The organism is Sphingomonas trueperi, assembly GCF_040545665.1.
Lineage (GTDB): Bacteria > Pseudomonadota > Alphaproteobacteria > Sphingomonadales > Sphingomonadaceae > Sphingomonas > Sphingomonas trueperi_B.
Genome location: NZ_JBEPMH010000003.1, coordinates 1 through 57,394, shown reverse-complemented (window position 1 = coordinate 57,394; position 57,394 = coordinate 1). Strand labels below are relative to the sequence as shown.

Below are 57,394 nucleotides of genomic sequence, written 5' to 3'. Positions count from 1 at the left end.
CGCGGCGAAATAGCCATAGACCACGGTGGGGACGCCCGCGAGCATCTCCAGCGTCGGCTTCATCCAGCGGCGCGTGGTCGGCGAGGCATATTGGGTGAGGTACACCGCGCTCATCAGCCCGAAGGGAATCGCGACCAGCATCGCGATCACCGCGCCGATTAAGAAGGTGCCCCAGAACAGCGGCACCGCGCCTAGCGACGCGCCGGGATCCTTCGCGTCGATCACCTGCGGGCTCCAATGGGTGCCGAACAGGAACTGGGTGATCGGCACTTGCTGGAAGAAGCGCAGCGATTCCCAGAAGAGCGAGACGAAAATGCCGATGGTGGTGAAGATCGCGATCAGCGAGGCGACGAGCAGCCCCATCATCAATGTGCGCTCCACCTTGGAGCGGGCCCGGAAATCGGCGCGGATGCGGCTCAGCGCGAAGGCGGCACCGGCAAAGGCGAGCAGCACGGCGGCCGCGGTGCCGGTCCAGGCATAGCGGCGGCTCGCGTCGCGCACGACAGGGGCAAGCTGGCGGGCGAGCGGATCGGCTTCGGTCTCGTACGGGTTCTTCGCCACCGCGCGCGCCTGGGCGAGCACCGAATCGCGCTCGAAGGCGAAGTCGGAGAGGCCGGCGGCGACGGGACTCTGCAGCACGGTCTGGCGGACGAGGCCGGGGCTGATCCCCGACCAGACGACCAGGAACAGCAGCGGCGGCAGGATCGTCCACATGCCGACGAACCAGCCATGCTGCGCCGGGAGCGAATGCAGCCGCTTGGCACCCCCGCGATCGAAGCGCAGCGCGCGCGCCCGCGCGGTCAGCCAGCCGATCAGCCCAAGGCCCAGGATCAGGAACGATAACGCGAAGGGGTTCACCGGCGGAGGATCTCGGCAGGATGGGGGGCGGGGGGCGGGGTCACTTGAGCGCGGCCGGATCGAGCGGGGTGAGATCGGCCACGCGCTTCGCCATCTCGGCGCGCATCGCCTCGGGCGCCGCGATCAGCCCGCGCTTCACCAGCGGCCCGCCCGGGCCCCACAGCGTGGTGTAGAGCGTCAGGAAATCCTTCAGCCCCGGCACGGCCTTGAGGTGGCGTTTCTTCACATAGAGGTAGAGCGGGCGGGCGCCCGGATACTGGCCGTCGGCGATCGTCGCATAGGTGGGCGCCACGCCTTCGATCGGCACGCCGTGCAGCCGGTTGCGGTTTTCTTCGAGATAGGAATAGCCGAAGATGCCCAGCGCATTGGGGTTCTGCGCCAGCCCCTGGACGATCAGATTGTCGTTCTCGCCCTTGTCCACATAGGGTCCGTCGTCGCGGATGCGGCGGCATTCGGCGTCATAGTGCGAAGGATCCGCCTCGGCCTTGAGCTTGGTCGCGTTGGGGTCTGCTTCCAGGCAGCCGGGGGCAAGCATCAGCTCGACGAAGGCGTCGCGGGTGCCGCTGGTCGAGGGCGGGCCCATCACCAGGATCGGGATCGCGGGGAGGCTGGGGTTCACGTCCTGCCAGGTGCGCGCGGTGTTGGGCTTGCCGAGCGGCTTGGCGGCGAGCGCCAGATAGACGTCGCGCTTGCTCAGCTGGAGCTTGGGCCCCTGGTTCGATTCCGCGAGTGCCACCCCATCCAGCCCGATCACGATCTCGAGGATCTCGCCGACGTCATTCTCTTCGCAGCGATCATATTCCTTGCGCGTCATCCGGCGCGAGGCATTGGCGATGTCCGGGAACTGCGCGCCCACGCCCTCGCAGAAACGGCGCAGGCCCGCACCGCTGCCGATCGATTCCACCACCGGCGCCTTGCGGCCGCTGCGCGCGTTGACAAAGGCCTCCGCCACCGCGGTGGTGAAGGGATAGACGGTGGACGAGCCGACGACGCGGATTTCGCGCGTGGCGCTGCCGTCGCACGCCGACAGGGCGAGCGTGCCGAAGGCGATCAGCGCTAGACGACCCAGCATCGTCACTTCTTGCTCCCCGAGGATGGCGGTGTTCCGGATCGCGGAGTCTGCGCCTCGCTTCCCACGCTTCGCCCATCCGGCAATCGCGTTACGACTTTATGACACTCGGCTCGATCGGCAGCCGCACCGAGACGGTGGTGCCGACGCCGACGGTGGACGCGATATCGAACCGTCCGCGGTGGCGCTCGACCACATGCTTGACGATGGCGAGGCCCAGCCCGGTGCCGCCCAGCGAGCGGCTCCGTCCCGAATCGACGCGATAAAAGCGCTCGGTAAGGCGCGGAATATGCTCGGCCGGGATGCCCTCGCCCTGGTCGGCAACGGCGAAGCGGACCATCGTGTCGCCCTCGCTGCGCAGCGAGACGGTCACCGGCGTGCCTGCGCGGCCGTATTTCATCGCGTTGCCGATCAGATTGTGGAGCAGTTGGCTTAGTTGGGTGCGATCGCCGCGCACCGGCGGCACCCCTTCAATCTCGGTCACCAGATCGGCGGCGCGGGGGCTGCCCGAAAGCTCGGTGCAGACTTGGCCGATCAGCTCGGCGAGCTGCACCGACTCCGCCGGCGCACGATATTTCTCCGCCTCGATCCGGCTCAGCGAGATCAGGTCGCTGATCAGCCGGTCCATGCGCCGCGCCTCGTCGTGCATGATCTTGAGGAAGCGGGCGCGGATCTCCGGTTCCTCGCCGGCGCCGTCGGCCAGCGTCTCGACATAGCCCAGCAGCGAGGCGAGCGGGGTGCGCAGCTCGTGGCTGGCATTGGCGACGAAATCGACGCGCATCCGGTCGGCGGTATAGCTGCCGGTGCGGTCGACGAGGTGGACGACGCGCTCGCCGGTCTCCAGCGTGCGGACGCGCATTTCCCAACGCTGCTCACGGGTGCCGAGCCCGACCAGGTGAATCGGCGCGCTATGGTCCTCGCCCGGATCGAGCAGGCGTTCGGCGGCGGCGGGGTGGCGGATCGCGAGGCGTACGTCCTCCCCCAGGATATGCTCGCCGAGCAGTGCGCGCGCGGCGGCGTTGGCGGCGATCACGCGGGTGGCGGCGGTCACCAGCACCGGCTCGGCGATCGCTTCGATCACCTCGGCGAAAGCCGGGTCGCGGTCCGCGGCGGCGGCATCGTCGCGCGGTGCGGGAGCGGGATCGCCGCCGATCGCGACGATCAGCACCGCTGCGATGGCACCGACCAGCAGCACCAGCGTCAGTTGCAAGTCGCCGCCGACCAACAGCCCGACGACCGCCGACAGCGCGGCGACACCCAGTGCGAGGCTGATTCGGAAGCCATGGGCCGAAAGCATGGCGCCTTCTAGCGTGCAATCGTCCCAAGACGAGCCCGTATTTACGATTGCGAAATGGGCGCGGGCGCAGAAGAAGAGAGCGATGGACGATCCCAAACCAGAAGAACAGCCGACCCGCCGGCGTGCGCTGATGCTCGGCGCCGCGAGTGCGGCCGCGATCGTCTCGATCCGCCCGGCGCTGGCGCAGACCAACGCCTCGGTGATGCAGTGCGAGATTCCGGTTACCGATCCCGGCCGCGCGGGCAGCTATATCGCACCCGACGGTCGTGTGGTGCCCGCCCGCACCCCCGGCGCCTTCCCGGCACCCGGTCGCAACTTCAAGGCGCAGGACGTCAAGCGCGCGCTGGGCGGCGGCACGCTGCCGGGCACCGACCCCCAGGCGAGCCGCGCCTATACCAATTACATCCGCCGCCTGCAGCGCGGGACCAGCGGCTTCACCTGCTTCGCCTCGCTGCAGATGCCGCGCGGCTGAGGGGCCGGGCGGTGTTCTATCGCGCCGCCGATCCCGCGACGCTCCGCATCGTGCCGCTCGATGCGCTGACGCTGATCTACCACCGCGCCTCGGGCATCACCCATATCGTCGACGCGCCGGTGCCTGAGATCCTCGACATCCTCGGCGAAGGCGCGCGCGACGTGGCCGGGCTGCTTGCGGTGCTCGCCGAGCGCTTCGATCTCGCCGATCCCGATCCGGCAGCGCTGGCGGTGCGGCTCGACGAACTCGTCGCCGCCGGGCTGGTGGAGCGGACATGCGCCATCTGAAGCTGCTCCGCATCGGCCCGCTGGGCTTCCGCATCGGCAGCCACTGGCGCGAGCCGATCGCCGCGCTCGACGATCTCTATCGCGAATATCCGGCGCCGCGGGACGGGATAGCCGACTTCAACGTCCACCTGTTCGCTGCCCGGCCGTGGCGGCGGGTGCTGCGGCCCTCGGTGCACATCGCGGGGGACTTCGTGATCCCCGACGCTGCGCCGCTGCCGCTGGCGCAGGGGCTGCTCGCCGCAGAGATGGGGATGAACCTGCAGGTGGCACTGGGGCTGCGGCGCTATCTGCTGCTCCACGCCGCGATGGTCGAGCGGGGCGGCCGTGCGGTGCTGATGACCGGCATCTCGGGTGCGGGCAAATCGACGCTCGCCGCGCTGCTGATGGCACGCGGCTGGCGGCTGATGGGCGATGAATTCGCGCTGATCGATTGCGCAACCGGGCTCGCCCATGCCTTTCCGCGGCTCGTCAGCCTGAAGAACGAGGCGATCGACGTGGTCGCGCAGGCGTTGCCGCACGCGCGCTTCGGGCCGCTGCTGGAGGGCACGCCCAAGGGCACGATCCGCCATCTGGTGCCCGACGCCCGCGCCATCGCGGCGATGAAAGTGCCCGCCGAACCCAGCCTGATCCTGTTCCCGCGCTTCGGCTTCGAGCCGGCGGAGCGGCCGGTGCTGCCGAGCGAGGCGTTCGTCCGGCTCACCCAGGCCTCGACCAATTATGTCACGCTTGCCGAGCGCGGGTTCGAGGCGTTGACCCGGCTGGTGCAGCAGGTGCCTTCGCGCGCGATCGACTATCCCGATGCGGCAACCGCGCTGGCGATGGTGGAGGCGCTGGCATGAACCCGGCGCTGTTGCTCACCCGCGTGCTGCGCGACCCCGGCGCGATCGGGGGGCTGGCGGCTGCCGATTGGAACGCGCTCTGGGCGGTCGCCCGCGCCGAGCAGCTGGCGGGCACGCTCGCGCACCGTATCGCCGGGCTGCCGATGCCGCAGGCGGCGGCGCGGCTGGTGGAAGACGCCATCGCCTCGGCCGAGCAGGGCCGCACCGCCGCGCTCTGGGAGGCCGAGATGGCGCGGCGCGCGCTCGCCGGGATCGAGGCGCCGGTGGTGCTGCTCAAGGGCACCGCCTATGCCGCGGCGGGGCTGTCGCCTTCGACCGGGCGGGTGATCGGCGATCTCGACATCCTCGTGCCGCGCGAGGCGATCGAGGCGGTGGAAGCGGCGCTGCTCGCGGCGGGGTGGGAATGGGTGAAGCCCGATCCGTACGACGACGCCTATTACCACCGCTGGATGCACGAGCTGCCGCCGCTGATCCATCGCGACCGCGACAAGATGATCGACGTGCACCACACGATCCTGCCGCTCACCGCGCGCATCCGCCCCGACGCGGCGGCGCTGCTGGCGGGCAGCGTGGCGCTGGAGAACGGGCTGCGCATCCTCGGGTCGCAGGACATGCTCTGCCACGCCGCCGCGCATCTGTTCGCCGATGGCGACCTGGCGGGCGGGATGCGCAACCTGTGGGACATCCACTGCCTGCTCGGCGAATTCGGCTTCGAGGGGCTCGCGGAGCGCGCGGCGCATCACGGGCTGGGCGCCGCCATGCGCCGCGCGGTGCGGCAGGCGGTGCGGCTCTACGGCACCGAAGCCCCGCCCGCATGGCAGGGCTGGGATGCGCTCGATCCGCTGTTCCACCGCCGGCTGACCGCACGCGACGGCTGGGGGCGCTCGACCCGCAAGGCGGTGCAGCTCGGCTTCTACCTCCGCTCGCACGCGCTGCGGATGCCGCCGGCGATGCTCGCCCGGCATCTGTGGACCAAATGGCGCAAAGGGCACCGGCCGGGCTGATTGCCCAATGTTCGTCATTCCGGCGAAAGCCGGAATCCATTGGCTTCACCGCTGCGGCCCTTTCTGCGGACCGAGGCGAATGGATCCCGGCTTTCGCCGGGATGACAAGGGGAGAGAGGCAGGTTTGGCGCGATTCACCAAACCAGCCTCTCTCCACCATCAGAAGGTCGCGATCTTCACCATGAACCGCACGTTGCGGCCCGGCTGGACCACGAGATCCTTGTTGAGCGAGGCGGCGTTGCGCTGCACCTCGTCGGTCAGGTTCTGGCCGACGATGGCGAACTCGATCCCCGGCTGCGACTTGAACGGCCGCCAGGCGATGTTGGCGTTGAGGTTGTTGTACCCCGGCGTCGCCGTGTCAAACGCACCGAACTTGTCCTGCTCGCCGGCATGGACGAACTGCACCGCCGCATCGAGCTGTGGGCTCAGCCAGTTCACGCCGCCGCCCAGCCGATAGGGCGGGATGCGCGGCACGTTGCCGCCGCTGTCCAGCGTCGCGCGGGTATAGTCGGCCAGCGCGGTCAGCTGCAGCGTACGGTCGTGTGCGTGGAACAGGTCGTAGCTCGCCTTGCCTTCCAGGCCGCGGAAATGCGCGCCCTGCTGGCGATAGTTGAGCTCCTTCAGATCGCCGTCGCCGCCCAGCGTGCATGTCCCGTCGTCATCGCAGGTGCGCCCGGTCAGGTCGCCATAGATATAGTTGTCGAACCAGGTCGAATAGGCGCTGCCGTCGAAGTGGAAGCGATCGAGGTTCACCCGCAGCGTCGCCTCGACCGAATTTGCGCGCTCGATCTTCAGGTTCGGGTCGCCGGTCTCGAAGGTGTTAGGGCCGTCATGCCCGCCGCGGGCGAACAGCTCGGTGATCGCCGGGGCGCGACCCGTGCTCGATCCGGTGAGGCCGAGCTTCACATGGCTGCCGACATCGAGCAGCGCCCCGATCGCCCCGCTGACGGGGGTGAATTCGCGCGCGGTGAAGACGTCGCTCGCCGGGGTGCCTTCGCTGCGGACATGCTCTACCCGGCCGCTGGCCTGCAGGTGCAGGATATCCGTCACCGGCACCTCGGTGAAGAGATAGGCCGCTTCGCTCTGGGTGGTGGTGGGGAACAGGTAGCTGCTGTCCTGCCCGATCGCCGAGAACTTGCGGTTCTGCAGCTCGAAACCGATCGCGGAGTCGCGGATCGGGCCCAGCGGATTGAGCAGGAATTCCAGGTGGCCGTCGAATTCCTTGTTGCGGAAGGTCGTGTCGATCGTGCCGTCCGGTTCCTTCTCGTCATGCGTATAGTCGGCATAGCTGGCGTCGAGGTTGACCGACTTGAGCGGGCCGGCGTTCACCGCGAACACGTCGCGCGACATCACCTTGGTCTGGCGCATGTCGATATAGGTGGTGTCGCTGGGGATGCCGTACTTAGAATTATACTGGCTGACCGACAGGCCGATGTGGCTCGCATCGTTGCCGCCGAAGAAATAGGAACCGCCCACCGACGCGCCGTGGCCGCGGAAGAAGCTGTTCTGCTGGGTGCCGAGCGGCGTGTCGTAATCGCCGGCGTCGCGGTAGAAGCCGTCGGCATGCAGCGCGACCGAGCCCAGCTTGGCATCGACCAGCGCACCACCTTCGCCGACGTTCGAGACGGTGCCGTAGCTGCCTTCCGCTTCGCCTGAGATGGGGTCGCTCGGCAGCTTCATCGGCACGCGGTTGTTGATCACGTTGACCACGCCGCCGATCGCCTGGCTGCCATAGCGCAGCGTGCCCGCGCCGCGGACGACCTCGATGCTTTCCGCCGCAAAGGGATCGACGGGGATGCCGTGATCGGGCCCGATGTCCGACACGTCGGAGCTGCTGGCGCCGTTCTCCAGGATACGGACCCGCGTCGCGTCCATGCCGCGGATGATCGGCCGGCTGGCGCCGCTGGCGAAGCTGGTGGCCGAGATGCCGGGCTCCTGCGCCAGCGCGTCGCTGATGCTCGCCCCGCCGCTGCGCAGGATCTGGTCGCGATCGACATGGGTGACGATCGTCGGCACCTCGTCGCTGGAAACAGCATAGGGCGCGGCGGTGACGACGATGATGTTTTTGTCGTTGGCCTGCTGCGGATCGGTGTCGGCAAAGGCATGGGGAACGAACGCGACGATCGCCGCGCCCGTGAGAAGGGCAGTACGCATGAAGGAAACTCCGTGAACCTGGGGTGCGCCGCTCGGGCGGCGCCAATCGTTGGTCAGGCGCGGAGTTCGGGCGGCGCGCGGCTGCGCCAGGCGTGCGAGCGGACGAACCGCGGCGCGGGATCGGCGGCGAGCGGGGCATGCCATTCGCCTGCCGGCAGCGGCGGCGCGACGGTAGGTGGCACGGAGGCGAGATAGGCGGAGGCCGACGCAACCTCGTCGCAAAGCGGACAATCCTCGTCGTCGTCGCTCTGCTTGGGGCTGTGGTGCGCATGCGGCGCCGCGACCCAGCCTTGTCCCGGATGCACATGTGCGCGGACGATCCCCGCCTGCCAGCACAGCGCGAACGCCAGCAGCAGCGCCGGCAGCAGCCGGAGGAACAGACCAGGGATGCGGAAGACGCGCATCCGCAATGCCGTACTGCAGCATCGCATATGTTTCAATATATCATTGGTCGATGGCGGCGATATCGATCCGTGTCGTGGTGGCGAGGGCCAGCGGGGCCGTGCGGTGCGAGACGAGGACCAGGCCGCTGCCGGTCGACTGCAGCCAGGCATCGACGCGGCGCACCAGTTCCGCTTCGGTCGCGGTGTCGAGGCCCTCGCTGGGTTCGTCGAGCAGCAGCCAGGGGCGCCCGGCGAGCAGCGCGCGAGCGAGCGACAGCCGCTTGCGCTCGCCCCCGGAGAGCGTGCCGCCGGCCTCGGCGAGCGAGGTCTCGAGCCCGGCGGGCATTGCGCGCACGGTCGCATCGAGGCAGGCGGTGTGGAGCGCCTCCCACATCGCCGCCTCGGTGATGCCGGGGCGGGCGACGCGGAGATTGTCGGCGATCGAGCCGGCGATGAGCACCGCGTCCTGCGGGGCGAGCGCGCATTGGCGGCGGAGCGCATCGGCGCTGCACTGTGCGATCGGCGTGCCGTCCAGCGCGAGGGCGTGCACGGGCGCGCGGAGCCCCGCCAGCGCCTCGATCAGCCGCGTCTTGCCGGTGCCCGAGGCGCCGAGGATGGCCACGCGGGCGCCGGGGGCGAGCATGTGGCTGCCGAGGGTGATCGGCCGGGCGACGGTGCCGGCCGGGGGCGCGGCGGCGCGTTCGTCCGGCAGCTCGGCCAGCGTGGCGAGGCGCGCCAGGCCCTGCTCGACGCTCGCCTGGCGCAGCGCGGTGCGGGCGAAGGCCGCCATCGCCTCTACCGATGCGGCGGAGGCCAGCAGGGCCAGCGCGCGGACGGGGGCACTCGCGTCGGACAGCGCGAAGACGATCGCCGCGGTCAGCGCGCCATATCCGGCGAGCAGGCCGGCGACAGCGCCGTCGCCGCGGGCAAGTGCGGCACGGGCGCGGTCGAGCGGGCGGGAGAGTTCGGCGATCGTGTCCGCCACGCGCGGGGCGAGGCCATAAGCGATGATCTCGGGCCGGGCGGCGGCATAGTCGACAAAGGCAGTGCGCAGCGCACCCAGCGCCTCGGCGGCCTCGGCGGAGGGACGAGCGGTGAGGCGGCGTGCGGCGAGGGTGAGCAGCGGCGGCAATACGGCGAGCAGCAGCGCCAGCGCCAGTGCAGCCTTCCAGCCGGCCAGTGCCACCAGCGCCACGGCGAAGCAGGCGGCCGCGAGGCTGGCAGGCCGGCTCGGGCGGCGGACGACCAGGTCCTCCAGCGCTTCGATGTCGCCGATCAGCCGGGCACTGGCGTCGCCGCCGGCAAGGTCGGGCGCGGTGCGGCTGTCCTGCGCAGCGAGCTTGCCGAACAGGCGGCCACGCAGATCGGCCATCGCGGTGAGCGCGGCCTGGTGCGACAGCAGGCGCTCCCCGTACCGTCCGCCGGTGCGCAGGATGGCGAGGCCGCGGATCGCGGCGCTGGGAATCAGATAGTTGAATGCGGCGACCGCGGCCGCGCCGCTCGCCCCGGCGATGGCGGCGCCGGTGAGGAACCAGCCAGACAGCGCCAGCAGCAGGATCGCGGCGAGCCCGGCAATGGTCGCGCAGGCCAGCGCCTGACGGAGCGTGCGGCGTTCGGGAGCGGCGAGGGGGAAGGGGTTCACAGCGTCACCTCGGCATCGGCGGCGGCGATCAGGCGCGCGTCATGGGTGGCGACGATCACCGCGCGCTCGGCGGCGACCGCGCGGAGCAGCGCAGTTATCGCGGCGGCGCTTTCGGCATCCAGATCGGCGGTGGGTTCGTCCGCGAGCAGCAGCGGGCGGTCCGCCAGCAGCGCGCGGGCGAGACCGAGGCGCCGCCGCTCGCCGCCGGACAGGCCCGAGCCGCGATGGTCGAGGGGGAGGTCCAGCCCGGCACCGCGGTGGGCGAGCATGGGCGCGAGGCCGACGCGGTCGATCGCGGCGAGCAGCTCGGCGTCGGAAGCGTCCGGCGCGGCGAGGGCGAGGTTGTCGCGCAGCGTGCCGGGCAGGATCAGCGGGTGCTGTGCGGCCCAGGCGATGACGGTTTGGCAGGGGGCTACGTCTACTCCCCCCTCCCGCTTGCGGGAGGGGATGGGGGAGGGTGTGACGTGGAGGATTTGCCTCGACGGCGTCGCCCGCTCGCCCGACTCACCCTCCCCTAACCCCTCCCGCAAGCGGGAGGGGGACTGATGGCTTTGGCGCTCGGGCGCTTCTTCGGGCGATAGGAATCGCAGGCTGCCCTCGCCGGGCACGATCTGCCCCGCGATCGCCGCCAGCAGGCTGGTCTTGCCGCTCCCCGTCGGCCCGGTCAGGGCCACCAGGCCGGTCGTGCCGATCGACAGGCGCACCGGCCCGATCGTCCGGCCCGGCCAGGCGATCACCAGGCCCTTCGCCTCCACGCCCGTGAACACCTCCGGCACCGGGGCAGGCGCCACCACCTCCGGCACCGCCGCGATCGCCGTACGCGCGGCTTCGCCGAGCTGCTTGTCGTGATACGCCGCGGCCAGTCGCCGCATCGGCAGGTAGAATTCGGGCGCCATCGCCAGCGCGAAGAACGCTTCGCGCAATGTCAGCGTCTCGGGATCGGGGAAGGGGAGCAGGCCGAGCAGGCTGAATCCGCAATAGACCGCGACCAGCGCCACCGCGAGCGCCGAGAAGAACTCCAGCACCGCGCTCGACAGGAAGGCGACGCGCAGCACCGCGACGGTGCGCGCGGCAACCTCGCGCGTGGCGACGCCCACCTGTCGCGCGATCCGGTCCTCGGCGCCGAAATGCCGGAGGATCGGCAGCGTGCGGACGCGATCGACGAACAGGTCGGACAGGTCGCCCAGCGCTTCCAGCTGGCGCTCGGACGCGCGCTTGGCGGCGGTGCCGGCGAGGATCATCCCGAAGATGAAGGGAACGAGCGTGCCCAGCAGGATGCCCGCCGCGACCATGCTCGCACAGGCGATTATCGCCACCGCTACCAGCGGCGCCGCGGCGGCTGCCACCCGGGCGGGAACGAAGCGCGTCTCATAGCCTTCGATCGTCGCGACATGGTCGATCGCCAGCACCGCCGACTGCCCGCTCGACGGTGCCGCGCCGCTGCCGAGCAGCCGCGCCACCAGGCTGCGGCGGAGCGGCGCGGTGCTCGCCTGCGCGCCGCGCACCGCCAGCACCGGCACCCCCCAGGCGGTGGCCGCGCGGACCAGCCCGCCGCCCAGCATCGCCGCGAACGCCGCGCCCGGCACCGCCTGCCCGGCGGCTGCCGCGGCGACGCCGTCGGCAATGCCCCAGGCGAACAGCGCCGCGCCGCCCAAATCGATGATCCAGGCGAGCCCGGCCTGCTTCTGAAGGGTCATATTCGCCAATGCTAAAGCCTCATTCCGGTTGCGACAGGAATAGGGGATGTTCCGCATAGGCGCAGCCCACACCAAAGCCTAGGCCGCGGATCACCGGCTCTTTGCTGAGGACAAAACTATGGATATGGCAGTCGTAGAGCTGTCGCGCCTGCAATTCGCGCTGACAGCGATGTACCACTTCCTGTTCGTGCCGTTGACGCTGGGCCTTTCCGTGATGCTCGTCATCACCGAGAGCGTCTATGTCGTCACCGATCGCCCGATCTGGAGGGACATCACCCGTTTCTGGGCCAAGCTATTTGGCATCAACTTCGTCCTCGGTGTTGCCACCGGTCTGACGATGGAATTCGAATTCGGGACCAACTGGTCCTATTACTCGCATTATGTGGGCGACATCTTCGGGGCGCCGCTGGCGATCGAGGAGCTGATGGCCTTCTTCCTCGAAGCCACTTTCGTCGGCCTGATGTTCTTCGGCTGGGATCGCCTGTCGAAGCGCCAGCATCTGATGGTGACCTTCCTTACCGCGCTCGGCACCAATCTGTCGGCGCTGTGGATCCTGGTCGCGAACGGCTGGATGCAGCACCCCGCGGGTGCCGCGTTCAACGCCGACACGATGCGCATGGAAGTCACCGACTTCATGGCGGTGGTGTTCAACCCCGTCGCACAGGCGAAGTTCGTCCACACGGTCAGCGCCGGCTATGTCTGCGCCAGCGTGTTCGTCCTCGGCATCTCGGCCTATTATCTGCTGCGTGGCCGGCATCTGGAGCTCGCCAAGCGCAGCTTCGCGGTGGCGGCGGCGTTCGGCCTGGCGGCCTCGCTGTCCGTGGTCGTGCTGGGCGACGAGAGCGGCTATGCGCTGACCGACAACCAGAAGATGAAGCTCGCCGCGATCGAGGCCGAATGGCACACCGAGGCGGCACCGGCCGGCATCACCGTGTTCGGCTTCCCCTCCAACTCGGGCCGCGAGACCTATTTCCAGGTCAAGGTGCCCTATGTGCTCGGCCTGATCGGCACGCGTAGCCTGACCGGCCAGGTGGAAGGCATCTACCCGCTGGTGGGCAAGGCGCGGCTGCGCATCGAGAACGGCCTCACCGCCTATGATGCGCTGCAGACGCTGAAGACCGACCGCAAGAACATCGCCGCACGGGCGAAGTTCGAAGGGGCCAGGGGCGACCTCGGCTATGCCCTGTTGCTCAAGCGCTGGGTCGCCGATCCGCGCCAGGCGACGTCCGCGCAGAAGGATCGCGCCGCCTGGTCGACCGTTCCCAACGTGCCGGCGGTGTTCTGGCTGTTCCGCGGCATGGCGGGCCTGGGCTTCTTCTTCATCGCCTTCTTCACCGCCGCGCTCTACTACGCCAATACGCGCCGCTTCCACCGCAAGTGGTTCCTGCGCACGGCGATGTGGATCATCCCGCTGCCCTGGCTCGCGATCGAGTTCGGCTGGGTCGTCGCCGAAGTGGGGCGCCAGCCCTGGGCGGTGGACGGCGTGCTGCCGACCTTCCTCGCCACCTCGAGCCTGACCGTGCCCGCCTTGTGGACCACGATCATCGGCTTCACCGCGCTCTACGGCCTGATGGCGGTGATCGAGCTGCGGCTGATGCTGGCGGCGATCAAGCACGGGCCCGAGACCTACGAGCCCTGGCAACCCCGCCACGATCCGGTGCCGACCGCACCCGATCCGCGGCCGCTCCACGCCGTTCCCGCGGAATGAGCGCGAGCAAGGAGAAAGAACATGTCCATCCCGCTCGATTATGAAATCCTGCGCCTCATCTGGTGGGCGCTGCTGGGGGTGCTGCTGATCGGCTTCGCGCTGACCGACGGCTTCGACCTGGGAACGGCAGCGCTGCTGCCGTTCGTGGGCCGCACCGATGAAGAGCGCCGCATGGTGATCAACACCGTCGGGCCGACCTGGGAAGGCAACCAGGTGTGGTTCATCCTGGGGGGCGGCGCCATCTTCGCCGCCTGGCCGTTCGTCTATGCGGTCAGCTTCTCGGGCTTCTACCTGGCGATGTTCCTGGTGCTGTCGGCGCTGATCCTGCGGCCGGTCGGCTTCAAATACCGCTCCAAGCGCCCCGACGCCGCCTGGCGGTCGCGCTGGGACTGGGCGCTGTTCGTCGGCGGCTTCGTACCCGCCCTCGTCTTCGGCGTCGCGGTGGGCAATGTGCTGCTCGGCGCGCCCTTCCGCCTAGATAGCGACCTGCGCTCCTTCTACGAAGGCACGCTGCTCGGCCTGTTCACCCCGTTCAGCCTCGTAGCCGGCCTGCTTTCGGTCGGGATGCTGGTGCTGCACGGCGCCGGCTGGCTAAGCCTCAAGGCCGAAGGCGTGGTGGTCGAGCGCGCCCAGCGCTTCGGCACCGTCGCCGCGATCCTCGCGATCGTGCTGTTCGCGGTGGGCGGCGCGTTCGTCGCGTATGGCGACATGGGGTATCGCCTGGTCGGCGCAGTCGATCCCAACGGACCGTCCAACCCGCATCTGATCCAGACGGTGAAGGCGCCGGGGGCGTGGCTGAGCAACTACGGCACCTATCCGTGGATGCTCATTGCCCCGGTGCTCGGCTTCCTCGGTCCGGTGCTGGCCCTGGTCGGCATCCGCGGTCGCAAGGGGGCGCTGGTGTTCGCCGGCTCGTCGCTGGCCAATGTCGGCATCATCGCCACCGTCGGCCTGTCGATGTTCCCGTTCATCCTGCCGAGCGCGATCGACCCGGCCTCCAGCCTCACCGCCTGGAACGCTTCGTCGAGCCACCTCACGCTGTTCATCATGCTGGGCTGCGTGCTGGTCTTCCTGCCGATCGTGCTCGCCTACACCGCCTGGGTGTACAAGGTGATGTTCGGCCGCGTCCGCGGGGAAGAGCTGCGGCTCAACCCCGACCTCTACTGAGGAGTTGAACCCATGTGGTATTTCGCCTGGATCCTGGGGGTCTGCCTGGCCGTCGCCGCCGCGGTGCTCAACGGCATCTGGCACGAGTTCCATTCGGACCCGAACTCGGACCTGACGGTCCTCGACTGAGCGCAAAGGAAAGGGGCGGCCGCACGGCGACCGCCCCTCCGCCCCGAAGGCCGGCGATCCTGACAAGGGATCGGCCGGCCTTTGCCTTTTGTCAGACCGGCCCGCCCTCGGCGCGGCGCTCAAAGATCGCCGCGAGCTCCAGGTGCAGGCGCTTGTGCCGTTCGTTGGGCGCGCGAGTCGCGCGGTCCCGCTCCTGCTCGGCGCGCAGGCGGAAGTGATTCGTAAGGGGCGCGTGGTGCAGGGAGGACATCGACCCGGTCTCGTTTTGGGTTTTGTTCATTGCCTGCCTAATGTCGTATTTATCGTCGTCGGCGGCCATTCCGTAGAAGTCACGGTGTGTATCGCTACGGGATCAAGCGCTTGCGCTTGACGCACGCAGGATCCGCCCTGCCGTGCGGCGCGAATCGCCGGGAACCCAGTGCCGCCGGCTCCCGTTACCCGGGGATAGCCATCACGACAGGAGCATGATTTGGAGCGGTTGATCGCCGACCTTCCCGGCTGGGTGACGAGCATCGCGCTGATCGCGGCCGCGATCACGGTGGCGTTGCTGGTACACCGCCTCGCCTTTTCGCTGGGGCGGCGTGCGGCGGCGCACAGCAAGGGCCAGCTCGACGACATCGTCATCCGTCGGCTGTACCGCCCGGCGCGCTGGCTGTTGGTCGCGATCGCCTTGTCGTTCATCCAGCCGGGGCTCGATCTCGGGACGAGCGGCACGCGGGCCTGGGCGCAGGCGGCGGGCCTGCTGGTGCCGGGGCTGATCGGCTGGATGCTGGTGGCGCTGCTCGGGGTGATCTTCGACTGGGTGCTGCTGCGCGCCGACGTGAGCGTGGCGGACAATCTCCGTGCCCGGCGGCGGCGGACGCGCGCCTCGATCCTCCACCGTGTGATCGTCTTCGTGGTGCTGGCGATCACCTTCTGCCTGATGCTGATGAGCATCCCCAGCGTGCGCAGCATCGGCGTGACGCTGATCGCCTCGGCCGGCCTTGCCGCCCTGGCGGTGGGCGCTGCCGCCCAGCCGGCGCTCAAGAACCTGATTGCTGGCATTCAGATGGCCTTCTCCGAGCCGATCCGGCTCGACGACGTGGTGATCGTCGAAGGCGAGTGGGGGCGGATCGAGGATATCCGTCTCACCTATGTCGTCGTGCGCATCTGGGACGATCGCCGGCTGGTGGTGCCGGTGTCGCAGTTCCTGGAGAAGCCCTTCCAGAACTGGACGCGCGAGACCAGCCAGCTGCTCGGCAGCGTGTTCTGGTATCTCGATCCCGCCGCGGATATTCCCCGGTTGCGCGCCAAGCTGGAGGAACTGGTCAAGGCCAACCCGCGCTGGGACGGCCGTTTCTGCAACCTGCAGGTGACCGACACCAAGCCCGAGGCGATCGAGGTGCGCGGGCTGATGACCGCCAAGGACGCCTCGACCGCCTTCGACCTGCGCTGCGACATTCGCGAGGGGCTGCTAGCCTATATCCGCGCCGAGATGCCCGAGGCACTCGTCCGCAACCGCGGGTTGCTGGAGTTTAAGCCACCGCGGATGGAGAGCGACTCCTTATCCTAAAGCCGTCATCCCGGCGAAAGCCGGGATCCAGTCGCCGCTCGGCCGCAGCAGGAGCCTTGACGGAGCCCCCAATGGATCCCGGCTTTCGCCGGGATGACGAAGCTTGGGGTCCGATCGGTTCCTGCCGCCGCGCCTCGGCATTACGCCTCGACCGGAAGCCTTGTCTCCGTTTCCATCGGGACGCTCCTGAGCTCGTCGGTGAACTTCTTGAGCCACCACATCACGTCCTGCTCGTCGACGCCGGCCTTCAGCGCCTGCCAGCGCTCGATCCGCTCTTCCAGCGACATGTTGAGCGCCTGGCAGATCGCGTCGGATACTTCCTCGGCGCTATAGGGGTTCACCAGCAGCGCCTGCTCCATCTGGATCGCGGCGCCCGCGAACTTGGAGAGGATCAGCACGCCGGGATCCTTGGGATCCTGCGCCGCGACATATTCCTTGGCAACGAGGTTCATCCCGTCGCGCAAGGGCGTGACCAGGCCGATCTTCGCGGCGCGGTACACGCCCGCGAGCACGTCGCGCGGATAGCCCTGGTTGACGTAGCGCAGCGGCACCCAGTCGAGATCGGCATGCGCGCCGTTGATCTTGCCCGACAGCCCTTCCAGCGTGTTGCGGATGCGCTGATAGGTCTCCACCGTCGCCCGCGACGGCGGCGCGATCTGGAGCAGATACACTTCCTTGCGCTGCTCCGGATAGGTGGTGAGGAAGCGCTCGTAGCCGAGGAAGCGCTCCTCCAGCCCCTTGGAATAATCGAGCCGGTCGACGCCGACGATCAGCGAACGGCCGACCGAGCTGGTCCGCATCTGCTCGAAGGTCTCGCGCGCGGAATCGCTTTCGGCCAGCGCCGCGAACTCCTTGGCGTCGATGCCGATCGGGCAGGCGACGAGCTTCACGCTCTTCAGCCCGATGCGCAGCACGCCGTCGGGCTGCACCACCGCTTCCATCTCGGCGCGGGCGAAGTCGATGAAGCTCTCCATCCATTCCTGGGTGTGGAAGCCGATCACGTCATAGGCGAACAGCGTCTCGATCAGCTCGTGCGCCTTGGGCAGGCTGGAGAGCAGGCGGCGCGGCGGCCAGGGGATGTGGAGGAAGAAGCCGATCCGGTTCTTGCAACCGCGGCGGCGCAATTCCTGGCCGAGCGGGAACATGTGATAGTCCTGCACCCACACCACGTCGTCCGGCTCGATCAGCGGGCGGACGGTCTCGGCGAAGCGCTCGTTGACCCGTTGATAGCCGCCCGCGAAGCCGCGCTCGTACTCGGCGAGGTCGATCCGGTAGTGGAACAGCGGCCACAGCGTTCGGTTGGCATAGCCGTTGTAATATTCGTCGATATCCTGCTCTTCGAGGTCGACCGTGGCGGTGGTCACCCCCTCGTTGCGCTGCATGCTGATCTGGCCGGTGAACTGGTCGGTCTGCTCGCCGGACCAGCCGAACCAGATGCCGCCATTTTCGCGCAGGGCGGCGGCGAGCGCGACGGCCAGGCCCCCTTGCGCGCCGGAGTTGGAGCCGTTGGGCGCGGTGACGCGGTTCGAGATGACGATAAGGCGGCTCAACGGATCGAACTCCAGGGTTTGCTCAGCAGGACGGCACAGTTGATCATGCCGACCAGCGAGTAGGTCTGGGGATAATTGCCCCACAATTCCCCGGTCACGGGGTCGATGTCCTCGGAGAGCAGACCGGCGGCGGTGCGCCGGGTGAGCATCTCGTCGAACAGGGCGCGCGCTTCGTCGGTGCGGCCGGTGATGTGCAGCGCTTCGATCAACCAGAACGTACAGAAGTTGAAGGCGGTTTCGGGCAGGCCGAAATCATCCTCGGTATCGTAGCGCAACATCGTCGAGCCGCGGCGCAGCCCGGCCTCCACCGCCTTCAGCGTCGAGACGAAGCGGGGGTCGTCGGGCGCCAGGAAGCGCATCTCCAGCAGCTGGAGCAGGCTGGCGTCGAGATCGTCGCCCGAGAATGTGGCGGAGAAGCGGTCCGTCTTCGCGCGCCACGCCTTGTCGAAGATCGTCGTGCGGATCGTGTCGGCGCGGTTCTGCCAGAAGTCGCGGCGCTCCTCGAGGCCCAGGACATGCGCGGCATTGGCGAGCCGGTCGCACGCCGCCCAGCACATCGCCACCGAATAGGTGTGGACGCTTTGGCGCGTCCGCAGCTCCCACAGCCCGGCATCGGGGGAGTCGTGATATTGCCAGGCGCGTTCGCCGACGCGCTCCAGCGATTCGAAATCCTCGACGCTGGCGATGCGATATAGCCGCTGGTCGAAAAAGGCCTGGACGTTGGACAGGACGATCTGGCCATAGGCGTCGTGCTGGACCTGCTCATAGGCCTGGTTGCCGACGCGGACCGGGCCCATGCCGCGATAGCCGGCAAGGTCGGGCGCCTCGCGCTCCACCAGCGTCGGCTCGCCCAGCACGCCGTACAGCGGCTGGATATGGCCGCCGCGCGGCTCGGCGCGGGCATCGTCGACGATGTTGCGCAGATAGCCGAGATAGGTCTCCAGCACGTCGAGCGCACCGAGCCGGTTGAGCGCCTGCACGGTGTAATAGGCGTCGCGGATCCAGCAGTAGCGATAGTCCCAGTTGCGCTGCGAGCCGGCATGTTCGGGGATCGACGTGGTGAGCGCGGCGACGATCGCGCCGGTCTCCTCGTGCTGGCACAGCTTGAGGGTGATCGCCGAGCGGATCACCACCTCCTGCCATTCGAGCGGGATGTTGAGCCCGCGCACCCAATGCTGCCACTCGGCGATGCTGTTGAGCAGCATGTCGTCGACCGTCTCGGCGACGTCGCCGCTGAAGCTCTCGTCCGGCCCCAGGAAGAAGTGCAGCGGCTTCTCGATGCGGAACACGCGCTCTTCCTCCACCATGCCGACCGGCGCGGTGGTGGTGAGGCGCAGCGTCATCGGCTCGACCAGATAGCGCAGGTGGTTGGAGCCGCCGATGCGGGTCTTGCAGCCCTTGCCCCAGCCGCAGGTGGGGCGCAGCTTCACCCGGATGCGCGGGCTGCCCGCCACCGGCTTGACGATGCGCGCGAAGGACACCGGGCGGTACACCCGACCCAGCCGCTGGAAGCGCGGGCAGAAATCGGTGACTTCGATCGCGTTGCCGGCCGCATCGGTATGGCGGCTGACCAGGATCGGGGTGTTGCGCAGATAATGCTGCTCGACCGAGACAACGCCTTCGAGCGCGATGTCCCAATAACCGCCATCGGGCTCCTCGCCGCCGACCAGCGCCGAGAAGAGCGGGTCGCCGTCGACGCGGGGCACGCAGCCCCAGACGAAGCGTCCGCTGCGGTCGATCAGTGCGCTGACCTGGCAATTGCCGATCGGCCAGAGATCGAGATTGGTCATGCATGGACTCCGGCGGCAGTGGCGAGCCAGGCAAGCACGCCGGACACGTCGTCGATGCGGTAGCGCGCATCGGTGGGGCGGGGATCGCCGACCAGCACACCCGCGCCGCCGAGCAGCGCGACCGCGGAAAAGCCGGGCTCGTCGGTCACGTCGTCGCCCAGGAAGACGGGGCGGCCGGCGGCGAAGCGCGGGTCGGCCATCAGCGTGCGGATTGCGCTGCCCTTGTCGCCGCCCGCGGTGCGGACCTCGACCATCATCTTGCCGTGCTGGAGATAGAGGCCGTGCTCGGCGGCGAGTTGTTCGCCCAGCGCCATGGCGTCGGCTTCGAGCGCCGGGTTCAGCCGGTAATGGACGGCGGCGCCCAGCGGCTTGTCTTCGAGGATCGCGCCGTCGTTGCTCTCGGTGAAGGCGCGCATCGCGTCCAGCGCCGCAACTAGCCCGGCGGGGCGCTCGGCCTGTTCGCGGCGACCATCGGACCAGCGGAACTCCATGCCGTGGCTGCCCACGACGGAGGGCGCACGCTCGCCGAACAGGTCCGCCAGATCCCCGGCGGGGCGGCCGCTGACCAGTGCCAGCCGGCCGTCGAGCTTTTCTTCCAGCGCACGGATCAGGTCGACCAGCACGGGCGCGACCACCACGCCGTCCGGGCGGTCGGCGAGTTCAACCAGTGTGCCGTCGAAATCGAGGAACAGGCTGGCGGTATCGAGCAGATCCGCCGGGGGCGGCATCAGCAGAACGGGGTCCCGGTCGGGCATGCAACTCCTCATCGGGGCGCCAGCAGGTGGGCGCCTCCACAGGATCGTTACGCGCGCGGGACCGATCCGTTCCCCGATTGGTCGGATTCATGCTGCACCTGCGTCGTGCCGAAGCGCAGCGACAGGCCATGGTACAGCCGTTCCTTGGAGACGATCTGCGCGGTGAAGTCGGCGATCAGCGCGGCGGCGAGCAGCGGCAGCATCAGCCCGCGGCTGGCGGTGGTCTCGGCGATGATGATCACCGCGGTCAGCGGCGCGCGGACGACGCCGCTGAAATAGGCGACCATGCCCAGCAGCACGATCGTCCCGCCCGGCGCGGTGGGAAACATCGGCCGCACGAGATCGCCGACGCCCGCGCCCACCGAGAGCGAGGGCGCGAAGATGCCGCCGGGGATGCCGGCTATGGCGGTGGCGAGCGTCGTGGCGAACTTGGCGGGGGCATACCACCACGGGATCGCGCCGTTGGTGATGGCGCTGCGGGCAGCGTCATAGCCGGTGCCCCAGGTGAGGCCGGTCGTCACGCCCAGCACCGCCACGACGAGCCCGCAGGCCGCGGCGAAGAGCAGCTTGTGGCGGCGGACCGCGACCAGCGGCCGCCAGTCCGATCCGCCCGCCGCGAGCATCAGTCGCGCGAACAGCCCGCCGGCGAGGCCGCCCACAACGCCCGCGACGGGCGCGGCGAGGATCGCCTGGCGCAGCGGCAGCGTGTCGCGCATCGCGCCGAAATAGACATAATCGCCGGCGATGCCGAGGCTGGTCATGCCCGCGATCAGCACGGCCGCCATCACCAGCACCGCCATGCGCTGCTCATAGGCGGCGGCGAGTTCCTCGATCGCGAAGGCGACCCCGGCGAGCGGCGTGTTGAACGCCGCCGCGACGCCTGCCGCACCGCCGGCGATGAACACCGAAGCGCGGATCGGCACCCGCGCGAGCCGGTGCGCATAGCCCATGATCGCGGCGGCGACCTGCACCGTCGGCCCCTCGCGGCCGGTCGAGGCACCGACCAGCACCGCGCCGATGGTGAGGATCAGTTTCAGCACCACGGTCTTGGCCGAGGTGAGGCTGTTCATCGCGTCGTCGGGGTCGCGCGTCGCCGCCATCACCTGCGGGATGCCCGAACCGGTGGCGTCGGGCGCGAAGCGGCGCGTCGCCCAGGCGAACAGCGCGAAGCCGGCGGGAGTGAGGAGCAGGGGCAGCCACCACCAGGTCTTTTCGAGGCTGGTGAACCGGCGCGCGGCCCAGTCGGCAGCCTCCGCAAAACCGAAGGCGACGAGGCCGATGACGATCGCACCGCCGAGAAAGGCGACCCGGCGCCGCCAGGTCTGCGCGGTAGGGCCGTGCCGGCGCACGATCGCGCGGACGCGGCGGGTGGTCCGGTGGTGGTCCATGCACTCCCTCAGCCTGCCCCCCGGCGGGGGTGCTGTAGCGGGGGAGGGAGGTGAGCGCTACCCCAAGATCCTCCCCGGCACGGGGAGGGGGACCGCCGCCGAAGGCGGTGGTGGAGGGGGGTCTCCACAAGGGACGTCCCTCGCGGCGATCCCCCTCCACCAAGCCGCTGCGCGTCTTGGTCCCCCTCCCCGTCCCGGGGAGGATCTAGATCACACGAACGCCGGCATCCCCGGCAGCAGCTTGTCCAGCGTCACCGGATACTCGCGCACCCGCACCCCGCAGGCATTGTGGATGGCGTTCGCCACCGCCGCGCCGACGCCGCACAGGCCGAGCTCGCCCACGCCCTTGGCCTTCATCGGCGACGTCGTGGGATCGGTTTCGTCGAGGAAGATCACTTCCTGGTGCGGGATGTCGGCATGGACCGGCACCTCGTATCCGGCGAGGTCGTGGTTGACGAAGAAGCCGAAGCGCTTGTCGACCGCCAGCTCCTCCATCAGCGCCGAGCCGACGCCCATCGTCATCGCCCCGATCACCTGGCTGCGCGCGGACTTGGGGTTGAGGATGCGCCCCGCCGCACACACCGCCAGCATCCGCCGCACCCGCACCTCGGCGGTGGCCGCATCGACTGCGACCTCCACGAAATGCGCGCCGAAGGTCGACTGCTGGTACTTCTTGGCGAGGTCGCCATAGTCCATATAGTCCTCGGCGACGAGCTCGCCGCCCTTGGCCGCCTCGGCCAGCGCGACGCTGCGGTTGCCCGCGCGGACCTTGCCGTCCTCGAACACCACGTCGGCCGAGTTGAAGCCGAGCGCCGCGGTCACCTTGTCGCGCAGCATCGAACAGGCGGCATAGACGCCCGCGGTCGAGCTGTTGGCGCCCCATTGCCCGCCCGAGCCCGCCGAGGCCGGGAAGCTGGAATCGCCCAGCCGCACCACCACCGTGTCGAGCGGCACGCCCATCATCTCCGCCGCGGTCTGGGCGATGATGGTGTAGGTGCCGGTGCCGATATCGGTCATGTCGGTCTCGACCGTGACCACGCCCTTGCCGTCGAGCCGCACCCGCGCGCCGGACTTGCCGTTGAGGTTGTTGCGGAACGCTGCGGCCATGCCCATGCCGATCAGCCAGCGACCCTCCCGGATGGCACCCGGCGCCTTGGCGCGCTTGGCCCAGCCGAACTTGTCCGCGCCGATCCGCATGCACTGGATCAGCTGGCGCTGCGAGAAGGGGCGGTTGGCGGCCTCGGGATCGACCTGGGTGTCGTTGCGCGCGCGGAATTCCACCGGGTCCATCCCCAGCTTCTCCGCCATCTCGTCCATCGCGATTTCGAGCGCCATCAGGCCCGGGGCCTCGCCCGGCGCGCGCATCGCATTGCCCTCGGGAAGGTCGAGCACCGCCAGCCGCATCGACGTCAGCCGGTTCTCGCCGGCATAGAGCAGGCGTGTCTGGCTCACCGCCGTCTCCGGCCCGCCGCCGGGCAGGTCGCCCGACCAGCTCTCATGGCCGATCGCGGTGATCTTGCCGTCCTTGGTGGTGCCGATGCGGATGCGCTGAATCGTCGCCGGACGGTGCGTGGTGTTGTTGGCGATCAGCGGGCGCTGGAGCGATACCTTCACCGGGCGTCCCGCCGCCTTGGCGCCGAGCGCCGCAAGGATCGCGTCGGTGCGGACGAACAGCTTGCCACCGAACCCGCCACCGACGTAGGGCGACATTAGTCGCACCTTCTCCTTCGGAAGGCCCAGCGTGCGCGCCACGTCACCCTTGCCCCAGTTGATCATCTGGTTCGAGGTCCACAGCAGCAGCTGGTCGCCGTCCCACTTCGCGGTGGAGGCATGCGGCTCCATCATCGCGTGCGAATGATCGGGCGTGGTGTAGCGCGCATCGAGCTGGACGGGGGCGCTTTTGAAAGCGCCGTCGAAATTGCCGACCTTGCTTTCCGCGGGACCGCCAAAGCCTTCCTTGGGCAGCGTCGCATTGCCCATCTCGGCTTCGAGATCGAACCGGCCCTTGCCGCGCGCATAGTCGACGCGGATCAGCGACGAGGCGGCGCGGGCCTGCTCGAAGGTCTCGGCCACCACCAGCGCGATCGCCTGGTGGTAATGTTCGATCTCGGGCCCGCCGAGCAGGTTGGCGGTATTGAAATTGCCCTTGGTCAGCTTGCCGGCATTTTCGGCGGTGACGATCGCGAGCACGCCCGGCGCGACCTTGGCAGCGCTGAGGTCCATGCCGGTGATCCGTCCCTTGGCGATCGCCGAGCCCAGCACATAGCCATAGGCCGCGCCGGGTGCGACATCGTCCCGTTCATAGGCATAGGGCGCGCGGCCGGTAGTCTTGAGCGGACCGTCGATCCGGTCGGTGGCCTTGCCGACCACCTTGAGGCGGTCGATCGGGTTGGTCGTGGCGGGGGTATCGAACTTCATGGCTCAGCCCCTTGCTTCGCTCAGCACCGCGGCGAGCGTGCGCTCGGCCAACTGGAGCTTGAATGCGTTGTCGTGCGTCGGCGTGGCGCCGGTAAAGGCGATCTTGGCAGTCGCGGCGGCACCCTTGGGGAGCGCGGCCTCGGCGGCTTCGACCCGCCACGGCTTGTGCGCCAGGCCGCCGAACGCGACGCGGCCGGTGCCGTCCTTCTGCACCACCGCCGCTACCGAGACGAGCGCGAAGGCATAGGATGCCCGGTCGCGCACCTTGTGGTAGAAATGCTTGCCGCCCAGCGGCTTGGGCAGGGTAACCGCGGTGATCAGCTCGCCGGTTTGCAGCGTGTTGTCGATGTGCGGCGTGTCGCCCGGCAGGCGGTGGAAGTCGGCGATGGCGATCTTGCGCGTGGCACCGTCCGGCTTCACCGTCTCGATGGTTGCATCGAGCAGGCGCATCGCGATGGCCATGTCGCCCGGATAGGTGGCGATGCACGCCTTGCTGGTGCCGATCACCGCGAGCTGGCGGCTGAATCCGCCGATCGCCGCGCAGCCGCTGCCGGGCTTGCGCTTGTTGCAAGGCTGGTTGGGGTCGTAGAAATAGGGGCAGCGGGTGCGCTGGAGCAGGTTGCCGGCGGTGGTCGCCTTGTTGCGCAGCTGGCCCGAGGCGCCCGCGACGATCGCGCGGGTCAGCACCGCATAGTCGCGGCGTACCCGCTTGTCGGCGGCGAGATCGGTGTTGCGGACCAGCGCGCCGATGCGCAGCCCGCCGTCCGACGTTTCCTCGATTCGATCGAGCGCGAGCTTGTTCACGTCGATCAGGTGCGCCGGCGTCTCGATCTCGAGCTTCATCAGGTCGAGCAGGTTGGTGCCGCCGGCGATGAACTTGGCGCCAGGGGTCTTGGCGGCGAGCGCGGCGGCGTCGGCCGGGCTGCTCGCGCGGGTATAGTGAAAAGCCTTCATGCCTGCCTCCGCCCCGCGGCTTCGCGGATCGCCTCGACGATGTTGGAATAGGCGCCGCAGCGGCAGATGTTGCCGCTCATCCGCTCGCGGATCTCCATTTCTGAGAAAGCGGGCGAGGCGGCGACGTCGGCAGCGACATGGCTCGGGATGCCGGCCTTGATCTCGTCGAGAACCGCCACCGCCGAGCAGATCTGCCCCGGCGTGCAATAGCCGCACTGATAGCCGTCATGCTTCACGAAGGCCGCCTGCATCGGGTGCAGGTCCTCGGGCGTGCCCAGGCCTTCGATCGTGGTGACGCTGTCGCCGTCGTGCATCACTGCCAGGCTGAGACAGCTGTTGATGCGGCGACCGTTGACGATCACGGTGCACGCACCGCACTGGCCATGATCGCAGCCCTTCTTGGTGCCGGTGAGGTGGAGATGCTCGCGCAGCGCATCGAGCAGCGTGGTGCGGGTGTCGACGGTCAGCTCGGTCGCCTTGCCGTTGACCTTCAGCTGGACGGGCAGGGTGGGGGGCGTCTCCATCGGCGCGACCGGTTCCTTGTTGCTGGCGCTTGCGGGCAAGGCCGTCACGGCGGCGAAGCCTGCGCCGCTCGTCAGCAACCTCCGCCGCGATACGCCGATATCGCTTGGACTATCCATCTTGGGCATCCCCTGTGTGCATTTTTCCCCGTGCCTTAGCGCCTGATTGCCGGGGTTGTTCCGGCAACGACGCGGGCAGGATGCAATTGTCCTTTGCGTCTATCGGCTTTCCGGGTTCGCGGCAAATGTCTCGGCGTACACGGCGCGAGACCACCACCATTGCAAACGCGCAACAGCTCCGTGACATTTTGTTTCCGGTAATGTCTGTGCCGTTGCCATTAATGATGTAACGTGCAGACATGCCGCAATGCGAAGGCGCACGAAAGTTGCGCCAGCTACGGAGAAAATTTCAAACAAGGGGCTTTTGATGACGTCCACGCTCAGAACCTGTCTACTTGCGTCCACGATGCTGGTCGCGGGCATTGCTGCGCCTGCATATGCGCAGCAACAAAGCGTTCCCGAATCCGAGAGCCAAGCCGAGCCGGCCAGCGAAATCGTCGTCACCGGGTCGCGCATCTCGCGGCCCGATCTCGAGCTGGCCAGCCCGGTCAACGTGATCAGCCAGCAGGAAATCCAGTTCCGCCAGCCCGGCACCGCGGATGATCTGCTGCGCAACCTGCCGGCGATCCGCCCGTCGATCGGCGCGGGCGTCAACAACGGCTCGGACGGTTCGTCGACGCTCAACCTGCGCGGTATCGGTGAGCAGCGCACACTGGTGCTGCTCGATGGTCGCCGTCTCGTGCCCTATGGTCTCGACGGCCTGACCGACACCAACAACATCCCTGTCGCGCTGCTGCAACAGGTCGAGGTGCTGACCGGCGGCGCGTCGTCCACCTATGGCGCGGACGCGGTTGCGGGCGTCGTCAACTTCATCACCCGCCGCGACTTCTCGGGCATCGACGCCTCGGCGAGCTACCGCGTGTCCGAACGTGGCGACAGCCAGCGCTTCAAGGCTGATCTCGTCGTCGGCGGCAACTTCGCGGACGGCCGCGGCAACGTGGTGCTCAGCATCGGCTATACCAAGGCCGATCCGCTGCTCCACCTCGATCGCAAGATCAGCGCAGTGCCGATCAGCTCGACCACCGGCGCGTTCGCCGGCTCCAGCACGGCGCAGGTGACGATCTTCGGTTCGCCCGGCGTTGCCGCGCTCGGCCTCGGCCCCAGCGATTTCGGCGCGGTGGTGAACCCGACGACCGGGCTGCTTCAGTCCGCGACCGCGAACGACACCTACAACACCAATATCGGCACCTATTTCCAGACGCCGCTCGACCGCATCAACGCCTATTCGGCGGGCTATTACAAGATCACCGATGCGATCGAATTCTACGGCTCGGCGATGTTCACGCGGAATCAGATCGCGACCCAGCTCGCCTCCTCGGGCACGTTCAACAACACCTACCAGCTGGGCCTGAACAACCCTTATCTGCCGGTCGGAATACGCAACCAGCTCTGCACGGCAAGCAAGATCTCGGCGGCGGACTGCGCGACGGCAGCGGCGGTGCAGGGCGGCCCGGGCACGGCCGGGTATCGCGAGATCCCGGTGGTCGCGCAGCGCCGCTTCACCGAATTCGGTCCCCGCGGCAACCTGTTCGAATCGCAGATGTTCCAGATCCAGGGCGGCTTCCGCGGCGAGATCACCACGGGCCTGAAGTACGATCTCTCGGCGCAATATGGCGAGACGACGCAGAACCAGACGCGCCAGCGCTGGGGCTCGTTCAGCAAGGTCCAGCAGGCGCTGCGCGCCTATCGCGATGCGAGCGGGACGATCCGCTGCGTCGACACCAGCAACGGCTGCACCGCGCTCAACCTGTTCGGGCCGAACGGCTCGATCAGCTCGGCCCAGGCGGCGTTCGTCAACCTCGACGCGATCATCAACCGCAAGGTGCGCCAGACGGTCGTCACCGGCAGCATCTCGGGAGACCTGTTCGCGTCGCCGCTCGCCGCCAGCAAGATCGCGTTCGCGGCCGGCGGCGAATATCGCAAGATCACCGCTGCCAGCCAGCCCGACGGCCCGTCGCAGGTGCAGGGCGAAGTGCTCGGCACCGGCGCGCGCACGCCGCCGGATACCGGCCGCTACAGCGTGAAGGAAGTGTTCGGCGAGGTGATCGCGCCGCTGATCGAGAACCAGCCCTTCCTCTACAAGCTGACCGCGGAAGCGGGCATCCGCTATTCCGACTACACCACCACCGGCGGCAGCACGACGTGGAAGGCCGGCGGCACCTGGGAACCGGTGCAGGGCTTTAAGTTCCGCGGCACCTATCAGGTCGCGGTCCGCTCGCCCAACATCCAGGAACTGTTCCAGTCGCCGGTGCAGGGTCTGGGCAACCTGACGCGTGACGTGTGCGCCGGCACCGGCGTGCTGAGCAACGCGCCGCTGGCGGCACTCTGCGTCGCCACCGGCGCGCCGGCAGGCACGATCGGGTCGATCGCGCAGCCGAGCTCGGGCCAGATCAACAACACCACCGCCGGCAACCGCGACCTGGACGTGGAGAAGGCCAAGACCCTGACGCTGGGCGGCGTGTTCACGCCGACCTTCCTCAAGGGCTTCTCCGCGACGGTTGACTATTTCCGGATCAAGGTGTCGAACGCGATCACCCAGCCGGCACAGGCCGACATCCTGAACGGCTGCTATTCGGCGACGCTCAACCCGAGCTTCACGAACAACGCCTTCTGCGCGCTGATCCGCCGCAATCCGCTGACCGGCACGCTCAACGGCGCGGGCGAGACCCCGGGCGTGATCCTGACCTATTCGAACCTGGGTCTGATCCGTACGGCCGGCATCGATCTCGGCGTCAACCAGCGCGTGCTGCTGGACGACATCGGCATCAAGGACAGCGGCGCGATCACGATCGGCTTCAACGGCACCTGGCTCGATTATTATCGCTTCCAGGCGAACCCGAACTCGATCGATCGGAACTGCACCGGTCGCTACAGCGCCGGCGGCTGCACCAATCCGCGTGCCAAGCTGCGCTGGAACGGTCGCCTGACCTATGATCGTCCGGGCTTCGACGCCTCGCTGCTGTGGACCCACATCAGCCATGTCAGCCTGGAAGACCCGATCGGCAGCATCCTGCCGCAGTTCGCCCGCATCCCCGCCTACGACTATTTCGATCTGTCGTTCGGCGTGCGGCCGACCAAGAACCTCAGCCTGAACCTGACGGTGAACAACCTGCTCGACAAGGATCCGCCGCTGGTCGGTTCGGGCGTCGGTGGTACGTCGTACAACAGCGGCAACACCTTCCCGACGATCTACGATCCGATCGGCCGGTCCTACACGCTGGGTGCGCGCCTCACCTTCTGACGCTTTCCCAAAAACATAAATGTCTCCCAACACCTAGGGCGGCGGGCCGAAAGGTCCGCCGCTTTTGTGTCGGGGTCAGTCCTGCTGGTCGGACAGGTCCATGAAGTTGCGCGCGGCTTCGCGATCGGCCTCGTCCTCGAAGGTGACGTCGAGATCGGGCGCGCTGCCGAGCATGAACAGCAGCGCCCATAGCGCGAAGCGGCGGGCGCGATCGGTCTCGAGGCCGAGATCGACCTTCATCCGCTCGATGCCCGAGGCGAGCGCGGGCGGGGTGAGGGCGCCGAGATCGGCGGTGCCGAAATAGCGGACTAGCTGGTCGTCGAGTTGCATGGCCCTGCGCCTACGCCTGCGCGGTGCGGGCGGCAAGGATACGGGACATTCCCAAGCGACGCGCCTCCCACAGCGGTGCATGCGCGGGGGCATGTGGACCTATCATCCCGATCTGCTCGCCACGCCGGTGCCGCGCTACACCAGCTATCCCACCGCGGCCGAATTCCACGAGGGCGTGGGACAGGCGGACATGGGCGCCGCGCTCGACCGGGTGGAGGCGGATGCCGAGCTGTCGCTCTATCTCCACATCCCCTTCTGCCACGAGATTTGCTGGTATTGCGGCTGCAACACGGGGGCCGCCAATCGCACCGCGCGGCTCGACGCCTATCTCGCCCGGCTCTCGGAGGAGATCGAGCTGGTCGCGCGGCGGCTTGGCGGGCGAGGGCGGGTGGGCCGTATCGCGTTCGGCGGCGGCAGCCCCAACGCGATCACCCCCGAGGCCTTCCTGCGGCTGGTGGCACAGACCAGGGCGGCGTTCGGTGCCGGCGCCCCCGTGCTGTCCGTGGAAGTTGATCCCCGGGGCTTCGATGCCGCCTGGGCCGGCGCGCTAGCCGAAGCGGGCGTGACCCGCGTCAGCCTCGGCGTGCAGACCTTCGATCCCGCCATCCAGGCGGCGATCGGCCGGGTCCAGCCGCGCGCCGATATCGCGGTCACCGTCGACCTGCTGCGCCACGCCGGGGTGGAGTCGATCAATTTCGACCTCATGTACGGCCTGCCCGGCCAGACCGACCGAGCACTCGCCGAGTCGATCGACGAGAGCCTGGCGATGCGCGCCGATCGTCTCGCCGTATTCGGCTATGCCCATGTGCCGCACCTGATCCCGCGCCAGCGCCGTATCGACGCGAGCGCGCTCCCCGGCGCCGAAGCCCGCTTCGCCCAGGCCGCGCTGGCGCACGACAGGCTGGTAGCGGACGGCTACGCCGCTATCGGCTTCGACCATTTCGCCAAGCCCGGCGACGCGATCGCGGTGGCCGCGCGCGAAGGCCGGCTGCGGCGCAACTTCCAGGGCTTCACCGAGGACGAGGCCGAGGTGCTGATCGGGCTGGGCGCCAGCGCGATCAGCCAGTTCCCGGACGTGCTGGTGCAGAACGAGAAGAATGCCGGTCGCTGGCACATGGCCATTTCCTCCGGCCGGCTTGCCGCCGCGCGCGGGGTGCGGCGCTCGCTCGACGACCAGTGGCGGGCGGCGGCGATCGAGGAGCTGCTCTGCCAGGGCCGTGCCGATCTGGGCGGCATCGCCGGCCGCGCGGCGATCGCGCTGCGGCTCGCGCGGTTCGCGGCGCTGAACCTGGTGCGCTGGGAAGGCAGCGTGCTGCTGCTCGCGCCGGAGGCGCTGCCCTATGCGCGAGTGATCGCCAGCGCGCTCGACAGCCATCGTGATGCTGCCGCCACCCGCTTCAGCAGTGCGGTGTGACCCCATACCATCTCAGGGAATCTACCCAGCCTTCGGTGTATAGCTTCGGTTAATGCGGCCCCCTATAAGGCGCGGGCCCGTCACGCGCCGGGGACAGGTTCGCGCGTTTCGAAAGAGCATCGATGTCGCGTCCCGTATTTTTCGACCCCACCGGCAGCCGCAAGCGCTGGACGATGCGCACGGTGTTCGCGCTGATCGGCGGCGTGCTCGTCGCCGCCGTCGTGTTCGCCGCCACCATCGTCAACGTGCCGCCCGCGCAGGACCTGCCGGTGCGGTGGGAGAATGCCAAGCCCGCGGCGCTGCGCTCGCTCAGCGCGCGCGGCCAGCCGCGCGCGCAGCGCTGGCTGCCGGGCGGCTCGGCGAAGAAGCCGGGCGCACCGCTCACCGTCGGCTTCTACGTGCCTTGGGATCCGGCAAGCGCCGACTCGCTCCGCCGCAACATCGGCGATCTCGACTGGGTGGTGCCCGCCTTCGTCTCGGTGACCGGGGCCAACCATGCGATGCAGGTGCTGGACGATCCCAAGTTCGCCAGCATCGTCGCCGCCGCGCCGCGCCGTCCGCGCGTGCTGCCGATGGTGCAGAACGTCTCCGACGAAGCCTGGGACACCGCCGGCTCGGCCAAGCTGATGGCCAGCCCGGCCGCCCGCGCCAAGCTGGCGCGCGACCTCGCCGCGATGGTCCAGGCGCGCAACCTGCCCGGCCTGGTGATGGATTTCGAGAGCCTCCAGCCCAGCTCGCTGCCCGGCTATGTCCAGCTGCTCGACCAGATCAACAAGGCGATGCCCAAGGACAAGCTGCTCGCGGTCACCGTGCCGGCGGGCGACAGCAACTGGGACCTCAAGCGCTTCGCCGCGGTCACCGATCGCGTGATCCTGATGGACTATGACGAGCACTGGCAGGGCGGCACCGCCGGGCCGATCGCCTCGCAGCCCTGGTTCGTCGACGAACTGCGCCGGGCAGTGGCGACGGTCGGCGCGAACAAGCTGATCGTCGCGCTCGCCAGCTACGCCTATGATTATCACGGCGACGGCACCGACGCGATGAGCATCGAAGAGGCCTGGTCGGCGGCGCGCGACAGCGACGCCAAGGTCACCTTCGACAAGACCAGCGGCAACAGCGCCTTCGCCTATGACGAGGACGGCAAGCACCACGAGATCTGGATGGTGGATGCCACCGCGACCTGGAACCAGCTGCAGGCGGTCCGCGCCGCGGGCGTGGGCAGCGTCGCCCTGTGGCGGCTGGGTACCGAGGACGCGGGCGTGTGGACCGCGCTGCTCGCCTATCGCCATGGCGGCCGTCCCGACCTTAGCCGGATCGTGCCGGCGACGAACGTCGACGTGGAAGGCCCGGGCGAGATCCTGCGGGTCACGCGGACGCCGACGGTGGGCGAGCGCGCGATCAGCTTCGATGCCGCCAACATGATCCGCGACGTGCAGTATCCGGTGCTGCCGACGCCCTATGTCGTGATGCGCACCGGCGCCTCGAAGCACGAGATCGCGCTGACCTTCGACGACGGCCCCGATCCCACCTACACCCCGCGCATCCTCGACATCCTGAAGGCCGAGCATGTGCCCGCGACCTTCTTCATCATCGGCGAGAACGGCCTGCAGCATCCGCTGCTGCTGCGCCGGCTGGTGGCGGAGGGGCATGAGCTGGGCAACCACACCTATACCCACCCGAACCTCGCCACCACCTCGGCGGCGAGCACCGCGCTGGAGCTGAACGCCACCCAGCGGCTGGTGCAGGCCTATACCGGCCGCGGCATGCGGCTGTTCCGCGCCCCCTATTTCGGAGACGCCGAGCCTACCACGCCGGACGAACTCGATCCCGCCGTGGTGGCGCAGAAGCAGGGCTACACCGTGGTCGGCCTCCACGTCGATCCGGACGACTGGAAGCGGCCGGGCGTCGATGCGATCATCCAGGGCGTGCTGACCGACGTGGCAGGCGCCGCGCCAGACCATTCCACCAACGTCGTGCTGCTCCACGATGGCGGCGGCAATCGCGAGCAGACCATCGAGGCGCTGCCGGTCATCATCCGCGAGCTGCGGGCGCGCGGCTATACCTTCGTGCCCGTCTCCAAGCTCGCCGGGCTCTCCTACGACGCGGTGATGCCGCCGATCCGCGGCAGCGACCTGCTGGCGGTGCGGGCGGACGTGGCGATCTTCGTCGCGCTCGCGGCGATCGCCTCGGGGCTGCGCTGGATGTTCTTCATCGCGATCACGCTCGGCATCGCCCGCGCGCTGATCCTCGCCGGGCTGGCGCTGCGCCAGCGGCTGCGCGAGCGCGGCGAGGCGCCGGTGTACGTGCCGACCGTGTCGGTGATCATCCCCGCCTATAACGAGGAGCGGGTGATCGAATCCTCGGTGCGCCGCGTGCTCGCCAGCGACTATCCGGCGATCGAGCTGATCGTCGCCGACGATGGCTCGAAGGATCGCACCAGCGAGATCGTCGCGGCGGCGTTCGGCGACGATCCGCGGGTGACGCTGCTGACGCTGGTCAATGGCGGCAAGGCCGCAGCGCTCAATCGTGCGCTGCAGCAGGCCAAGGGCGAGGTGATCATCGCGCTGGATGCCGACACCCAGTTCGAGCCCGAGACGATCCGCCGCCTCGCGCGCTGGTTCGCCGACGACAAGATCGGCGCGGTGGCGGGCAGCGCGCAGGTGGGCAACCGGGTCAACCTCGTCACCCGCTGGCAGGCGGTGGAGTATATCACCGCGCAGAATCTCGAGCGGCGTGCGCTCGCCGGGTTCAACGCCATCACCGTCGTGCCGGGCGCGGTCGGCGCCTGGCGGCGCGCGGCGCTCGATGCGGTGGGCGGCTATCCCGAGGATACGCTGGCCGAGGACCAGGACCTCACCATCGCGATCCAGCGCGCCGGCTGGCGGGTCACCTACGATCCCGACGCGGTCGCCTGGACCGAGGCGCCGGAAAGTTTCAAGGCGCTTGCCAAGCAGCGCTATCGCTGGGCGTTCGGCACGCTCCAGTGCCTGTGGAAGCATCGCGGCCTCTACCGCGACAAGCAGGCGCGCGGCCTCGCCTGGATCGGGCTGCCCCAGGCCTGGGTGTTCCAGATCATTTTCGCCGCGATTTCGCCGCTGATCGACCTCGCATTGGTCTCGGCGATCTTCGCCACCGGGGTGCGGATCGCCCAGCATGGCTGGGAACAGACCCGCGGCGATGTCGGCACCATGGCGATCTACTGGGTGGCCTTCACCGCGATCGACGTGGGCTGCGGTTGGGTCGCGTACCGCCTCAACAGCCGGCGGATCCGCTATCCGGCGCTGCTGCTGGTGGCGCAGCGCTTCGTCTATCGCCAGCTGATGTACTGGGTGGTGCTGCGCGCGATCAGCTCGGCACTCGGCGGCTGGTTCGTCGGCTGGGGCAAGCTGGAGCGCACCGGCCGAGTCGGTGCCGCGGGGCCAGCAGCGGCCGAATAGCCCGGGCACGCTGCCCGTGCAGGGGCTCCCGATGCGCCCGTTCCGCCACACCAGGCGGGGCGGGCGCTTCCGATTCCACGCCCCGTTGCTCCAGAATGGCGCGCAGGAATCCGTGTCCTTTCTGCATCACTTTCGGCTTTTCGGGCGTTGTCGGGAAGTTTTTCGCGGCGTTAACCTCGGGGTGGCCGCCTTGCGGTAACCTTCTCACCCCGCGGATTCCCACGCAGAATCCACGACATGAACCGAATATGAAAATGGCGCGTCAGCTGTGCGGCAGCAGGTGTAACAAACCTGCCAAATCCTGTGCCTAGGGCGCCCCCCGAAGACATACCACCTACCTCGGGGAAAGCATTCATGCTCGATCGTTCCACCTTCCGTCTCGCGCTGCTGGCCGGCGCCACCGCGATGGCGCTCGCCGCCGTCCCGGCCATGGCGCAGACCGCCGACGCGCCGGCTGCCGACACGGCGCAGCCCGAGGGGCTTGCCGACATCGTCGTCACCGCGACCAAGCGCGAGACCAACCTGCAGAAGACGCCGATCTCGATCAGCGTGCTCAGCACCGAGGCCCTGCAGGACCGTCACGTCCAGAGCCTGTTCAACCTCGCCGACGGCACCGTGCCGTCGCTGCGCGTCGCCACCTTCGAGGCGCGCCAGTCGGCGCTGACGATCGGCATCCGCGGCATCGTCCCCTACGACCAGAACCAGACCGCGCGCGACGGCGGCGTCGGCGTGTACATCGACGGCGTCGCGCTGGGTAAGACCCAGGGCCTCAACGCCGCGCTGTTCGACATCGAGCGCATCGAAGTGCTGAAGGGCCCGCAGGGCACGCTGTTCGGCCGCAACACCGAAGGCGGCGCGCTGTCGCTCGTCACCCGCGCGCCCACCGGCGAGTTCGGCGGCCGCGTCAACGGCGGCGTCGGCAATTACGGCAGCCGCAGCGTCGACGCGCATCTCGACCTGCCGGCCTTCCACGACGTCGCGCTGAAGTTCGACGGCGTCTACCAGCACCAGGATCCGACCGTCGACAACCCGCTTACTGGCTCGACCGGCTGGAACTATTATGACCGCAAGGGCGGCCGCGTCGCCGCGCGCTGGAAGCCAATCAGCAACTTCACCGCCGACTTCGCCTATGATTATGCGAAGGACGAGAACACCCCGCAGTACAGCCAGCTCGTCAGCTACAACCCGAACGGCTACACGGTCGGCGCATTCAACGGCGCCAATCTGGTCCTGCCGGGCACCAACACTGCCTGCGGCGGCACCATTGCGGCCGGCAGCACGAAGCCGGTCTGCATCGCACCCAAGGCACCGATCGTCGGCGTCCACCCGGATCGCCAGCGCGTCGCCGATGTCGGCGTGCCGCAGCAGCCGAGCGTCGACATCACGCACGGCGTCTCGTCGAACCTGAAGTACACCGCCGCACCGTGGCTCGAGCTGCGCTCGATCACCGCATGGCGCGGCGTCAGCACCGACCAGTGGGACAATTCGGGCGGACCGGAGCGCAGCTCGTTCGCGCCGTTCGTGCCCAACACGGCGAACCCGGCCGCGATCAACACCACCGGCACCTTCAGCCGCTACAGCCTGTCGTTCCTGCGCCAGCACCAGTTCAGCCAGGAATTCCAGGCGGTCGGCAGCGTGCCGCAGTTCGACTATGTCGTCGGCGCCTACTACTTCACCGAGCACGCCACGGAATATGCCGCGACGCCGCTCACCAACCAGTGGAACACGGACGGCACCGCCTACACGATCCGCAGCCCGATCCCGGGCAATTCCAACGCGATCACCGGCGCGAACTCGGGCTATCAGCAGTTCGATCCGTCGTGCAACAACACGCTGGCGACGACGGTGCCGCAGTTCGCCAACAGCTGCCAGTTCATCACCCGCGCTAGCCAGGCGACCGACCACAACTACTCGCTGTTCGGCAACCTGACCTTTACGCCGGACGCGCTGGGCGATGTGGTGCACGTCACCCTCGGCGGCCGCTGGACCAAGGACAAGCGCCACGGCACGCTCTACGTCGTCAACAACCGCGCCGATCTGGTGACGGCGGGCACGGTGTCGCCGTTCGGCTTCAGCAACAGCGTCAGCCGCTTCGATCCGATGATCAACGTCGCGGTCGACGCGACGCAGGACATCCATCTCTACGCCAAGTACGCGACCGGCTTCCGCGCCGGCGGCGCGAACGACCGTTCGCTCCAGTTCAACGCCTTCGGTCCGGAATCGGTCAAGTCGTATGAAGTCGGCGCCAAGATGGACTTCTGGAACCACAAGGCACGCCTGAACCTGGCGGGCTACATCATGGACCGCTCGAACACCCAGTTCGACTTCGACTATTTCGACACCAACGGTCAGAGCCCGACCAACGGCAGCCATATCGAGCAGACCACCAATGCCGGCGACAGCAAGATCCGCGGCATCGAGGCGGATCTGACCGTGGCACCGGTGCAGGGCCTGACGCTCAACGCCTCCTACGCCTATACCTACTGGCGTGCCCCGTCGGCGGTGAACCCGCTGACCCCGGGTGCCCCGGCGCAGCAGCTGTACATCGTCTACACGCCGAAGCATGCGGCGTCGGGCTCGATCGACTATGCCCTGCCGATCGGCGGCGGCGACGCGACCCTGCGCTTCCACCTGGACGGCAATTATTCAAGCAGCCAGTACAGCTTCCAGCTCGAGCCGACCAAGACCGATGCCGCCTTTATCATGAACGGCCGCATCGCGATCGCGGACATTGCGGTGTCGGATCACAACAAGGTCACCTTCGCTGTCTGGTCGCGCAACCTGCTCGACCACACCTATATCTACCGTCGCTCGTCGGCCAACTCGTCGCCGGTGCTCAACTATGGCGCGAACGGCCAGCTGGTCTCGACCAGCTACGGCGGCATCCTCGGCGACTATGCCAACTTCAACCCCCCGCGCACCTGGGGCGTCGAAGCCAGCGTGAAGTTCTGATGTCACGGTCCCGCCGCTCCGGCGGCGGGACGATCAGCCAGTGCGGCCCGGGCGGGAAACCTCGTCCGGGCCGTTCTGCGTCTGGCGCAGTCCCAACGCGGAGAGGGCGCGGAAGGTGATCGACCAGCGCGGTTCCGCCATCGGCGCGATGCCGTGCTCCCAGGCGTGGCGCACCTCGCCGGAGAGCAGGTAGATCGAGCGCGGCGCCAGGAACTGCTCGGCGCGGTCGAAGGCGCGCGGGCCGGTCCTGCGGCGCAGGCGCAGCGTGGCGGGGGCGCCGAGCGAGATGCCCACCACTTCCTCGAACACCGGCCGATCACGATGCCAGCCAATCCCGGCGCCCACGGGATAGTGAATCAGCAGCGCCTGGACGAGCGCGCCCGGGGCCAGGCCCGCAAATGCCTCGGCCCGGTCGCGCAGCGGCACCAGCCAGTCCGGGAACGGCTCGGCGCGGGCGAAGCCGCCGTCCTCGAAGTCGTAGCGCCAGCCATAGCTGGTAGTGCGGCGATTGCCGGTCCAACCCTGGAAGCGGAAGGGTTCGAGCCCTGCCGAGTCGATCGCGGCGATCACGGCGGATTCCTCGATGTCGTTCAGGAAGTTCGCTTGCGTCCGTAGACCGGAAGGCCCCGGAACATCGAACAAATCCGCCTGGCTTGCCGTCATGCTGGTTCAACCTTCGAAGCGCTGGTACGCTCCCAATCGCTACCGTCGCGCGAGACACATGCCAGCAAACATGCGTATATATGATGTGTCATATTGATCCAGGTTTATGAATTTCTTGGATTTTTTGCCGCGTGACGGCTTGCTTGGCATAGGATACACGCATAGCCATGGTCGCCGTGAAGAACGATATGATCGAGGTAATCGACCACGCGTCGCAGTTTTTGAAGGCGCTGTCCGGTCGCAGCCGCCTGCTGCTTCTCTGCCATCTGGTGGATGGCGAGAAATCGGTAGGGGAGCTGGCCAGGCTGACGGGCGCACGCGACACGGCGGTCTCCCAGCAACTCGCCCTGCTGCGCCGCGAGGGCATGGTCTCGGCCCGACGCGCCGGCCAGATGATCTTCTACTCGCTGGCCAGTCCCGAGGCGCGCCGCATGCTCGAGGCGCTGAACGACCTGTTCTGCGCCAATGACAGCGTCAACGGCATCCTGCTCAAGCCCGAGGTCGCCGAGGACGCCTGAGCCGAGCCGGCGGACAAGGCCCGCCGGACCCGTTCAGCGGCGGGGCCGCTCGATCGCGGCGCGCGCAGCGGGCACGATCCACTCCATCGCACGGTTCGCCCGCATCCGGTGCCAGCCGAACAGGTCGCCGACCGGGCGCCGCGCCTGATCGCGGGCGACGTCCGCTGTCGCATCCGAGGCATCGCCGGTGCGGGCGCTCACCCGGGCGATGCGGTCGCGGTCGGGTGCCTCCAGCCAGATGCCGGTGAACGGCACCCGCGCCTGCAGCGCCAGCGCCTCGGCAACCTCGCGCTCGCTGCGGTTGAGGAACACCGCGTCGAGGATCACCGTCGAGCCGCAGGCGAGGTGGTCGTCGGCAGATTCGAACAGCGCCTCATAGGTCTCGGCATCGTTGCGGCGGGTATAGTGCGACGGCGGCAACCGCGTTTCGGGCGGCAGCCCGGCGAGCCGCTTGCGGAACACGTCCGACCGCAGCACCCGCGCGCCGGGGCGGCGGCCATAGAGCCCGCCGAGCAGGCGCGAGAGGCTCGACTTGCCGGTGCCGGAAAGTCCGCCGATCACGATCAGCTGCGGCGCGGAGGGCTCGAGGAAACGGTCGGCGGTTTCGGGATCGGTGGTCTGGAGCGACAGCATCAGCGGCAACAGTGCCCAGCCGGTGGCGCCCTGCGGCGACAGGTCGAGATAGCGATTGGCGAGGATGTTGGCGTCGGTCCCGCGCCCCTCGGCCAGCAGCGCCGCCAGCGGCCCGGCGAGATCGAACAGGATGTCGGCCGGTGCGCCGTCGTCGATCAGGCGCACACGGCCGGCGCGTGCGCGCCGCTCGATGTCGCCGCCGAGCAGGGCGAGCGCGCTGCGCTGGGCGCTGGTGCGGGCGCGCTCCATCAGCATCTGGCGGAAGGCGGCGCCGGCGGGGGTCACGGTCGCGCGGCCATGGGCCCGCACGGCCGCTTCGGCGAGGCTGTGGAGCGCCGCGACGTCGATCGTGCTGGGGAGCGGGAGGTCTCCGCCCGGTCCTTGCCGTTTCGCGGCCGCTGCGGCCATTGCCCTGCTCCCTCATTCCGACGGCGACTCAGCCGATGCGGACCATCCTATACGCGCAAAATCTGAACGGGAGCGTACCGAGGTTAGCGCCGCGTGGCGGTTTTCATCAATTTCGTCGCAACCATCGTGTGGAGCGGCGTGCGCTGGAATTCGCGATCGTACGGCGCCACGCGCGGCGTGCTGCCGTCCTTGCGCGGCTTGAAGCCGTTGAGCCAGCTGTACTTGTCGCACATCCCCCAGAACAGCATGTCGCGCAGCTGGGGATAGCCGAACATCAGGTCGAGATAGACGCCGGCATAGTCGGCCACCTGGCGGTCGCGCACGGCGATGTCGGTTGGCAGATGCTGGTCGGCCACGTCGAACTCGGTGATCAGCAGCGCATAGCCCATGCCGGTGACCGCATCGAGGAAGGCACGCCAGGGCTTTTCCTGCCGCGCCGCCAGCACGCCGGCCGGGGCGTCGCTGATCGGCTCGATATGCGACTGCACGCCCAGCGCATCCACCGGCACGCCGCGCTTGCGGAAACCTTCGAGCAGGCGGAGCACGCCGTCGCGGTGCGCTTCGTTGCCGGGCTCCCAGCTCATATAGTCGTTGTACACCAGCTGGGCGTGGGGTGCCGCGGCGCGGGCGGTGTGGAAGGCATGGTCGAGCATCGGCACGGTGCCGCCGAAGGCGCGTGACAGGCTGGTCTCGCGCAGGGCGCCGGTCTTCTCGTCGACCGTCTCGTTGACCACGTCATAGCTGTGGATGCGGCCGGCATAGCGGTGGCAGACCGTGTCGATATGGGCGGTGAGCAGCCGCTCGGCCTCGCGCCGCGGCGTTGCGCCGAAGTCGTAGTCGTTCAGCCAGCGCGGGAAATACTGGCTCTTGTGCCAGAGCAGGGTGTGGCCGCGCATCGCCATGCGGTGCGCCTCGGCCCAATCGAGCATCGCGTCGAAATGGGTGAAGTCGAACTTGTCCGGGGTGGGGCGGACGGCCTGCCACTTGAGCTGGTTCTCGGGCACGAGCAGCCCGCAATCGCGCTGGAGCAGCGCGGCGTAGCGCGGATTGGCGAAGGAGCCGGCATCGGCCCCCGGCGGGCTCCAGGCGAAAGCGGAGCCGATCCGCATGTTCTTCTGGCCCGCCATGGTATTGAGCCCGGGCAGCTGCGAGGTCGCGCGGGCGGCCAGCGGCAGCGTGGCGGTGGCGGCGGCACCGGCGAGCAGCGCGCGGCGGTCGATGGGAAATCCGTTGGCCATGAAACCCTCTCCTGATCGCGCCTTGGGGCGTCGTGTGCTTGGTAGCGGTACCATCTCCGGCCTGCTACACGCTAGTCAACAAACGCGAACGATCGCGGCAGAGAGAGGGCGCAATGCGGGCGGCATATCAGGCGATTTTGTGGATTTTGGCGGCGTTCGCCTTTGCGAATCAGGCGCATGCGGAAACCGGCTACGACCTGTGGCTGCGCTACCAGCCGCTCGATGCGGGCACCGTGCAGCGGGTGGCGCCGAAGCTCCGCTACGTGGTGGCGGACGGCAGCCGCCCGACCGTGCGCGCGGCGCTCGACGAGCTCGATCGCGGCCTCGCCGGCCTGATCGGTTCGGCGCCGGCGCATGCCAGCGCGGTGCAGGGCGAGGGCGGGGTGGTGCTTGCAACCGCCGGCTCGCCGCTGCTCGCGGGGATGAAGCTGCCGCTCGCCGCGCTCGGCCGCGAGGGCTTTCTGCTCCGCACCGCGACGATCGGCGGCGCCAAGGTGACGCTGATCGCGGCGAACAGCGACACCGGGCTGCTCTATGGCAGCTTCCGCCTGCTCAAGCTGCTCCAACTGCGTGAACCGATCGACGCGCTCGACGTGCAGGATGCGCCCAAGCTGCAACTGCGCGCGCTCGACCATTGGGACAATCTCGATCGGTACGTGGAGCGCGGCTATGCCGGCCAGTCGCTGTGGGACTGGCAGAAGCTGCCCGGCTACAAGGATCCGCGCTACACCGACTATGCGCGCGCCAATGCCTCGATCGGCATCAACGCGGTGGTGCCGAACAATGTCAACGCCAATGCTGACATCCTCACCGCGCCCTACCTGCAGAAGGTGAAGGCGCTGGCCGAGGTGTTCCGCCCCTATGGCATCCGCATCTATCTGACCGCGCGCTTCTCCGCCCCGATCGAAATCGGCGGCCTCAAGACGGCGGACCCGCTGGATCCGGCGGTTCGCGCCTGGTGGAAGGCCAAGGCGGACGAGATCTACGCGGTGATCCCCGATTTCGGCGGCTTCCTGGTCAAGGCCAATTCGGAAGGGCAGCCCGGTCCGTCGGACTATAAGCGCAGCCATGCCGACGGCGCCAACATGCTCGCCGATGCGCTCGCCCCCCATGGCGGCGTGGTGATGTGGCGCGCCTTCGTCTATTCCGAGCATAACGACGCCGATCGCCACAAACAGGCGAACGACGAGTTCGTGCCGCTCGACGGCAAGTTCCGCGACAACGTCCTCCTCCAGGTGAAGAACGGCGCGATCGACTTCCAGCCGCGCGAGCCCTTCCACCCGCTGTTCGGCGCGATGCCCAAGACGCCGCTGATGCTCGAGGTGCAGATCACCAAGGAGTATCTCGGTTTCGCCACGCACCTCGCCTATCTGGGGACGATGTGGGAGGAGGTGCTGGAAAGCGACACCTTCCGTCCGCGCGCCGGCAGCACCGTCGCCAAGGTGCTGGAGACGCCGGTGGCGCCCAAGGCGCTCACCGGCATGGCGGGGGTCGCCAATATCGGCACCGACGTGAACTGGAGCGGATCGCAGTTCGACCAGGCCAATTGGTACGCCTATGGCCGGCTCGCCTGGGACCCCGACGCCAAGGCCGCGGACATCGCGCGCGACTGGGCGCGGCTGACCTGGAGCCCCGACCCGGCGGTGGTCGACCCCATCGTCGCGATGATGCTGGAATCGCGCGAGGCGGTGGTGAACTACATGACGCCGCTCGGCCTCGGCCATGTGATGGCGACCGGGCATCATTACGGCCCGGGTCCCTGGGTGTCGAACCTCGCCCGGCCCGAATGGAACCCGGCCTATTATCACCGCGCCGACGCGAACGGCATCGGCTTCGATCGCACGCCCACCGGCACCAACGCGCTCGGCCAGTACGCGCCGCAGGTGGCGAAGCGCTGGGGCGATCTGAAGACGGTGCCGGACAGCCTGCTGCTCTGGTTCCACCACGTCCCCTGGGACTATCGGATGCGCTCGGGCGAAACCCTGTGGGACAGCCTGATCGCGCATTACGACACCGGCATCGCCACGGTGGAGGACATGCAGGGCCGCTGGGCCGGGCTGGAGGGCAAGGTCGACGCCCGCCGCTGGGCCGAGGTCCGCGACTTCCTCGCCATCCAGCGGCAGGAGGCGCAGTGGTGGCGCGACGCCTCGATCGCCTATTGGCAATCGCTGTCGAAGCGCCCGCTGCCGGCGGGGCATGCCGCGCCGCCGCAGCCGCTCAGCTATTACGAAGCGATCCGCACACCGCATGCGCCGGGTAACGGCAAGTGAGGCAGGGGCGGGCGAATAGCGGAGGCTTCGCCCGCTGACGCTGCGTTACAAAGGAAACCACTAAGAAACGGAAATGTCATCGCCACAGACGAAGACCGCCTTCGGCGCGCGCGGAAGGAGTTTTCCATGTTCTTTTTAGGGTATCACGGCACAAGCGAAACGCACGCCAGAAGCATCCTCGCCGACGGCGTGCTTGCGGAAAAGCTCTCCCCCAACGGGCAGATCGGCAAGGGCTTTTACATCGCCAAGATGAACAAGAGTCTGCCGGAATGGGCGGCCACCATCGCGACGCACGAGGGTCGTCGTGCTCGGGCCCGGGAGTGGTATTCCAAGTCCTTCTTCGAGCGGGTGCTGTTGTATCTCACGGGAGAAAATTGCCTGCCTTTTGCTCCCGGCGCACAGCGCACCATCCTCAAGGTGTATGCGACGAGACCCCTGACCTCGCTGCGATGGTCGATCATGCAGAAGACGTCGCTGGAGGTCATTCGCGCAACGGGTGGACTTTCCGCGGATCTGGTGAACATGAAGTTGCCGGAATGGCTCCAGATGGTCATCCCCGTCGACCAGGTGCAGTATCTGGTCTGCAAGCGAGATGACGGGCTGAGCGAGCCCTCCGTTGCCTGGCTGCCTCGCGAGAGCCCCTTCTAAACCTCCAGACGGCAAGCACCGGGAGACCGGCCCGGTTCAGGACGACGGGCGGAGACCCTAGCCTCCGCCCCGCGCGATTCACCGCACCGTCAGCGTCGCGCTCTTCAGCGTCGCCGAGTTCGGGCCCGACGAAATGGTGAAGGTCCCCGGCTCCACCACATGGCGCATCTGGCTGTTCCACAGCGCCAGATCGTCCGGGGTCAGCGTGAAGCGCACCGTCTTCTTCTCGCCCGGCTTGAGCGTGACCCGCTCGAAGCGCTTGAGTTCGATCACCGGCCGCGTCACCGAGGCCTCGTCGTCATGGACGTAGAGCTGGACCACCTCGTCGCCGGCGACCTTGCCGGTGTTGGTCACGTCCACCTCTACCGTCGCCTTGTCGGCGATGCCGATCGTCGACGTGCCCAGCCGCGGTGCCGCGATGTCGAAGCTCGTGTAGCTCAGCCCATAGCCGAAGGGGTAGAGCGGGCTGGTGTCGCCGAACAGATAGCCGCGGCGCGCACTCGGCTTCTTGTTGTAGTAGATCGGCAGCTGGCCGACGTTGCGTGCCACCGACACCGGCAGCTTGCCGCCCGGATTATACCGCCCGAACACCACGTCGGCGAGCGCGTTGCCGGTCTGCTCGCCGAGATACCAGCCCTCGATCAGCGCCGGGGCCTTCTCCGCCAGATAGTTGACCGCATAGGGGCGGCCGTTGAGGAGGATCACCACGACCGGCTTACCGAGTGCGATCAGTTCCTTCGCCAGCTGGTCCTGCGGCCCCGGCAGGTCGAGCGTCTCGCTGTCGCCGAGATGGTTGTCGGCCCAGGCCTCGCGGCTCACCGCCTCGTTGCCGCCGAGCACCAGCACGACGACATCGGCATTCTTCGCCGTCTCCAGCGCCTGGGCGCGGAGCTGGTCGTTCACTGCAGCGGGCACTTCCTTCACTTCGTCCTTCGACCATTCGCGATGGTCGGTGATGCGGATGCCCTCGGCATAGTCGACTGCGAACTTGCCCTTGCCCTCGGCCTGCATGCCTTCGAGCACGCTGACGACATGGTTGGGCAGGTCCGAATAGCCGCCGATCGGGGTGTCCTTGGCGTGGGTGCCGATCACCGCCATCCGCTTGATGCCCTTGGCGTCGAGCGGCAGCAGGCCCTGACTGTTCTTCAGTAGCACGATCGATTCCCGCGCTGCCTGGCGGGATAGCGCAATCGCCTCGGGCGTGTTGGTGCGCGCCGCCGCCAGCTTCACCTCGGGATAGGGGTTCTCGAACAGCCCGCCCTCGAACTTCATCCGCAGCACGCGGCGCACGGCATTGTCGATCTCGCCCTGGCTGACCCGGCCTTCCTTCACCAGCGCGACGAGATGGGTATAGGCCTCGCCGTCCGGCGTCTCGACGTCCACGCCCGCGTCGAGCGCGCGCTGCGCCGCATCCTTGGGGTCCTTGAACATGTGGTGGCGGGTGATCAGCTCGCGGATCGCGAAATAGTCGCTGACCACGGCGCCTTGGAAGCCCCATTCGCCGCGCAGCACGTCGGTGAGCAGCCATTTGTTGGCGTGGCTGGGGATGCCGTCGATCTCGTTATAGCTGGCCATCACCGACATGACGGGGAGCGTCTTCACCGCCTGTTCGAAGGGCGGGAAGAAATCCTCGCGCAGCGTCCGCTCGCCGAGCGAGGCGGGGCCGACATTGGTGCCGTTCTCGGGCTGGCCATGTCCGGTCATGTGCTTGAGCGTGATGAACACCTTGTCGGACTTGAGCGGCAGCGTGCTGCCCTGGAAGCCACGGATCGCGGCCAGGCCCATTTGCGTTACGAGATACGGGTCCTCGCCATAGGTTTCCTCGATGCGGCCCCAGCGCGGGTCGCGGGCCACGTCGACCACGGGCGCGAGCACCAGGTTGGCGCCGCGCGCGCGGGCCTCCCTGGCGGCCATCGAGAAGATGTTCTCGACCAGCGTGGGGTCGAAGCTGCTGGCGAGCCCGATCGACTGGGGGAAGCTGGTGGCGCCCGGCGCGACCAGGCCGTGCAGCGCTTCCTCGTGCATCAGCATCGGAATGCCGAGCCGGGTCTTCTCCATCGCCCATTTCTGCGCGGCATAGACGTAGCGCGCGGTCTCTTCCGGGCTGCGGTTGACGTCCCCCGCATTGGCGCCCGCGGCCGTGGTCTGCCCGGCGGCGACGCCGCGGCGGTCATAGGGGCGCGAGATCATGCCTAGGCCGTTGGGGAAGCTGGCGCTCGCCTTGACGGGGTCGAACTCGCCCTTGGCGTCCTGGACCAGCCCCTTGTTGAGCCACAGCGCCTGGAGCTGCTGGACCTTCTCCTCCAGCGTCATGCGGGCGAGCAGGTCGTCGATACGCGCGTCGACGGGCTGGCTCGCGTCCTTGTACAGCGGCTTGCCCGCGCGTTCGGTCTGGGCGGCGGCGGGCTGGGCGGCGACGAAGGGGGTCAGAGCGCTCGCGGCAATGGCAAGCGCGGCGACGCGGCGAAATGAGCGCATGTTCCTCTCCCTGAAGGCGGGCGACAATCGTGCGGTCGCCTCTTGCCATGGTGGTAGCGCTATCAGCTATAAGGGGGCGTAACGAACCGGGTCAACCGGGCGCGCACGGGCACGCGAACGATTGCAATCATGATAGCGCGCACTTAAGCGTTCGTGCAGGAGGGGGGATGACCAAACCAAGCCGGCGCAGCCGGGGCAGCATCACCGTACAGGACGTGGCCCGCGAAGCAGGCGTATCCGCCATGACCGTGTCGCGCGTCGTCAACGGCGGCACCAATGTGCGCGAAGCGACTCGGGAAGCCGTGCTCGCGGCGATCGCCAAGCTCAACTATTCGCCGAACAGCGCCGCGCGCAGCCTGGCCGCAGGGGAAGCGACCCAGATCGGGTTGCTCTACTCCAACCCGTCGGCCGCCTATCTCTCGCAGTTCCTGATCGGCGCGCTGGCCGCAGCGCGGCGGGCAGGGTGCCATCTGGTGCTCGAAGCCTGCGAAGGCGAACGCGCCGAGGAGCAGGCCGAGGCGACGCGTGGTTTCGTCCAGACGCACGTTCAGGGCGTGATCCTGCCGCCGCCGCTCTCCGAGGTGACGGCGGTGCGCGACGAGCTCGAAGCGGCGGGCATCCCCTGGGTATCGGTGGCGATGGGCTTGCCGCCCGAGGGCAGCCTCAACGTTCGCATCGACGATTTCGCCGCCGCCTGCGCGATGACCAAGCACCTGATCGACATGGGGCATCGCCATATCGGCTTCATCCGCGGCAACCCCAACCAGACCTCCAGTGCTGAGCGCTACCGGGGCTTCTGCGCGGCGATCGAGGAGGCGGGGCTGGACCTTGCCGCGATGCCGGTCGAGCAGGGCTATTTCACCTTCCGCTCGGGCATCGTCGCCAGCGAAGCGCTGCTCGACCTGCCCGAGCCACCGACCGCGATCTTCGCCAGCAACGACGATATGGCGGCGGCCGCCGTGGGCGTGGCGCACCGCCGGGGGCTGCATGTGCCGCAGGACCTGAGCGTGGTCGGCTTCGACGATACCGCCCTCGCCACCACCATGTGGCCCGAGCTGACCACCGTCCGCCAGCCGATCGCGGCGATGGCAGAGGCGGCGCTGACCATGTTGCTCGACGAGCTGCGCCCCGGCGGCAAGATCGACGCGCCGGAACAAGTGCTTGCACATCAGCTCATCGTGCGCGAATCCTGCGCGCCGCCGCCCAAGCGCTAGGACAACGCTGGCAGAATCTTGCGCATACGCGCCTGCCGGCTTGCTTTTCCTGGTTGCACGGGCCAGCGTTACCGCTAACAAATCGGCCCAACTTCCCGGGCTAGGAGAGGGATCGGATGAATCAGACGGCGGAGCGGGCCAATATCGGCCTGATCGGCGCCATCGTGGCCGTAGCCACGATCGGCGGATTGCTTTTCGGATATGACAGCGGCGCGGTGAACGGCACCCAGCCGGGCCTGCAGGCGGCGTTCGCGCTCGACGAGGCCGGGCTCGGCTTCACCGTCGGCTCGCTGCTGATCGGCTGCGTCGCGGGCGCCTTCTTCGCCGGCACGCTGGCGGACCAGATGGGCCGCCGCAACGTGATGCGGCTGGCGGCGCTCCTCTTCCTGGCCGGCGCGCTCGTCCAGGGCTTCGCGCACGACCATACGATCTTCGTCATCGCCCGGATCGCCGGCGGTATCGCGGTCGGCGCCGCCTCGGTGCTGTCGCCCGCCTATATCTCCGAAGTCGCGCCCGCGAACATTCGCGGCCGGATGACGACGGTGCAGCAGATCATGATCATCTCCGGCCTCACCGCCGCGTTCGTGGTCAACTATTACCTGGCCGGCGCTGCCGGTGCCTCGACCAACAAGTTCTGGGCGGGCCTGGAGGCCTGGCGCTGGATGTACCTGATGCAGGCGCTGCCGGCAGCGGTGTTCCTGGTCGCCTTGTTCTTCATTCCGGAGAGCCCGCGCTTCCTGGTCGCCAAGGGCCGCACCGAGGAAGCCACCAAGGTGCTGACCGACCTGTTCGGCCCGCAGACCGCGCGTGCCAAGCTGGAGGAAATCCGCGCCAGCTTCACCGCCGATCACCGCCCGAGCTTCCGCGACCTGATCGACCCGCGCACCGGCAAGATCCGCTCCATCCTGTGGGCGGGCCTGGTGATCGCGGTGTTCCAGCAGCTCGTCGGCATCAACGTCATCTTCTATTACGGCTCGACGCTGTGGCAGCTGGCCGGCTTCACCGAAGCGGACTCGCTGCTGATCAACATCGTCTCCGGCGCGGTCTCGATCGCCGCCTGCCTCGTCACCATCGGGCTGGTCGACAAGATCGGCCGCAAGCCGCTGCTGCTGATCGGTTCGGCGGGCATGGCGGTGACGCTGTTCGTACTGGTCTATGCCTTCGGCCATGGCTCGCTCGACGCCACCGGCAAGCTGGTCCTCTCGCCCGAGCTCGGCAAGATCGCCGTCGTCGCCGCCAATCTGTACGTGATCTTCTTCAACGTCAGCTGGGGCCCGGTGATGTGGGTGATGCTCGGCGAGATGTTCCCGAACCAGATCCGCGGCTCGGCGCTGGCGGTGTGCGGCTTCGCCCAGTGGTTCGCCAACTATCTGATCGCGCAGAGCTTCCCGGTGATGGCGTCCAAGCTCGGCCTGGCGGCCAGCTACACCTTCTACGCCGTCTGCGCGGCGGTCAGCTTCTTCCTCGTCCTGAAGTTCATCAAGGAAACCAAGGGCAAGGAACTGGAGGCAATGGAAGGGTAAGGCCGAGGCGCGTCGATTGGGATTCGTCCTTTTGTCACCCCGTCATCCCGGCGAAAGCCGGGATCCATTCGCCTCTCCGTCGAGGCAAGAGTGGAAACGGAGGCCGCAATGGACCCCGGCTTTCGCCGGGGTGACGTTTTCGGGGAAGCGCGAGGACCCCGCATCGGCGCGACCAGCTTAGTACCTTCGAGTTTTGGTTTGGGAGAATATCGTGACCCGCACGCCCGTCCGTCCGTTCCGATCGCGCGAATGGTTCGCCGCCCCCGGTCGCGCCGACATGGCCGCGCTCTATCTCGAGCGGTTCATGAACTACGGCATCACGCCCGCGGAGCTGACCTCGGGCAAGCCGATCATCGGCATCGCCCAGTCCGGCAGCGACATCGCGCCGTGCAACCGCATCCATCTGGAGACGGTGAAGCGCGCCCGCGAAGGCATCTTGGCGGCGGGCGGCATCCCGATGGAATTCCCGCTCCACCCGATCTTCGAGAATTGCCGGCGCCCGACCGCCGCGCTCGATCGCAACCTCGCCTATCTCGGGCTGGTCGAGATCCTCAACGGCTACCCGATCGACGCGGTGATCCTGACCACCGGCTGCGACAAGACCACGCCCTCGTCGCTGATGGCTGCTTCCACCGTCGACATCCCGGCGATCGTCCTCTCGGGCGGCCCGATGCTCGACGGCTGGCACGAAGGCGAGCTGGTCGGCTCCGGCACGGTGATCTGGCGCTCGCGCCGCAAGATGGCGGCGGGCGAGATCGACGAGGCCGAGTTCCTCCGCCGCGCGATGGAGAGCGCGCCGTCCTCGGGCCATTGCAACACCATGGGCACCGCCTCGACGATGAACAGCATGGCCGAGGGACTGGGCATGAGCCTGCCCGGCTGCGCGATGATCCCGGCGCCGTATCGCGAGCGCGGGCAGATCGCCTACGAGACCGGCAAGCGCATCGTCGAGATGGCCTATGAGGATCTGCGCCCGTCGAAGATCCTGACCAAGCAGAGCTTCCTCAACGCGATCAAGCTGCTCACCGCGATCGGCGGCTCGACCAACGCCCAGCCGCACCTCAACGCGATGGCCGCGCATGCCGGCATCACCATCACGCCCGAGGACTGGCAGACCGGCTACGACCTGCCGCTGATCGTCAACATGCAGCCGGCGGGCCAGTATCTTTCCGAACGCTTCCACCGCGCCGGCGGCATCCCGGCGGTGCTCAAGCTGCTGGTCGAGGCCGGTATACTCGACGGCAGCGTCGCGACCTGCACCGGTCGCACCATGGCGGAGAACGTTGCCGAGGCCCGCGTGCTGGACGCGGACGTGATCTTCCCGCTTGACAAGCCGCTGATGGAGAAGGCCGGGTTCCTGGTGCTCACCGGCAACCTGTTCGACATGGCGATCATGAAGACCAGCGTGATCTCCGACCAGTTCCGCGCGCGCTATCTGTCGACGCCAGGGCAGGAGGGCGTGTTCGAGGTCCGCGCGGTCGTGTTCGACGGTTCGGACGATTATCACCACCGGATCAACGATCCGGCGCTGGCGATCGACGACAATTGTATCCTGGTGATCCGCGGCGCGGGCGTGCTGGGCTGGCCGGGTTCGGCCGAGGTGGTCAACATGCAGCCGCCGGACGCGCTGCTCCAGAAGGGCATCCAGAGCCTGCCGACGCTGGGCGACGGCCGCCAGTCGGGCACGTCGGACAGCCCGTCGATCCTCAACGCCTCGCCGGAGAGCGCGGCGGGCGGGGGGCTCTCTTGGCTGCGCACCGGCGACGTGATCCGGATCGACCTGAATGCCGGCCGCGTCGACGCGCTGGTCGAGGCGGACGAGATCGCGCGGCGCAAGGGCGAACCCGCCCCCCCGATCCCGCCGAGCAACACGCCGTGGGAAGAGCTGTACCGCGAGAAGTCCGGACAGCTGCATGAAGGCGGCGTGCTGGAGTTCGCGACCAAATATCGTGGGACTGGGCTGAAGGTACCGCGGCACAACCATTGAGGCTGCGTGGGGGTGGGGGCCCCGACTCACCCTCACCCTCCCACTGCCTTCGGCAGCGGGCCCCTCCCTCTCCCGCAGGCGGGAGAGGGGTTCTGGTCCCTCTCCCGCTTGCGGGAGAGGGAAGGAGGCGCGAAGCGCCGGAAGGGTGAGGGTGAGTCATCACCAAGTACCGCCCTCCAATCCATCTCACACTCCAAACCCCCACCTCCGGCCCATTCCGGAGATGGAAAGTGTCACCCGCCAGTGATAGTTAACCATCACCAGACAACAGGGGGATGGACGGGGTGGACGAGACGGCACCGGCGAAGCGGCCGCGCAATGCGGCGAATACGCGGGGCGTGATCCTGGCGGCGGCGAAGACGCTGCTCGCCGAACAGGGCTTTGCCCGCTGGGGCGTGAACGCGATCGCGCGCGCCTCGGGTTATGACAAGCAGCTGATCTATCGCTATTTCGGCGGCATGGACGGCCTCGCCGAGGCGATCGCCGCCGACGTCTCCGCCTGGATGGAAACCGCGCTGGTGCGCCCCGAGAACGTGCCGCCGCCCGCCACCTATGCCGAGATGATGGCGCGAGTCGCGGTGGCGCTGCTCGATGCGCTGCGCAGCGATCCCCTGGCGCAGAAGATCCTGGCCTGGGAGCTCTCCGCCCCCTCCAAGCTCGCCACCGCCTTCACCGAGGCGCGCGGCAAGGCGCTGAGCGCCTGGATCGCCCGCGAGCGCGGCACGCTGCAGCGGCCCGCGGGGATCGACGCGCCGGTGCTCAACGCGCTGCTGATCGCCTCGATCCAGCAACTGGTTCTGTCCGCGGCGCAGAACGGCCGGTTCCTGGGGCTGGACCTCAGCGAGGAAGCCGGCTGGGAGCGCGTGCGCACCGGCATCGCCGGGCTGACCAAGGCGATGTTCCAGTAAGCAGGCCTGCCCGGCGGCGGCTCAGGGCGTCGCCTCGGGCGCGAACCCGTATTTGGCGACGCGCGCCGCCACGCGCGGGGCAATGGACTTCGCGACCGCGATGTCGTGCGTGGCCGCCTCGGCCTGACTCAGGCGCTGCTCGGCCACGCCGCGCAGGTACAGCGACCAGGCACGGCGCGGGCTGATCGCCAGCGCGGCGCTGAAATCCGCGATGGCTCCGGTAAAGTCCCCCTCGCGGAATGCCACCGTTCCGCGGCTGTCGAGGAAGGCGGCGTTGGCGGGCGCGGCGCGGATGGCGGCATCGCAGTCGCTGCGCGCGCGCTTGAGATCGCGATTGGCCAGCGCCAGCGTTCAGCAGCGGCCGTTCTGCGCTTCCGGCCTTGCGGCATCTTCGCGGTGCGACGCCATCCACAGATCATATTGCCCCAGCGCCGAATCGAACGCGTCGACCGAGGTGTAAAGATGGGCGATGCGGAGCCGCTGCATGTCCTCGCGGGGCAGCTGTCCGGCGACCAGATCGAGATCCTCGATCGTGCCCTTGGCGTTGCCGGCGCGCTCGCGCAGCTGCGCGCGGATCAGGCGGGTGCGGGTGTCGCTGCCGTCCAGGACCAGCGACGCATCCAGATCGTCCATCGCGAGGATCGGCCGGTTCTCCGCCAGATAGGCAAGCGCGCGCTGGCGCAGATAGCGCGGCTCCTTCGGCGCAAGCGTCACCGCCTGCGAATAGGCCTCGACCGCCGCGGGCAGGTTGCGCTGCGTCTGGAACATGGCGCCGCGGCGCGCATAGCCTTCGGCATCCAGCTTCTCGGCGGCGTCCGGGGCGCCCTGGGTGGTGAAGCCGCTGGCCGTGTCGATCCGCGCCGTCGCGTCGAACAGCCGCCCGCCGGTATAGGTGAAGTAGATCCGGTGCTGCACGTTGGACACGTAGAGCCGGTGCGAAATGAAATAGTCGGCGCCGAGCAGCATCTCGGTGTCCGCGTCGCCCAGATCGGTGATGCGCACCCGCACATTGTGCAGTTCCTCATTGCCGATCTTGAGCAGCTTGAACGGCGCGATCCAGCCCTGCTGGACATGCTTGCCGATGCCGGTGGACCAGCCGGCCTTCTCCACCCCCGGATCGCCGGGCTTCACGCCCGCGCGTGCGGCGGCGCGCAGCGACACGACCGTCTGCGCCGCGCCGGTATCGAACATCGCCCGGATCTTGGCCCCGTCCAGCTCGACGGTGCCGACCGTGTGGTTGCGCGCTTCCTCCTTCGACTGGATCGGAATCTCGAAGAAGGGCTTGCCTGCGGTCCAATAGGCGAAGGCGGCGTTGCCGCAATTCTTCGGCCGGAACAGCCGGACGGCGCCGCCCGGCAGGTCATATTCGATGTCCGCCAGGCCCAACACGTTCTGGCCGAGCAGGCCGGTCTCGCCGATATCCGATCCGCCGACCAGGAACTCCACATGCGGGATGTCCGCGCTCGCCAGCCCGAAATGCGCGACCGTGGCGATGCCCGCGTCCGCGCGTCCGCCGACGCCGCGCAGATAAAAGCCGGACGGGGCGGCCGTCACCGAAAGCCCCATCGCCTTGGCGACCGGGGCGGAGATCAGGCTGTAGAAGGCGCCGCTATCGAGCAGGAAGGGGGCAGGCTTGCCGTTGATCGTGGTCTCGACGATCGGCTGCAGCCCCTTCATCGTGACGTGCAGCTCGGCGATCTGCCCGACCTGGCAGTTTGCGGCCAGCGCCGGTGCCGCGTGGAGGGATGCCAGCAGCGCGAGTAGCGCCCGTTGCCTGCACCGAAGCCCGATCATCGCCACCCCCTCGTTCCTGCGCGTCCGATCCTAGGACCGGCCCTCACAGGAAACCATGGTAAAGCAGCAGGATGACGCGAGCCTTACGCGCCGCGTGCCTCCCCGGCGGACCGGGGAGGGGACGTTCAGGCGCCGACGCGGATCATCGGCGCGGGCTGGCCCGCCACCGTCACCCGGAAGCTGAACAGGTCGCCCGAGCTCGGGCGGGCGGCCTTGTCGTCGGCGGAGAGGTGCTTGTTGGCAGTGGTGGCGTAGACCGTCTTGAGGTCTGGGCCACCAAAGGCGATCTTGGTGATCGCATCGACCGGGAAGGGCACGGTCTCGACCAGCTCGCCCGCCGGCGAGTAGCGGCGCACGGCCGAGCCCGCATAGAGGCTCACCCACACATAGCCTTCGCTGTCGACGCACGGGCCGTCCGGGAAGCCCTCGCCCTCGGCGATGCGGACGAATTCGCGGGGATTCGCCAGCGTGCCGTCTGCGGCGATGTCGCAGGCATGGATCACCTGGCCGAGCGTATCGACATGGTAGAGCGTCTTGCCGTCGGGCGAGACCGCCGGGCCGTTGGTGATCGAGACCTTGGGGGTCGACGCCACGCAGGTCCCGTCCTCGGCAACGCGGTAGATGGTGCCGGTGGCGTCGCTCTCGCCATCGTCCATCGTGCCGAACCACAGGCGACCTTCGGAATCGACGGTGGCGTCGTTCAGGCGGTTGCCGGGCAGGCCGGGCTCGGGATCGACGAGGGGGGTGAAGCTGCCGTCGGCGGGATCGAACTTGGCGAGGCCGGTCTGCAGCCCCGCGACGAAGCCGCCGCTCGCCGCCGGGAGCGCGAAGCCCACCTGGGCAGGCGCATCCCAGCTCTGCTTTTCGCCGGTGGCGGGATCATAGCGGTGGATCTTGTGGCTCTTGATGTCGACGAACCACAGCGCGGCGTCGCGCTCCACCCAGACAGGGCCTTCGAGAAGCGGGGCGCCAAGCCCCCACACGCTCTCCGGCGCCGATACCACCACCTTGTCGGTCATCTTATCTCCAGCCTGCATCCACGAAGAATTCGTGGCTCGTTATCAGGCGCGCATCGTCGGATGCAAGGAACAGTGCCGCTGCCGCGATATCGTCGGGGACGAGGCGACCGGGCAGGCACTGCGCCTTGACGATCTCGGCCTCGCCCTCGGGCGTGTACCATTTCATCTGGCGCGGCGTCTTGACGTTGCCGGGGACGATGCAGACCGAGCGGATGCCGTCCGGACCCAGCTCGCGCGCGAGGCTGCGGGTGAGGCCCTCGATGGCGGCCTTGGCGGTCTGGTAGAGCGTCAGTTCTTCCAGCGCCAGGTGCCAGGAGATCGAGCCGAGGTTGATGATCACGCCGGCGCGCTTCGCCTTCATCGCCGGGATCACCGCCTGCGCCATGAAGAACTGGTGGCGCAGGTTCACGTTCATGCGGTTGTCCCAGTACTCCGGGGTCACCTGCTCGATCGTGTGGCGGTCGTCATTGGCGGCGTTGTTGAGCAGCACGTCGAAGCCACCTTCGGCATCGATCAGCGCCTGCACCTGCACCTGCGCGCCGCGGATGTCGGTCAGGTCGACCTTGTAGAAGCGCGGTGCGATCGCGGCGTCCGACAGGCTGGCGACCAGCGCTTTCGAATCGTCCTCGGCGATGTCGAAGAAGGTCACGTCCGCGCCCTGGCGGACGAACCCCTCGACCAGTCCGGCACCGATCCCCGAACCACCACCGGTGATCAGGATGCGCTTGCCCTTCAGGCTCGGATAGACGGCACGCTCAGCGGCCGGGATCGGGCCCTGCTGGAGATCGGCTTGCGACATGGACACCCTTATGCGTTGGAGAGAAGGCCGCGGGCGGCGAGGTTGCGCATCAGGTCGCGGATGCCGAACGTCCAGGGCGCAGCGGCCTTGGAGGTGGTCACGCGGTTGACGAGCGTGCCGAGCTTCGGCGTCGAGATGCGGACGACGTCGCCCGGCTTGTGGGTGAAGCCGCGGCCGGGATGGTCGCGATCCTGCACCGGCGCGAACAGCGTGCCGAGGAACAGCGCGAAGCCGTCCGGATACTGATGCTCGCTCAGCGTCTGGCGAACGAGATCGGTGGGATCGCGGCTGATCTCGCTCATCTTGTTGGTGCCCGAGAGGCGATAGCCCTCCGGCCCGTCGATGGTGAGGTCGACCACCGCGCCGCGCACGTCGTCCATGGTGAAGTTGTCGTCGAACAGACGGATGAACGGCCCGATCGCGGTCGAGGCGTTGTTGTCCTTCGCCTTGCCGAGCAGCAGCGCGCTGCGGCCCTCGAAGTCGCGCAGGTTGACGTCGTTGCCGAGCGCCGCGCCCTTGATGGCGCCGTTACGGTCGACGACCAGCACGACTTCCGGCTCGGGGTTGTTCCAGTCGCTGTCCGAGCGGATGCCGATCTCGGCGCCCCAGCCCATCGCCGAGAGCACCGGCGCCTTGGTGAACACTTCCGCGTCCGGCCCGATCGCGACTTCGAGATACTGCGACCACATGCCGGCGTCGATCAGCGCGGCCTTGAGGCTGGCCGCCTCGGGCGTGCCGGGGACGACCGAGCGGATGCCCGAACCGACCTTGGCTTCGAGGTCGCCGCGGATCTCGGCGGCCTTGGCGGAATCGCCGCGGGCGCGTTCCTCGATCACGCGCTCCAGCGCCGAGACCGCGAAGGTGACGCCTGCCGCCTTCACGCATTGCAGGTCGACCGGCGCGAGGATCTGCGGCGCCGAATCGGTGCCGAGCGCCTCGACGCCGCACAGCACCTCGCCGGCGAGCGTGGCGATATCGTCGCGCTCCAGCAGGTCGGCGACGGTGGGCGCGGTGGCCGACACGTCGATCACCTGGCCGTCGCGGAGGATCACGGGGCTGGGACCGGCAGCAGTCTGCACACGACCCACCAGGATGGCCTGCGCATGATCGGCAGGCAGCATATCTCTAAGCGCTTCCAAGGGACCTCTCACCAAACTCGTTTCGAATTGTGATAGCGCTACCATTGGCGTGCGGCCAAGGCAAATGTCAAGAAGGGCATAGCCGGGTTCGCGGCCGTTTCAAATATAAGATAAAATTTCGGCGACGATCGCCTCGGGCGGCCGCATCGCGCCGTCCTCGCTGGCGCGGACCACCTTCCACGGGCCGAGCAGATCGGCCGCCACGATCGCCTCGTAGTTGCCGCGCACGCGCTGCTGGAGCGCGATGTCCGCCTCATATTCGTCGAAGCTGCGGTCCGTGTAGCTGCGCTGCGCCTTTTGCAGGATCAGTTCGCGGGCGAGGTCCCAGGGCGTGTCGAGGTAGATCGACAGGCGCGGGCGGGGCAGGGCGAACTGGCCGGTTTCCAGCGCGAGGATCCAGTCCATCAGCGCGCGGCCTTTGTCGCCGCCCAGCTTGGCGCCCTGATACGCCATGTTCGAGGCGATGTAGCGATCGAGCACGACCACGTCATGGGTCGCCTGCGCCTCGAGCAGCGCGTCGCGCCACTCGAATCGGTCGAGCGCGTAGAGCACGGCGGCGGCATGCGGGGTGACGGGGACGGGGAGCTCGCCGGCGAGCATCTTGCCGATCGTCACCCCGGCGACGGTCTCGCCATAGCGCGGGAAGCCGAGCACGGTGGCGGTGCGGCCCGCGGCCTGCAGCGCCGCGCACAGCCCGCGCGAGGCGGTGTTCTTGCCGACGCCGTCGGCGCCCTCGATCGCGATGAGTTCACCCATGCCCGCGCCATAGCAGCCTGGCGCGGAATGTCACCGGGGGAGAGGAAACCAAGATCCTCCCCCGGAGGGGGAGGGGGACCGCCGCCGCAGGCGGTGGTGGAGGGGTGTCCCTGCTCCAGTGACGGCCTCCGCCGCAGCGTGGACACCCCTCCGCCGCGCTTCGCGCGCCACCTCCCCTTGTCTGATGGGATGGTGGTATGAAGAGGTTGCGGAAGGGAGCCCGTCCCCCCCGAGGGTCTGGAGCCCGATAGGGAGCAAGGGTCCCTTCCGC

45 protein-coding genes (1 of these 45 cut by a window edge) are annotated in these 57,394 nt (G+C 68.4%); 19 read left to right on the top strand and 26 right to left on the bottom strand.

What is annotated here, in order from left to right:
- From pstC to ABIC65_RS11030, 3 genes are all read right to left on the bottom strand, one after another.
- Nucleotides 1-858, bottom strand: the 5' portion of a protein-coding gene (gene pstC / locus ABIC65_RS11040) for a phosphate ABC transporter permease subunit PstC (protein ID WP_354308679.1). It extends 519 nt beyond the left edge of the window; 858 of the gene's 1,377 nt are visible here — the first part of the coding sequence; its start codon is at nt 856-858; its stop codon lies beyond the left edge, outside the window.
- A gap of 40 nt (nt 859-898) precedes the next feature.
- Nucleotides 899-1,930 (bottom strand): substrate-binding domain-containing protein, encoded by a 1,032-nt coding sequence (locus ABIC65_RS11035; RefSeq protein ID WP_354308677.1) that lies wholly within the window; start codon nt 1,928-1,930, stop codon nt 899-901.
- Between the two features lie 88 nt (nt 1,931-2,018).
- The gene (locus ABIC65_RS11030) at nt 2,019-3,224 is read right to left on the bottom strand and encodes a sensor histidine kinase (protein ID WP_354308676.1); all 1,206 of its coding nucleotides are present in this window, start codon (nt 3,222-3,224) and stop codon (nt 2,019-2,021) included.
- 82 nt (nt 3,225-3,306) lie between these two features.
- Between ABIC65_RS11030 and ABIC65_RS11025 the strand changes: the two genes are divergently transcribed.
- From ABIC65_RS11025 to ABIC65_RS11010, 4 genes are read left to right on the top strand one after another with little or no spacing between them, the layout of a single operon-like run.
- The gene (locus ABIC65_RS11025; RefSeq protein WP_354308675.1) at nt 3,307-3,696 is read left to right on the top strand and encodes a hypothetical protein; all 390 of its coding nucleotides are present in this window, start codon (nt 3,307-3,309) and stop codon (nt 3,694-3,696) included.
- Between the two features lie 11 nt (nt 3,697-3,707).
- Nucleotides 3,708-3,983: an HPr-rel-A system PqqD family peptide chaperone gene (locus ABIC65_RS11020; protein WP_354308674.1), complete on the top strand. Its 276-nt coding sequence runs from the start codon at nt 3,708-3,710 to the stop codon at nt 3,981-3,983.
- Complete coding sequence (locus ABIC65_RS11015; RefSeq protein ID WP_354308673.1) at nt 3,971-4,822, top strand: HprK-related kinase A; 852 nt, start codon at nt 3,971-3,973, stop codon at nt 4,820-4,822. Before ABIC65_RS11020 ends, ABIC65_RS11015 begins: the two co-directional genes overlap by 13 nt.
- Nucleotides 4,819-5,826 carry a nucleotidyltransferase domain-containing protein gene (locus ABIC65_RS11010; RefSeq protein WP_354308672.1) on the top strand — a complete coding sequence of 336 codons (1,008 nt, stop codon included), beginning with the start codon at nt 4,819-4,821 and terminating at the stop codon, nt 5,824-5,826. Before ABIC65_RS11015 ends, ABIC65_RS11010 begins: the two co-directional genes overlap by 4 nt.
- A 159-nt stretch (nt 5,827-5,985) precedes the next feature.
- Here ABIC65_RS11010 and ABIC65_RS11005 read toward each other — a convergent pair whose 3' ends face one another.
- The 4 genes from ABIC65_RS11005 to ABIC65_RS10990 are packed head-to-tail and all read right to left on the bottom strand — an operon-like array spanning nt 5,986 to nt 11,702.
- Nucleotides 5,986-7,980: a TonB-dependent receptor gene (locus ABIC65_RS11005; RefSeq protein ID WP_354308670.1), complete on the bottom strand. Its 1,995-nt coding sequence runs from the start codon at nt 7,978-7,980 to the stop codon at nt 5,986-5,988.
- Nucleotides 7,981-8,033: 53 nt separating this feature from the next.
- A complete protein-coding gene (locus tag ABIC65_RS11000; RefSeq protein ID WP_354308669.1) occupies nt 8,034-8,384 on the bottom strand; it encodes a DUF2946 family protein in 351 nt (116 codons plus the stop codon).
- Nucleotides 8,385-8,424: 40 nt separating this feature from the next.
- The gene (locus ABIC65_RS10995; RefSeq protein WP_354308668.1) at nt 8,425-10,005 is read right to left on the bottom strand and encodes an ATP-binding cassette domain-containing protein; all 1,581 of its coding nucleotides are present in this window, start codon (nt 10,003-10,005) and stop codon (nt 8,425-8,427) included.
- Nucleotides 10,002-11,702 carry an ABC transporter ATP-binding protein/permease gene (locus ABIC65_RS10990; protein ID WP_354308667.1) on the bottom strand — a complete coding sequence of 567 codons (1,701 nt, stop codon included), beginning with the start codon at nt 11,700-11,702 and terminating at the stop codon, nt 10,002-10,004. Before ABIC65_RS10990 ends, ABIC65_RS10995 begins: the two co-directional genes overlap by 4 nt.
- A gap of 118 nt (nt 11,703-11,820) precedes the next feature.
- On the opposite strand from ABIC65_RS10990, the gene ABIC65_RS10985 reads away from it, so the two are divergent.
- Genes ABIC65_RS10985 through cydX form a run of 3 tightly spaced genes read left to right on the top strand, consistent with a single transcriptional unit; the run spans nt 11,821 to nt 14,706 of the window.
- Complete coding sequence (locus tag ABIC65_RS10985) at nt 11,821-13,410, top strand: cytochrome ubiquinol oxidase subunit I (protein ID WP_354308666.1); 1,590 nt, start codon at nt 11,821-11,823, stop codon at nt 13,408-13,410.
- Between the two features lie 21 nt (nt 13,411-13,431).
- Entirely contained in the window at nt 13,432-14,577 is a 1,146-nt protein-coding gene (cydB, locus tag ABIC65_RS10980) for a cytochrome d ubiquinol oxidase subunit II (RefSeq protein ID WP_354308664.1), read from the top strand.
- A 12-nt stretch (nt 14,578-14,589) separates the two neighbouring features.
- Nucleotides 14,590-14,706, top strand: coding sequence for a cytochrome bd-I oxidase subunit CydX (gene cydX / locus ABIC65_RS10975; protein WP_121078683.1), 117 nt, complete (start codon nt 14,590-14,592; stop codon nt 14,704-14,706).
- Between the two features lie 91 nt (nt 14,707-14,797).
- Here the strand turns inward: cydX and ABIC65_RS10970 are convergent, their stop codons facing one another.
- Nucleotides 14,798-15,025 (bottom strand): hypothetical protein, encoded by a 228-nt coding sequence (locus tag ABIC65_RS10970; RefSeq protein ID WP_354308662.1) that lies wholly within the window; start codon nt 15,023-15,025, stop codon nt 14,798-14,800.
- A gap of 150 nt (nt 15,026-15,175) precedes the next feature.
- On the opposite strand from ABIC65_RS10970, the gene ABIC65_RS10965 reads away from it, so the two are divergent.
- On the top strand, nt 15,176-16,258 hold the full coding sequence (locus ABIC65_RS10965) for a mechanosensitive ion channel family protein (RefSeq protein WP_354308661.1): 1,083 nt from the start codon (nt 15,176-15,178) through the stop codon (nt 16,256-16,258).
- A 140-nt stretch (nt 16,259-16,398) separates the two neighbouring features.
- On the opposite strand, the gene ABIC65_RS10960 is transcribed toward ABIC65_RS10965, so the two are convergent.
- From ABIC65_RS10960 to paoA, 7 genes are all read right to left on the bottom strand, one after another.
- Nucleotides 16,399-17,808, bottom strand: a complete 1,410-nt coding sequence (locus ABIC65_RS10960) for an alpha,alpha-trehalose-phosphate synthase (UDP-forming) (RefSeq protein WP_064314073.1) — start codon at nt 17,806-17,808, stop codon at nt 16,399-16,401.
- The gene (locus ABIC65_RS10955) at nt 17,805-19,598 is read right to left on the bottom strand and encodes a glycoside hydrolase family 15 protein (RefSeq protein ID WP_354308660.1); all 1,794 of its coding nucleotides are present in this window, start codon (nt 19,596-19,598) and stop codon (nt 17,805-17,807) included. Before ABIC65_RS10955 ends, ABIC65_RS10960 begins: the two co-directional genes overlap by 4 nt.
- On the bottom strand, nt 19,595-20,353 hold the full coding sequence (otsB, locus tag ABIC65_RS10950; RefSeq protein ID WP_354308658.1) for a trehalose-phosphatase: 759 nt from the start codon (nt 20,351-20,353) through the stop codon (nt 19,595-19,597). The genes ABIC65_RS10955 and otsB overlap by 4 nt, the downstream gene beginning before the upstream one ends.
- 47 nt (nt 20,354-20,400) lie before the next feature.
- Nucleotides 20,401-21,741 (bottom strand): chloride channel protein, encoded by a 1,341-nt coding sequence (locus ABIC65_RS10945; protein ID WP_354308657.1) that lies wholly within the window; start codon nt 21,739-21,741, stop codon nt 20,401-20,403.
- A 210-nt stretch (nt 21,742-21,951) separates the two neighbouring features.
- Entirely contained in the window at nt 21,952-24,159 is a 2,208-nt protein-coding gene (paoC, locus tag ABIC65_RS10940; RefSeq protein WP_354308656.1) for an aldehyde oxidoreductase molybdenum-binding subunit PaoC, read from the bottom strand.
- A gap of 3 nt (nt 24,160-24,162) precedes the next feature.
- Nucleotides 24,163-25,113, bottom strand: a complete 951-nt coding sequence (locus ABIC65_RS10935; RefSeq protein WP_354308654.1) for an FAD binding domain-containing protein — start codon at nt 25,111-25,113, stop codon at nt 24,163-24,165.
- The gene (gene paoA, locus ABIC65_RS10930; RefSeq protein ID WP_354308653.1) at nt 25,110-25,754 is read right to left on the bottom strand and encodes an aldehyde dehydrogenase iron-sulfur subunit PaoA; all 645 of its coding nucleotides are present in this window, start codon (nt 25,752-25,754) and stop codon (nt 25,110-25,112) included. The genes ABIC65_RS10935 and paoA overlap by 4 nt, the downstream gene beginning before the upstream one ends.
- A 307-nt stretch (nt 25,755-26,061) precedes the next feature.
- Between paoA and ABIC65_RS10925 the strand changes: the two genes are divergently transcribed.
- Nucleotides 26,062-28,995, top strand: coding sequence for a TonB-dependent receptor domain-containing protein (locus ABIC65_RS10925; RefSeq protein ID WP_354308652.1), 2,934 nt, complete (start codon nt 26,062-26,064; stop codon nt 28,993-28,995).
- A 75-nt stretch (nt 28,996-29,070) separates the two neighbouring features.
- Here ABIC65_RS10925 and ABIC65_RS10920 read toward each other — a convergent pair whose 3' ends face one another.
- Complete coding sequence (locus ABIC65_RS10920; protein WP_125971779.1) at nt 29,071-29,325, bottom strand: hypothetical protein; 255 nt, start codon at nt 29,323-29,325, stop codon at nt 29,071-29,073.
- Between the two features lie 91 nt (nt 29,326-29,416).
- On the opposite strand from ABIC65_RS10920, the gene hemN reads away from it, so the two are divergent.
- From hemN to ABIC65_RS10905, 3 genes are all read left to right on the top strand, one after another.
- Nucleotides 29,417-30,739, top strand: a complete 1,323-nt coding sequence (gene hemN, locus ABIC65_RS10915) for an oxygen-independent coproporphyrinogen III oxidase (protein ID WP_354308651.1) — start codon at nt 29,417-29,419, stop codon at nt 30,737-30,739.
- 122 nt (nt 30,740-30,861) lie between these two features.
- On the top strand, nt 30,862-34,176 hold the full coding sequence (locus tag ABIC65_RS10910; protein ID WP_354308650.1) for a glycosyltransferase: 3,315 nt from the start codon (nt 30,862-30,864) through the stop codon (nt 34,174-34,176).
- Between the two features lie 354 nt (nt 34,177-34,530).
- On the top strand, nt 34,531-37,128 hold the full coding sequence (locus ABIC65_RS10905) for a TonB-dependent receptor (RefSeq protein ID WP_354308649.1): 2,598 nt from the start codon (nt 34,531-34,533) through the stop codon (nt 37,126-37,128).
- A gap of 33 nt (nt 37,129-37,161) precedes the next feature.
- Here the strand turns inward: ABIC65_RS10905 and ABIC65_RS10900 are convergent, their stop codons facing one another.
- The gene (locus ABIC65_RS10900) at nt 37,162-37,791 is read right to left on the bottom strand and encodes an alpha-ketoglutarate-dependent dioxygenase AlkB (protein WP_354308647.1); all 630 of its coding nucleotides are present in this window, start codon (nt 37,789-37,791) and stop codon (nt 37,162-37,164) included.
- A gap of 167 nt (nt 37,792-37,958) precedes the next feature.
- On the opposite strand from ABIC65_RS10900, the gene ABIC65_RS10895 reads away from it, so the two are divergent.
- Nucleotides 37,959-38,309 (top strand): ArsR/SmtB family transcription factor, encoded by a 351-nt coding sequence (locus ABIC65_RS10895; RefSeq protein WP_354308646.1) that lies wholly within the window; start codon nt 37,959-37,961, stop codon nt 38,307-38,309.
- A 33-nt stretch (nt 38,310-38,342) separates the two neighbouring features.
- On the opposite strand, the gene ABIC65_RS10890 is transcribed toward ABIC65_RS10895, so the two are convergent.
- Nucleotides 38,343-39,350, bottom strand: coding sequence for an AAA family ATPase (locus ABIC65_RS10890; RefSeq protein WP_354308644.1), 1,008 nt, complete (start codon nt 39,348-39,350; stop codon nt 38,343-38,345).
- 83 nt (nt 39,351-39,433) lie between these two features.
- A complete protein-coding gene (locus tag ABIC65_RS10885; RefSeq protein ID WP_354308643.1) occupies nt 39,434-40,588 on the bottom strand; it encodes an endo-1,4-beta-xylanase in 1,155 nt (384 codons plus the stop codon).
- Between the two features lie 113 nt (nt 40,589-40,701).
- Between ABIC65_RS10885 and ABIC65_RS10880 the strand changes: the two genes are divergently transcribed.
- Together ABIC65_RS10880 and ABIC65_RS10875 are read left to right on the top strand one after the other, a co-directional pair.
- The gene (locus ABIC65_RS10880; RefSeq protein WP_354308641.1) at nt 40,702-42,858 is read left to right on the top strand and encodes an alpha-glucuronidase family glycosyl hydrolase; all 2,157 of its coding nucleotides are present in this window, start codon (nt 40,702-40,704) and stop codon (nt 42,856-42,858) included.
- A gap of 126 nt (nt 42,859-42,984) precedes the next feature.
- Nucleotides 42,985-43,506: a hypothetical protein gene (locus ABIC65_RS10875; RefSeq protein WP_354308640.1), complete on the top strand. Its 522-nt coding sequence runs from the start codon at nt 42,985-42,987 to the stop codon at nt 43,504-43,506.
- A gap of 78 nt (nt 43,507-43,584) precedes the next feature.
- Here ABIC65_RS10875 and ABIC65_RS10870 read toward each other — a convergent pair whose 3' ends face one another.
- A complete protein-coding gene (locus ABIC65_RS10870; RefSeq protein ID WP_354308638.1) occupies nt 43,585-45,984 on the bottom strand; it encodes a glycoside hydrolase family 3 N-terminal domain-containing protein in 2,400 nt (799 codons plus the stop codon).
- 167 nt (nt 45,985-46,151) lie between these two features.
- Between ABIC65_RS10870 and ABIC65_RS10865 the strand changes: the two genes are divergently transcribed.
- The 4 genes from ABIC65_RS10865 (at nt 46,152) to ABIC65_RS10850 (ending at nt 51,616) form a co-directional block, all read left to right on the top strand.
- Nucleotides 46,152-47,198 carry a LacI family DNA-binding transcriptional regulator gene (locus ABIC65_RS10865; RefSeq protein ID WP_354308637.1) on the top strand — a complete coding sequence of 349 codons (1,047 nt, stop codon included), beginning with the start codon at nt 46,152-46,154 and terminating at the stop codon, nt 47,196-47,198.
- A 116-nt stretch (nt 47,199-47,314) separates the two neighbouring features.
- Nucleotides 47,315-48,721: a sugar porter family MFS transporter gene (locus ABIC65_RS10860; protein ID WP_354308636.1), complete on the top strand. Its 1,407-nt coding sequence runs from the start codon at nt 47,315-47,317 to the stop codon at nt 48,719-48,721.
- Between the two features lie 208 nt (nt 48,722-48,929).
- A complete protein-coding gene (locus ABIC65_RS10855) occupies nt 48,930-50,708 on the top strand; it encodes an IlvD/Edd family dehydratase (protein WP_354309377.1) in 1,779 nt (592 codons plus the stop codon).
- A gap of 275 nt (nt 50,709-50,983) precedes the next feature.
- Entirely contained in the window at nt 50,984-51,616 is a 633-nt protein-coding gene (locus ABIC65_RS10850; protein WP_354308634.1) for a TetR/AcrR family transcriptional regulator, read from the top strand.
- Between the two features lie 21 nt (nt 51,617-51,637).
- On the opposite strand, the gene ABIC65_RS10845 is transcribed toward ABIC65_RS10850, so the two are convergent.
- The 6 genes from ABIC65_RS10845 to ABIC65_RS10820 all read right to left on the bottom strand — a co-directional run bounded on the left by ABIC65_RS10845 (nt 51,638) and on the right by ABIC65_RS10820 (nt 57,123).
- Nucleotides 51,638-51,862, bottom strand: coding sequence for a hypothetical protein (locus ABIC65_RS10845; RefSeq protein ID WP_436286728.1), 225 nt, complete (start codon nt 51,860-51,862; stop codon nt 51,638-51,640).
- A gap of 105 nt (nt 51,863-51,967) precedes the next feature.
- Nucleotides 51,968-53,410, bottom strand: coding sequence for a retroviral-like aspartic protease family protein (locus tag ABIC65_RS10840; protein WP_354308633.1), 1,443 nt, complete (start codon nt 53,408-53,410; stop codon nt 51,968-51,970).
- A 125-nt stretch (nt 53,411-53,535) separates the two neighbouring features.
- Nucleotides 53,536-54,429 (bottom strand): SMP-30/gluconolactonase/LRE family protein, encoded by an 894-nt coding sequence (locus ABIC65_RS10835; RefSeq protein WP_354308631.1) that lies wholly within the window; start codon nt 54,427-54,429, stop codon nt 53,536-53,538.
- Nucleotide 54,430: 1 nt separating this feature from the next.
- The gene (locus ABIC65_RS10830) at nt 54,431-55,228 is read right to left on the bottom strand and encodes an SDR family NAD(P)-dependent oxidoreductase (RefSeq protein ID WP_354308629.1); all 798 of its coding nucleotides are present in this window, start codon (nt 55,226-55,228) and stop codon (nt 54,431-54,433) included.
- A gap of 8 nt (nt 55,229-55,236) precedes the next feature.
- Nucleotides 55,237-56,349, bottom strand: a complete 1,113-nt coding sequence (locus ABIC65_RS10825; RefSeq protein ID WP_354308627.1) for a fumarylacetoacetate hydrolase family protein — start codon at nt 56,347-56,349, stop codon at nt 55,237-55,239.
- A 117-nt stretch (nt 56,350-56,466) separates the two neighbouring features.
- The gene (locus ABIC65_RS10820) at nt 56,467-57,123 is read right to left on the bottom strand and encodes a dTMP kinase (protein ID WP_354308626.1); all 657 of its coding nucleotides are present in this window, start codon (nt 57,121-57,123) and stop codon (nt 56,467-56,469) included.
- Between the last annotated feature and the right edge of the window lie 271 nt (nt 57,124-57,394).

What these genes read in the sequence shown, in the direction of transcription:
- ABIC65_RS11035 (WP_354308677.1), bottom strand. Translation starts at nt 1,930, where the DNA reads ATGCTGGGTCGTCTAGCGCTGATCGCCTTCGGCACGCTCGCCCTGTCG.
- ABIC65_RS11030 (WP_354308676.1), bottom strand. Translation starts at nt 3,224, where the DNA reads ATGCTTTCGGCCCATGGCTTCCGAATCAGCCTCGCACTGGGTGTCGCC.
- ABIC65_RS11025 (WP_354308675.1), top strand. Translation starts at nt 3,307, where the DNA reads ATGGACGATCCCAAACCAGAAGAACAGCCGACCCGCCGGCGTGCGCTG.
- ABIC65_RS11015 (WP_354308673.1), top strand. Translation starts at nt 3,971, where the DNA reads ATGCGCCATCTGAAGCTGCTCCGCATCGGCCCGCTGGGCTTCCGCATC.
- ABIC65_RS11010 (WP_354308672.1), top strand. Translation starts at nt 4,819, where the DNA reads ATGAACCCGGCGCTGTTGCTCACCCGCGTGCTGCGCGACCCCGGCGCG.
- ABIC65_RS11005 (WP_354308670.1), bottom strand. Translation starts at nt 7,980, where the DNA reads ATGCGTACTGCCCTTCTCACGGGCGCGGCGATCGTCGCGTTCGTTCCC.
- ABIC65_RS11000 (WP_354308669.1), bottom strand. Translation starts at nt 8,384, where the DNA reads ATGCGCGTCTTCCGCATCCCTGGTCTGTTCCTCCGGCTGCTGCCGGCG.
- ABIC65_RS10990 (WP_354308667.1), bottom strand. Translation starts at nt 11,702, where the DNA reads ATGACCCTTCAGAAGCAGGCCGGGCTCGCCTGGATCATCGATTTGGGC.
- ABIC65_RS10985 (WP_354308666.1), top strand. Translation starts at nt 11,821, where the DNA reads ATGGATATGGCAGTCGTAGAGCTGTCGCGCCTGCAATTCGCGCTGACA.
- cydB (WP_354308664.1), top strand. Translation starts at nt 13,432, where the DNA reads ATGTCCATCCCGCTCGATTATGAAATCCTGCGCCTCATCTGGTGGGCG.
- cydX (WP_121078683.1), top strand. Translation starts at nt 14,590, where the DNA reads ATGTGGTATTTCGCCTGGATCCTGGGGGTCTGCCTGGCCGTCGCCGCC.
- ABIC65_RS10970 (WP_354308662.1), bottom strand. Translation starts at nt 15,025, where the DNA reads ATGGCCGCCGACGACGATAAATACGACATTAGGCAGGCAATGAACAAA.
- ABIC65_RS10955 (WP_354308660.1), bottom strand. Translation starts at nt 19,598, where the DNA reads ATGACCAATCTCGATCTCTGGCCGATCGGCAATTGCCAGGTCAGCGCA.
- otsB (WP_354308658.1), bottom strand. Translation starts at nt 20,353, where the DNA reads ATGCCCGACCGGGACCCCGTTCTGCTGATGCCGCCCCCGGCGGATCTG.
- ABIC65_RS10945 (WP_354308657.1), bottom strand. Translation starts at nt 21,741, where the DNA reads ATGGACCACCACCGGACCACCCGCCGCGTCCGCGCGATCGTGCGCCGG.
- paoC (WP_354308656.1), bottom strand. Translation starts at nt 24,159, where the DNA reads ATGAAGTTCGATACCCCCGCCACGACCAACCCGATCGACCGCCTCAAG.
- ABIC65_RS10935 (WP_354308654.1), bottom strand. Translation starts at nt 25,113, where the DNA reads ATGAAGGCTTTTCACTATACCCGCGCGAGCAGCCCGGCCGACGCCGCC.
- paoA (WP_354308653.1), bottom strand. Translation starts at nt 25,754, where the DNA reads ATGGATAGTCCAAGCGATATCGGCGTATCGCGGCGGAGGTTGCTGACG.
- ABIC65_RS10925 (WP_354308652.1), top strand. Translation starts at nt 26,062, where the DNA reads ATGACGTCCACGCTCAGAACCTGTCTACTTGCGTCCACGATGCTGGTC.
- ABIC65_RS10920 (WP_125971779.1), bottom strand. Translation starts at nt 29,325, where the DNA reads ATGCAACTCGACGACCAGCTAGTCCGCTATTTCGGCACCGCCGATCTC.
- hemN (WP_354308651.1), top strand. Translation starts at nt 29,417, where the DNA reads ATGTGGACCTATCATCCCGATCTGCTCGCCACGCCGGTGCCGCGCTAC.
- ABIC65_RS10910 (WP_354308650.1), top strand. Translation starts at nt 30,862, where the DNA reads ATGTCGCGTCCCGTATTTTTCGACCCCACCGGCAGCCGCAAGCGCTGG.
- ABIC65_RS10905 (WP_354308649.1), top strand. Translation starts at nt 34,531, where the DNA reads ATGCTCGATCGTTCCACCTTCCGTCTCGCGCTGCTGGCCGGCGCCACC.
- ABIC65_RS10900 (WP_354308647.1), bottom strand. Translation starts at nt 37,791, where the DNA reads ATGACGGCAAGCCAGGCGGATTTGTTCGATGTTCCGGGGCCTTCCGGT.
- ABIC65_RS10895 (WP_354308646.1), top strand. Translation starts at nt 37,959, where the DNA reads ATGGTCGCCGTGAAGAACGATATGATCGAGGTAATCGACCACGCGTCG.
- ABIC65_RS10890 (WP_354308644.1), bottom strand. Translation starts at nt 39,350, where the DNA reads ATGGCCGCAGCGGCCGCGAAACGGCAAGGACCGGGCGGAGACCTCCCG.
- ABIC65_RS10885 (WP_354308643.1), bottom strand. Translation starts at nt 40,588, where the DNA reads ATGGCCAACGGATTTCCCATCGACCGCCGCGCGCTGCTCGCCGGTGCC.
- ABIC65_RS10880 (WP_354308641.1), top strand. Translation starts at nt 40,702, where the DNA reads ATGCGGGCGGCATATCAGGCGATTTTGTGGATTTTGGCGGCGTTCGCC.
- ABIC65_RS10875 (WP_354308640.1), top strand. Translation starts at nt 42,985, where the DNA reads ATGTTCTTTTTAGGGTATCACGGCACAAGCGAAACGCACGCCAGAAGC.
- ABIC65_RS10870 (WP_354308638.1), bottom strand. Translation starts at nt 45,984, where the DNA reads ATGCGCTCATTTCGCCGCGTCGCCGCGCTTGCCATTGCCGCGAGCGCT.
- ABIC65_RS10865 (WP_354308637.1), top strand. Translation starts at nt 46,152, where the DNA reads ATGACCAAACCAAGCCGGCGCAGCCGGGGCAGCATCACCGTACAGGAC.
- ABIC65_RS10860 (WP_354308636.1), top strand. Translation starts at nt 47,315, where the DNA reads ATGAATCAGACGGCGGAGCGGGCCAATATCGGCCTGATCGGCGCCATC.
- ABIC65_RS10850 (WP_354308634.1), top strand. Translation starts at nt 50,984, where the DNA reads ATGGACGGGGTGGACGAGACGGCACCGGCGAAGCGGCCGCGCAATGCG.
- ABIC65_RS10840 (WP_354308633.1), bottom strand. Translation starts at nt 53,410, where the DNA reads ATGATCGGGCTTCGGTGCAGGCAACGGGCGCTACTCGCGCTGCTGGCA.
- ABIC65_RS10835 (WP_354308631.1), bottom strand. Translation starts at nt 54,429, where the DNA reads ATGACCGACAAGGTGGTGGTATCGGCGCCGGAGAGCGTGTGGGGGCTT.
- ABIC65_RS10830 (WP_354308629.1), bottom strand. Translation starts at nt 55,228, where the DNA reads ATGTCGCAAGCCGATCTCCAGCAGGGCCCGATCCCGGCCGCTGAGCGT.
- ABIC65_RS10825 (WP_354308627.1), bottom strand. Translation starts at nt 56,349, where the DNA reads ATGCTGCCTGCCGATCATGCGCAGGCCATCCTGGTGGGTCGTGTGCAG.
- ABIC65_RS10820 (WP_354308626.1), bottom strand. Translation starts at nt 57,123, where the DNA reads ATGGGTGAACTCATCGCGATCGAGGGCGCCGACGGCGTCGGCAAGAAC.